40 protein-coding genes (2 of these 40 running past the window's edge) are annotated in these 57,671 nt (G+C 57.4%); 16 read left to right on the top strand and 24 right to left on the bottom strand.

The features are described 5' to 3' along the window. From ACQG0S_RS10515 to ACQG0S_RS10500, 4 genes are all read right to left on the bottom strand, one after another. Window positions 1-106 carry the 5' portion of a type I secretion system permease/ATPase gene (locus ACQG0S_RS10515; RefSeq protein WP_022648065.1) on the bottom strand. The gene continues 2,060 nt to the left of window position 1, outside the view, so the window shows 106 of its 2,166 coding nt (coding positions 1-106); it begins with the start codon at window positions 104-106; its stop codon lies beyond the left edge, outside the window. A gap of 176 nt (window positions 107-282) precedes the next feature. Next, window positions 283-13,605, bottom strand: coding sequence for an Ig-like domain-containing protein (locus ACQG0S_RS10510; protein WP_426750802.1), 13,323 nt, complete (start codon window positions 13,603-13,605; stop codon window positions 283-285). Between the two features lie 34 nt (window positions 13,606-13,639). After that, on the bottom strand, window positions 13,640-16,465 hold the full coding sequence (locus ACQG0S_RS10505; protein WP_426750302.1) for an Ig-like domain-containing protein: 2,826 nt from the start codon (window positions 16,463-16,465) through the stop codon (window positions 13,640-13,642). 120 nt (window positions 16,466-16,585) lie between these two features. Continuing rightward, on the bottom strand, window positions 16,586-17,899 hold the full coding sequence (locus ACQG0S_RS10500) for a TolC family outer membrane protein (protein WP_223861947.1): 1,314 nt from the start codon (window positions 17,897-17,899) through the stop codon (window positions 16,586-16,588). A gap of 756 nt (window positions 17,900-18,655) precedes the next feature. Here ACQG0S_RS10500 and ACQG0S_RS10495 point away from each other — a divergent pair. Continuing rightward, window positions 18,656-19,399 carry a DeoR/GlpR family DNA-binding transcription regulator gene (locus ACQG0S_RS10495; RefSeq protein ID WP_169441087.1) on the top strand — a complete coding sequence of 248 codons (744 nt, stop codon included), beginning with the start codon at window positions 18,656-18,658 and terminating at the stop codon, window positions 19,397-19,399. Between the two features lie 13 nt (window positions 19,400-19,412). Beyond that, on the top strand, window positions 19,413-20,480 hold the full coding sequence (locus tag ACQG0S_RS10490; protein WP_063137719.1) for an oxidoreductase: 1,068 nt from the start codon (window positions 19,413-19,415) through the stop codon (window positions 20,478-20,480). 42 nt (window positions 20,481-20,522) lie between these two features. Here ACQG0S_RS10490 and cybB read toward each other — a convergent pair whose 3' ends face one another. The 3 genes from cybB to ACQG0S_RS10475 form a co-directional block, all read right to left on the bottom strand. Beyond that, on the bottom strand, window positions 20,523-21,053 hold the full coding sequence (gene cybB, locus ACQG0S_RS10485; protein ID WP_023300059.1) for a cytochrome b561: 531 nt from the start codon (window positions 21,051-21,053) through the stop codon (window positions 20,523-20,525). A gap of 508 nt (window positions 21,054-21,561) precedes the next feature. Continuing rightward, window positions 21,562-23,001, bottom strand: coding sequence for an aldehyde dehydrogenase (gene aldA, locus ACQG0S_RS10480; protein ID WP_032624297.1), 1,440 nt, complete (start codon window positions 22,999-23,001; stop codon window positions 21,562-21,564). Between the two features lie 199 nt (window positions 23,002-23,200). Further along, the gene (locus ACQG0S_RS10475; RefSeq protein ID WP_074142820.1) at window positions 23,201-23,995 is read right to left on the bottom strand and encodes a YdcF family protein; all 795 of its coding nucleotides are present in this window, start codon (window positions 23,993-23,995) and stop codon (window positions 23,201-23,203) included. Between the two features lie 391 nt (window positions 23,996-24,386). Here ACQG0S_RS10475 and ACQG0S_RS10470 point away from each other — a divergent pair, with 391 nt between their 5' ends. The 5 genes from ACQG0S_RS10470 to ACQG0S_RS10450 all read left to right on the top strand — a co-directional run bounded on the left by ACQG0S_RS10470 (window position 24,387) and on the right by ACQG0S_RS10450 (window position 30,732). Continuing rightward, the gene (locus ACQG0S_RS10470; RefSeq protein ID WP_063137718.1) at window positions 24,387-25,706 is read left to right on the top strand and encodes an MFS transporter; all 1,320 of its coding nucleotides are present in this window, start codon (window positions 24,387-24,389) and stop codon (window positions 25,704-25,706) included. 158 nt (window positions 25,707-25,864) lie between these two features. Then, the gene (locus ACQG0S_RS10465) at window positions 25,865-27,517 is read left to right on the top strand and encodes an MFS transporter (protein ID WP_022648055.1); all 1,653 of its coding nucleotides are present in this window, start codon (window positions 25,865-25,867) and stop codon (window positions 27,515-27,517) included. Between the two features lie 22 nt (window positions 27,518-27,539). After that, window positions 27,540-28,622, top strand: coding sequence for an HlyD family secretion protein (locus tag ACQG0S_RS10460; protein ID WP_022648054.1), 1,083 nt, complete (start codon window positions 27,540-27,542; stop codon window positions 28,620-28,622). Further along, window positions 28,619-29,998, top strand: a complete 1,380-nt coding sequence (locus ACQG0S_RS10455) for an efflux transporter outer membrane subunit (RefSeq protein WP_063137717.1) — start codon at window positions 28,619-28,621, stop codon at window positions 29,996-29,998. The genes ACQG0S_RS10460 and ACQG0S_RS10455 overlap by 4 nt, the downstream gene beginning before the upstream one ends. Window positions 29,999-30,072: 74 nt before the next feature. Then, a complete protein-coding gene (locus tag ACQG0S_RS10450) occupies window positions 30,073-30,732 on the top strand; it encodes an O-methyltransferase (protein ID WP_169441085.1) in 660 nt (219 codons plus the stop codon). An 83-nt stretch (window positions 30,733-30,815) separates the two neighbouring features. Here the strand turns inward: ACQG0S_RS10450 and hrpA are convergent, their stop codons facing one another. Next, window positions 30,816-34,718 carry an ATP-dependent RNA helicase HrpA gene (gene hrpA / locus ACQG0S_RS10445; protein WP_063137715.1) on the bottom strand — a complete coding sequence of 1,301 codons (3,903 nt, stop codon included), beginning with the start codon at window positions 34,716-34,718 and terminating at the stop codon, window positions 30,816-30,818. A gap of 203 nt (window positions 34,719-34,921) precedes the next feature. Here hrpA and azoR point away from each other — a divergent pair, with 203 nt between their 5' ends. Then, on the top strand, window positions 34,922-35,527 hold the full coding sequence (gene azoR / locus ACQG0S_RS10440) for an FMN-dependent NADH-azoreductase (protein WP_022648050.1): 606 nt from the start codon (window positions 34,922-34,924) through the stop codon (window positions 35,525-35,527). Between the two features lie 89 nt (window positions 35,528-35,616). Beyond that, entirely contained in the window at window positions 35,617-36,303 is a 687-nt protein-coding gene (locus ACQG0S_RS10435; protein ID WP_022648049.1) for an RluA family pseudouridine synthase, read from the top strand. 7 nt (window positions 36,304-36,310) lie between these two features. Here the strand turns inward: ACQG0S_RS10435 and ACQG0S_RS10430 are convergent, their stop codons facing one another. Further along, window positions 36,311-36,850 (bottom strand): DUF2058 domain-containing protein, encoded by a 540-nt coding sequence (locus ACQG0S_RS10430; protein ID WP_022648048.1) that lies wholly within the window; start codon window positions 36,848-36,850, stop codon window positions 36,311-36,313. A gap of 168 nt (window positions 36,851-37,018) precedes the next feature. On the opposite strand from ACQG0S_RS10430, the gene ACQG0S_RS10425 reads away from it, so the two are divergent. Both ACQG0S_RS10425 and ACQG0S_RS10420 read left to right on the top strand, forming a co-directional pair. Further along, entirely contained in the window at window positions 37,019-37,993 is a 975-nt protein-coding gene (locus ACQG0S_RS10425) for a DUF1852 domain-containing protein (RefSeq protein WP_058676701.1), read from the top strand. Window positions 37,994-38,019: 26 nt separating this feature from the next. Then, window positions 38,020-39,048: a methionine synthase gene (locus ACQG0S_RS10420; RefSeq protein ID WP_048966908.1), complete on the top strand. Its 1,029-nt coding sequence runs from the start codon at window positions 38,020-38,022 to the stop codon at window positions 39,046-39,048. Between the two features lie 3 nt (window positions 39,049-39,051). Here the strand turns inward: ACQG0S_RS10420 and ACQG0S_RS10415 are convergent, their stop codons facing one another. Then, on the bottom strand, window positions 39,052-39,984 hold the full coding sequence (locus tag ACQG0S_RS10415) for a LysR family transcriptional regulator (protein ID WP_063137714.1): 933 nt from the start codon (window positions 39,982-39,984) through the stop codon (window positions 39,052-39,054). Window positions 39,985-40,082: 98 nt separating this feature from the next. Between ACQG0S_RS10415 and ACQG0S_RS10410 the strand changes: the two genes are divergently transcribed. Next, a complete protein-coding gene (locus tag ACQG0S_RS10410) occupies window positions 40,083-40,517 on the top strand; it encodes a DMT family transporter (protein WP_003857304.1) in 435 nt (144 codons plus the stop codon). Between the two features lie 4 nt (window positions 40,518-40,521). Next, complete coding sequence (locus ACQG0S_RS10405; protein WP_022648044.1) at window positions 40,522-40,980, top strand: DMT family transporter; 459 nt, start codon at window positions 40,522-40,524, stop codon at window positions 40,978-40,980. Here the strand turns inward: ACQG0S_RS10405 and ACQG0S_RS10400 are convergent. From ACQG0S_RS10400 to ACQG0S_RS10365, 8 genes are read right to left on the bottom strand one after another with little or no spacing between them, the layout of a single operon-like run. Further along, window positions 40,977-41,510, bottom strand: coding sequence for a DUF3833 domain-containing protein (locus ACQG0S_RS10400; RefSeq protein WP_063137713.1), 534 nt, complete (start codon window positions 41,508-41,510; stop codon window positions 40,977-40,979). The genes ACQG0S_RS10405 and ACQG0S_RS10400 overlap by 4 nt on opposite strands. Then, window positions 41,507-42,031 carry a hypothetical protein gene (locus ACQG0S_RS10395; RefSeq protein WP_063137712.1) on the bottom strand — a complete coding sequence of 175 codons (525 nt, stop codon included), beginning with the start codon at window positions 42,029-42,031 and terminating at the stop codon, window positions 41,507-41,509. The genes ACQG0S_RS10400 and ACQG0S_RS10395 overlap by 4 nt, the downstream gene beginning before the upstream one ends. Continuing rightward, window positions 42,028-42,513 carry a DUF2878 domain-containing protein gene (locus tag ACQG0S_RS10390; protein WP_023300043.1) on the bottom strand — a complete coding sequence of 162 codons (486 nt, stop codon included), beginning with the start codon at window positions 42,511-42,513 and terminating at the stop codon, window positions 42,028-42,030. Before ACQG0S_RS10390 ends, ACQG0S_RS10395 begins: the two co-directional genes overlap by 4 nt. After that, the gene (locus tag ACQG0S_RS10385; protein WP_038416012.1) at window positions 42,510-43,730 is read right to left on the bottom strand and encodes an SAM-dependent methyltransferase; all 1,221 of its coding nucleotides are present in this window, start codon (window positions 43,728-43,730) and stop codon (window positions 42,510-42,512) included. The genes ACQG0S_RS10390 and ACQG0S_RS10385 overlap by 4 nt, the downstream gene beginning before the upstream one ends. After that, a complete protein-coding gene (locus ACQG0S_RS10380) occupies window positions 43,727-44,449 on the bottom strand; it encodes a DUF1365 domain-containing protein (protein WP_426750295.1) in 723 nt (240 codons plus the stop codon). Before ACQG0S_RS10380 ends, ACQG0S_RS10385 begins: the two co-directional genes overlap by 4 nt. A gap of 1 nt (window position 44,450) precedes the next feature. Further along, window positions 44,451-45,710: an NAD(P)/FAD-dependent oxidoreductase gene (locus ACQG0S_RS10375; RefSeq protein WP_063137710.1), complete on the bottom strand. Its 1,260-nt coding sequence runs from the start codon at window positions 45,708-45,710 to the stop codon at window positions 44,451-44,453. Beyond that, window positions 45,707-46,426 (bottom strand): SDR family NAD(P)-dependent oxidoreductase, encoded by a 720-nt coding sequence (locus ACQG0S_RS10370; RefSeq protein WP_063137709.1) that lies wholly within the window; start codon window positions 46,424-46,426, stop codon window positions 45,707-45,709. Before ACQG0S_RS10370 ends, ACQG0S_RS10375 begins: the two co-directional genes overlap by 4 nt. Further along, window positions 46,423-46,857: a nuclear transport factor 2 family protein gene (locus ACQG0S_RS10365; RefSeq protein WP_022648036.1), complete on the bottom strand. Its 435-nt coding sequence runs from the start codon at window positions 46,855-46,857 to the stop codon at window positions 46,423-46,425. The genes ACQG0S_RS10370 and ACQG0S_RS10365 overlap by 4 nt, the downstream gene beginning before the upstream one ends. 258 nt (window positions 46,858-47,115) lie before the next feature. Between ACQG0S_RS10365 and ACQG0S_RS10360 the strand changes: the two genes are divergently transcribed. Next, complete coding sequence (locus ACQG0S_RS10360; RefSeq protein ID WP_022648035.1) at window positions 47,116-47,313, top strand: hypothetical protein; 198 nt, start codon at window positions 47,116-47,118, stop codon at window positions 47,311-47,313. A gap of 1 nt (window position 47,314) precedes the next feature. After that, entirely contained in the window at window positions 47,315-48,067 is a 753-nt protein-coding gene (locus ACQG0S_RS10355; protein ID WP_022648034.1) for a hypothetical protein, read from the top strand. 53 nt (window positions 48,068-48,120) lie between these two features. Here ACQG0S_RS10355 and ACQG0S_RS10350 read toward each other — a convergent pair whose 3' ends face one another. Then, window positions 48,121-50,097 (bottom strand): alkyl/aryl-sulfatase, encoded by a 1,977-nt coding sequence (locus ACQG0S_RS10350; protein ID WP_022648033.1) that lies wholly within the window; start codon window positions 50,095-50,097, stop codon window positions 48,121-48,123. 203 nt (window positions 50,098-50,300) lie between these two features. Here ACQG0S_RS10350 and ACQG0S_RS10345 point away from each other — a divergent pair, with 203 nt between their 5' ends. Beyond that, on the top strand, window positions 50,301-50,936 hold the full coding sequence (locus ACQG0S_RS10345) for a helix-turn-helix domain-containing protein (RefSeq protein ID WP_022648032.1): 636 nt from the start codon (window positions 50,301-50,303) through the stop codon (window positions 50,934-50,936). A gap of 38 nt (window positions 50,937-50,974) precedes the next feature. Here the strand turns inward: ACQG0S_RS10345 and ACQG0S_RS10340 are convergent, their stop codons facing one another. The 5 genes from ACQG0S_RS10340 to pcaF all read right to left on the bottom strand — a co-directional run. After that, window positions 50,975-52,972 carry a BCCT family transporter gene (locus tag ACQG0S_RS10340; RefSeq protein ID WP_023306141.1) on the bottom strand — a complete coding sequence of 666 codons (1,998 nt, stop codon included), beginning with the start codon at window positions 52,970-52,972 and terminating at the stop codon, window positions 50,975-50,977. A gap of 179 nt (window positions 52,973-53,151) precedes the next feature. Further along, window positions 53,152-53,757: a phenylacetic acid degradation protein PaaY gene (paaY, locus tag ACQG0S_RS10335; RefSeq protein WP_023300036.1), complete on the bottom strand. Its 606-nt coding sequence runs from the start codon at window positions 53,755-53,757 to the stop codon at window positions 53,152-53,154. Between the two features lie 9 nt (window positions 53,758-53,766). After that, window positions 53,767-54,702 (bottom strand): phenylacetic acid degradation operon negative regulatory protein PaaX, encoded by a 936-nt coding sequence (gene paaX / locus ACQG0S_RS10330; protein WP_063137708.1) that lies wholly within the window; start codon window positions 54,700-54,702, stop codon window positions 53,767-53,769. A 571-nt stretch (window positions 54,703-55,273) separates the two neighbouring features. Beyond that, window positions 55,274-56,590 (bottom strand): phenylacetate--CoA ligase PaaK, encoded by a 1,317-nt coding sequence (gene paaK, locus ACQG0S_RS10325; RefSeq protein WP_048965989.1) that lies wholly within the window; start codon window positions 56,588-56,590, stop codon window positions 55,274-55,276. Window positions 56,591-56,616: 26 nt separating this feature from the next. Continuing rightward, on the bottom strand, window positions 56,617-57,671 hold the 3' portion of the coding sequence (gene pcaF, locus ACQG0S_RS10320; RefSeq protein WP_048965988.1) for a 3-oxoadipyl-CoA thiolase. 151 nt of this gene lie beyond the right edge of the window; only the last 1,055 of its 1,206 coding nucleotides appear in the window; its start codon lies off the right edge, out of view; it ends in the stop codon at window positions 56,617-56,619.

Here is a 57,671-nt window from a genome sequence, read left to right as displayed (position 1 = left end):
GGTTAATCGTGACCCGAACATGCTCCGCCGAAAAATCCAGCCGATAGTGCTTAGCGATGATGAGCATGCCCTGCAACCAGGGTTCGTACTGTGGATGTGTCTTCATAATGCTACGTCCTGTTCAGGGCGATGATTTCGCACTGAAATGATACCTTTTCGGGATGATTAGAAATCGAACGTTGCCTAAACGAGCCCGCAAAATAATCTTGTGAAATAGAGGGTTATGGCTATTAATGTAAAGAAACGCAAAAAGCCGCGAGGATCGCTCCCCGCGGCGTTGTTTTACGCAATTAACAGTTGATGATTTGCCAGCAGCGTCGCCAGATCCGTCTGCACGCCGTTCAGCGTCACCAGGGTGGTTGGCGAGAACTGGCCGCCCGTCCCGTCGAGGTCAACTTGGATCTCGGTGTTGCTGCCGTTCTGCACCACGCGGATGTAGTCAGCAATGTTGCCCGCGCTACTGTCCAGCGTCGCCACGCCGTTCACGTAGCTCGCCGAGCCGGTGCCGGTATAGCCGCTGTCGGAAAGCAGGTCGCGCAGATCGATGCGGTCCGTGTCTGCCGTCCCTTCCCAGGTACCGACGGTAAAGCCGTTCACCACATCGCTACCGTTGCCGCCCGTCGCGTCAGACGCGTTGATCAGCTTATAGAGCAGCGTGTCCTGACCGCCGCTGCCGATGTTGAAGGTGTCGTTACCGCCGCGGCCTTCAAAGAAGTTATCCGCGGTATTGCCTGTAAAGACATCGTCACCATTTCCACCAGCCAGCCCTTCAATGTTGACAAACCGTGCAGAACCAAAACCTGTATCTTGCATACCGGTCTTACTGAGATCGATATTCAGCGCTGTCGAACCAGCGAGCTTGTAATCGACAATATCCATTCCCCCTTCGGCGGTCCAGACGTTCACATCGGATACCACGCGGCTACCGCCGCCACCGTTATAAATATGCGTACCGGCCGTTGCGTATAGCGTGTCGTTGTAACCTGTTCCTACAATACCTACTGAATTGCTTCCATCCGTTGCGGCCTGGGCGCTATCAACGACTGCATCCCCATTTTCTGCGGTCAATACATAGGCATGGTTCTTCTCTACCGCTTTGAGTCCCGCCCAGGAAGCGTTGACGTTCTCGATGGTATTCGTTGTCCCGGAAGAGTCGAAACTGACGGACGAAACACCGCCAAAGTCATTAGCATTAGAAAGCAGTACAGCGCTGTAAGACTTGCTCGCATCAAGACCGTAGAAATACACCAGCCCTGTCGAATCGTTCATGTTCACGCCGCCCTGCGGGTTAATGACCTGTGAACTAACAACTTTACCGGTACTCTCGTCTACCAGCAGTACCGTATTACCATAGAAGGCGTTAATACCGTTGGCGTCAGAAATACGCAGAATGATGCTGGTTCCATCGTTGATGGTACTGGTATTTTCGATGTACTCCGTCTTGCCACCCGCCGCGCGGAACACGACTAAATCGCGATCGCCATCATAATCAAGGTCGAGCGCTAGTGCTCCCGTGGTGACGTTAGTGCTGCCCTGATTTGCGCCCGTTAACAGCGTTTGCGATGACCAGTTAACCTGCCCTGTACCGGCGTTCACACCATTGTTGAGCCAGAGCATGCCGATATTGTTGGCGTTAGTGGCAACTGTGCTGCCCGCTGCGCCCGCAATCTCGATCAGATCCATCTTGCCATCACCGTTCCAGTCCACCGCCAGCGAGGTCATGCTGTTTACGCTGTCGCCGAAGGTCTGAACATTCGACCCGGTTCCCACACCGTTAGCCGCCGCGGTTAAATTCCCGGCACCATCGTTGTAGAAAACGGCACTGGTGGCGTTACCCTGACCGGTTAGCCCTCCCACAAAGAGATCCATATAGCCATCGCCGTTAAGGTCGGCCCAGGTCATAGTGGTGTAATAATTACTCGTCGTCCCCTGATTTCCATAGAAAACCCCCGTCACAATCTGGGTATTGGTCAGCGTATAATTACCGTTTGCATCCACGCCATTGGTCGCGACCACCAGTCGGGTATTCGCACTGCTGGAGCCTCCGCCTGAGGTATAGTTGGTGCCTACCGTCCCGTGATACACAATGTCGACATAGCCATCATTGTTGAGATCCACGCCAGAGAGATCGCGGCTCATTTGCGCATTGTTATTGTTGGTCGATGCCACCCCATCCTGGGTTGTAGCGGTTTCAACATAAGCACCACTTTTGTCAAAGCCGATAATAGTGCCGTCCGTGTTCATTACGATTTGCGTATCATAGCCACCCGGTGCGTTGGAATCGTTTGGAGATCCATCGCCGTATACCATGTCGACAAATCCATCCCCATCAATATCAATGCCCATTACGCCGCCGTACCAACTCCATGTGTTGCCATTGACATCATTTGTCTGTCCCGCAACGCCATTAGAACCCACCTGGAAGGTGGTGTAGGTGCCGTCCGCATTGTATTTGAAAGACTGCTGGCCATTTGCATAACTGGTATCTGCACCGAGGATATCCATCAGGCCATCACGGTCAAAGTCGACAAATGTTGATTGCTGCTGTCTGTCCGGACCACTGATTGCGACGGAGCTGAATGAACCTAACGTCGTCGAACTGGTTGCGTTCTGGGTAAAGACCGTAGAATTGCTGAGGATCCTCCATGAGCCATCTTCAGCCAGGGTCAGTGCCGTGCCCGTATCCTGCGAAGAGGCTGCGGTCGAGGTAAAACTTATTTCCGGCGTCGGTGATACCGTCAGCTCGTTCGCGGAGCCATCCGCCGTGATCTGCGTGCCGTCAGCTTTGTAAAGTGCAGCCTTGACATCATATGTGCCTAGCGCCAGGGCGTCTGCGTCAGGGATCTGCACGTACCAGGTACTGTTCTTAGGATCAACAACGACAACGCCATTGCGAGAACTGTAAACCACATTGTTGACCGTCACTTCAACGTATTCACCATCGAGGATCTCGAAGTCAACGCGGCCGGTGATAATCGGCGTGGTATCCAGGGTATCCTGCACCTCTACATACATTTGCAAATCAACGGTGAAATCAAACACAGGTGAAGGTGTGGTTTCATTTCCAGCGGCATCGACAACGACCGCATAAAATTCCCCTTTTTCTCCATCTACCAGCGGATCCGTCAAGGCGAAGGACCAGGAAGTACCGTTTACGTCAGCCTCGCCAAGCAAGGTGCCGTCGGCGCGATACACACGCACCAGCTCGCCGGTCAAAAGCGAGGAAGACAACGTGCCGTTTAGCACAGGCAAACGATCGTCTGTTGTCGTGCCAGCACTAAACTCACCGTGTGATGAGCCTACCTCATCCGTATAGCTAATAATTGTCGCTGCGGTGTTAGACGGCGTCAGATCGACGGTAACCACCTGCTCAGCCGTTGCGCCTGTATTCCCCGCTAAATCTACAACCCGAACTTGATAGGTATGTTCCCCTTCAGGCAAATCGCGGATATCGATGAAGCTCCAGCGGTTGCCATTCATCGTGACATACTGCCAGGTCAAACCGTTATCGACGCTGATCTGCACATATTCACCGCTGGAAAGCGGCGCACCAATCGAACCATTGATAGTCAGTGACGTATCATTAGTCAGGAAGTCGCTGTCGCTATAGCCCGTATCGGTTGAAATACTGTCAATGCTGACGGTAATCGCACTATCAGGCGCCACCAGGTCCACGGTCACCTTCTGATATGCCGACCCACCAATGTTACCCGCGATGTCTATTACCCGCACATAGTAGTCATAGGTGCCGTTAATCATCGTGCGGCCGTCCACGTAGTACCAGCTGTTGCCGGTGACGATCACGTTCTGCCAGCTGACTCCGCCGTCGATGCTAATCTGTGCATATTCGCCGTCGGCCAGCGTTGCGCCGAGCGAGCCGTGCAGCGTCAGGGAGGTATCATTGGTGATAAAGTCGCTGCTGCTCAGGCCGGTATCGTCGCTGATGCTGTCGATAGCGATCGTTTTGCTGGCGTCCGGCGCGACGGTATCAATGGTCACCACCTGGCTGGTGGTGGCGCTGATATTCCCCGCGTCGTCAATCACCCGCAGCTGGTAGTTGTAATCCCCGTCGGCCAGCGTGCGCCCATCAACGTAGGTCCAGCTCAGACCGCTGACGCTCACGTTAGTCCAGGTCGCGCCACCGTCCAGGCTGATCTGCGCGTGGTCGCCGCTGCCCAGGGCCGCGCCGAGCGTCCCTTTCAGGCTAATCTGGTTGTCGCTGGTAATGAAGTCGCTGTCGGACAGGCCGGTATCCTGCGAGACGGAATCCACGGTAATGCTCGTCGCCGCAGGCTTCGTCAGATCGATTACCACGTCCTGGCTGTCCGTTGCCCCAACGTTCCCCGCATTATCAATGACGCGCACCTGGTACGGGTACGTCCCGTCCGTCAGGGTACGCCCATCGGTGTAGCGCCAGGTGGTGCCGGTCACGGTCAGGTCAATCCAGGTTGAACCACCGTCGAGGCTGATCTGCGCCTTCTCGTTATTGCCGAGCTGCGCCAATAGCGAACCGTTCACCACCACCTGCTTATCGTTGGTGATGAAGTCGCTCGCGCTCAGGCCGGTATCGTTTTGCAGGGAATCAATGCTGATCCCCATTGACGGTGCGGTGAGATCCACGGTGACGCTGTGGTTATCGCTGGCGCTGTTGCCGATGGCGTTGCTCACCTGCGCATTGATCACGTACGAACCGCCGTCCGCCAGCGCGGTCACGTCTGCGCTGCCGACCGTATAGCTCCAGGTGCCGTCATTTTGAACGGTAGCCGTGTAGGTTTTACCGTTAAGCGTAATGGTCACCGTCTGGCCCGCAGGCGCGTCGGTGGTGCCGCTGACAATTAGCGGCGTGCCGTGCTCGGCGGCGTTGACGATATCGTCCTGGGCAAAGGTGTTAATGACGATGGTCGGCACGTCGCCGTTCAGCGTCACGTCGTGTGTTGCGCTGCCCGGGTTACCCGCCTTATCGCTCACCGTAGCCGTAATGGTGTAATCCCCATCGCTCAGGCCGAGGAAGTCGCGGCCCGGCACGAAGACCGACCACGAACCGTCTGCTCCAACGGTCGCCTGATAGCTGTGCCCGTTGAAGGAGACGGTCACCGTCTGGCCCTGCTCCGCGGTGGTGGTCCCGCTAATAGTCTGCCCCGCCAGCTGCTCGGCGTTGTTGACGATATCGTCATCGGCCACGGTGCTGATGGTGACGGCTGGTGCGACGGTATCGACCGTTAAGGTATGGGTCGTCTGGCCGCTGTTACCGGCTTTATCGTTGACCACGGCGGTCACCGTCAGCGCACCCTGGCTCAGTGCGACCAGGTCTGCCGCCGGAACGTCCAGCGTCCAGGTGCCATCGCTGCCGACAAGCGCAGTGTAGGTTTTTCCGCCCAGCGTGACGGTCACCGTCTGGCCTGCTTCCGCGCTGGAAGAGCCGTGTACGGTGAGCGGCTGCTGAGCTTCCGCCGCATTCAACACGTCGTCGCCCGACAACGTGTTCACGCTAATCACCGGCGCGGTGGTGTCCACGCTGATGGTATGCGTCGCCGAGGCGCTGTTCCCGGCGCTGTCCTGCGCCGAAACAGAAACCTGGTAGCTCGCGCCGTCGGCCAGAGCGCCCACGTCGGCGGCCGGAACGGTGGTCTGCCAGGCGCCGTCGCTCTGAATGGTGGCCGTATAGCTCTTACCATTCAGGGTGATAGTGACCTGCGTACCGCTGGCGAACTGCGCACTGGAACCGTTGATAACCAGCGACGCGCCCGCTTCTGCCGCATTGATCACGTCATCACCACTGAGGGTGTTGACGGTCAGCGCGACCGATGCGGTATTTACCACCACGTCATGGGTCTGAGTGCTGCTGTTGCCTGCGCTGTCGGTGATAGTCGCGGTGAGGGTTACGGTGCCGTCGGTCAGTGCGGAAATCACGCTGGCCGGAACGCCCACGCTCCAGTAACCGCTGGCGTCAACGGTGGTGGTGTACTGATTCGAACCGATGGTGATAATCAGCTTATCGCCGACGCTGGCGCCGGTTGCGGTGCCGCTGACGATCTGCGCCTGCCCGTGCTCCACGCTGTTGATGACGTCATCGCCCGCCACAACGTTAAAGCTGACGGTCGGCGGTGTGGTATCAAGCGTAATCGCTTTACCCGCGCTGCCCGGGTTACCCGCGGCGTCACTCACGCTCACCTGCACGCTGTAGCCGTTATCCGCCAGGGCGGACAGGTCTGTGCCCGGCACGTTAACGCTCCAGACGCCGCCCTGCTGAACCTGCGCGGTGTAGCTGTTCCCGCCGAAGGTTACGGTTACCGTCTGACCGACTTCCGCCGTGGTGGTGCCGGAAATGGCCACGCCCGCAGCCGCTTCGCTGCCGTTGATCACGTTGTCGCCTGCGACCGTGTCAATCGTCACGGTTGGCGCGGTGGCATCTACACTGTATTCGCGGCCCGCCGAAGCGCTGTTGCCGTGCGCGTTGGTGATGCTCACCTGCACGCTGGCGTCGCCGTCTTTCAGACCCGCCAGATCCGAGGAAGGCACGCTCGCCGTCCAGTTGCCGTCGGCATCGACTTTGGCGGTGTAAGACTTGCCGCCAAAGGTGATGGTCACGGTCTGGTTCTCTTCCACATTGGATGTGCTGCCGGAAAGCACCAGATCCGCGCCTTTCTCCGCCGCATTAATCACGTCGTCGGTGGCGATGGCATCGATGCTGATTGCCACGGCTGCCAGATCGACGGTGACGTCGTGGCTGATGGAGACCGGATTGCCCGCCGCGCTCTGGCCCGCTACGGTGACGGTCATCGTGCCTGCGGCCAGAGCGCCCACGTCTGCCGCCGGGATCGCCGCGGTCCAGGAGCCGTCTGCCAGTACCGATACGGCATAGGTCTTGCCATTCAGTGTCACGGTGAGCGTAGTGCCCGCCGCCAGCCCATCGCTTGAGCCAGTGACGATAAGATTCTGACCATGCTCAATGCTGTTGATCACGTCATCGCCCGCCACGGTATCCACGCGCAGCCCCGGCAGGCTGGCGTCGATAGTGATATCGCGCTCGCCCGTTCCCGAATTGCCATGGTCATTAGTGACGGTCGCTGACACCGTTAAATCGCCGTTGCCCAGCGCCGTCAGAACCGACTCAGGCACGTTCACGGACCAGGTCAGATCGCTCTGCACCGTCGCGGTGTAGCTGTTGCCGCCGATGGTCACCGTCACGGTGTTGCCCGCCTCAGCGTTCGTTACCCTGCCGCTGAGGGTCTGCCCCGCAGCCACTTCCGCCGCGTTAATCACGTTGTCGCCCGCCACTGTGTTGATGGTGACGGTTGGCAGCGCGGTGTCGACAAGCAGGTTCGCGGTATTGCTCACGCTGTTGCCCACGCCGTTGGTGGCGGTCGCGCTCAGGGTGTAGTTGGCTTCGCCCAGGCTCGCCAGATCCGCCGCCGGAACGGTCAGGCTCCAGGTGCCGTCTGCCGCAGTTGTCGCCGTGTAGTTTTTACCGTTCAGAATTACGGTCACCACGGTGCCTTCCGCCAGGTTGGCGCTGGTGCCGCTGACGCTCAGGTCCTGCCCTTTTTCTACCGCGTTCAGGACGTTGTCATCGCTGATGGCGTTAAAGCTGACCGACGGCAGACCGGTATCGACGGTCACATTATGCGTGCCGCTGCCAGTGTTGCCCGCCGCGTCGGTGACAGACGCAGTGACGGTCACGGTGCCGTCGCTGAGGCCTGAAATCACATTTGCCGGAACGCCCACGCTCCAGTTACCCGCCGCGTCCAGCACGGTGGTGTAAGTCTGGCCGCCGATCGTGACGGTGACCTTATCGCCCGCCGCCGCGCCGGTGGCGGAGCCGCTGATAATCTGTGCCTGCTTGTGTTCAGCCACGTTAATCACGTCGTCGCCTGCCACGGTGTGGATGGTCACAGTCGGAACGGTGACGTCCACCGTCAGGTTGTGGTCCACCGACGCCGGGTTACCCGCCTTGTCGCTGACTGAGGCAGTTACCGTCACGCTGCCGTCGGTTAATCCTGCCAGCTCCGCCGCCGGAACGTTCAGCGTCCAGCTGCCGTTCGCGCTGACGGTTGTGGTGTAATCTTTGCCGTTCAGCGACACGGTCAGCGTCTGGCCTGCTTCGGCGGTGCTGGTGCCGGAGATTGCCAGGTCAGACTGCGCTTCTGAGGCGTTGAGGATATCATCTGTGGCAATCATGTTGATGGTCACGGACGGCGCGGTAGCATCCACGCTGTACTCGCGGCCCGCCGAGGCGCTGTTGCCGTTCACGTTGGTGACGCTTACCTGCACGCTGGCATCACCCTCTTTCAGACCGGTCAGATCCGAAGATGGCACAGTGGCGGTCCATTTACCCTCAGCGTCCACCGTGGCGGTGTAGTTCTTGCCGCCGAAGGCGATGGTGACGGTTTGATTTTCCTCCACGTTCGCAGTGGTGCCGGAGAGCACCAGATCCGCGCCCTTCTCGGCGGCGTTGATCACGTCATCGGAAGCGATGGCGTCAATGCTGATGGCGACGTTTGCCAGATCCACCGTCACATCATGGTTGATAGTCACCGGATTGCCCGCGCTGCTCTGCCCTTCAACGGTCACGGTGACCGTGCCTGCGGCAAGGGCACTCACGTCCGCAGAAGGGATCGCCGCACTCCAGGTGCCGTCTGCCAGCACGGTAGCCGCATAGGTTTTACCGTTTACGGTGACGGTCAGCGCCGTACCCGCCGTCAGGCCGTCGCTTGAACCCGTGATAATCAGATTCTGCCCGTGTTCGATGCTGTTAATCACGTCATCGCCCGCCACGGTGTCCACGCGCAGGCCCGGCAGATTCGCGTCTATCACGATTTCGCGCTCGCCCGTTCCGCTATTGCCCACGCCGTTGGTGACACTGGCTGACACGGTTAAATCGCCGTTGCCCAGTGCGGTCAGCACCGACTCCGGCACGCTCACGGACCAGGTGAGATCGCTCTGCACCGTTGCGGTGTAGCTGTTGCCGCCAATGGTCACGGTCACGGTGTTGCCTGCTTCGGCATTCACCACCTTACCGCTGATGGTCTGGCCGGTTGCCAGCTCCGCCGCGTTAATGACGTCGTCACCTGCCACGGTGTTGATAATCACGCCCGGCAGAACGGATTCCACGTTCACGGTGTGCGAGGTGCTGGTGCTGTTGCCGACGCTGTCCGTCGCGGAGGCCGACACGGTGTAAAGCGCTTCACCCAGTTGCCCCACCTCGTTCGCCGGAACGGTTGTAGTCCATTGGCCATTGGTAGCTACCGTGGCGCTGTACGCTTTGCCGTTGAGCATCACGGTCACCACCGCGCCTGTCGCCAGGCCGGAAGCCGTACCGGAGATCGTCAGATCCTGAGTTTTCTCGGTGTTGTTGATCACATCGTCACCGGACACAGTGTCAATGGTCAGCACCGGCGCGGTGAGGTTGACTTCAACCTCGTGCGTTGTGCTGTTGCTGTTTCCGGCTTTATCGGTCAGCGCCGCGGTGATGGTGTGATCCCCTGCGGTCAGAGCACTCACGTCCGCCGCAGGCACGCCCACGTTCCACTTGCCGGAAGCGTCCAGGGTCGCCGTGTAATCTTTGTTATTGATGGTGACGGTCACCACGTCACCCGCCGCCGCACCGGTCACGGAACCGGTGATAATCAGCGCCTGCGCATGCTCGGCGCTGTTGATCACGTCGTCGTCGGAAACGGTGTTAATGGTCAGCTGTGGCACCGTGGTATCCACCAGCACATCGCGATCCGCCGAGGCCGGGTTACCCGCTTTATCCAGGACGGCTGCCGTGATGGTGTAATCGCCGTCGGAAATCGCGCCGACATCCGCAGACGGTACGGTGACGCTCCAGCTGCCATTCGCCTGCACGGTGGTGGTGTAATTCTCGCCGTTCAGGGTCACGGTCACGGTCTGGCCCGCTTCCGCATCAGAGACGCCGTTGATGACCAGATCCTGCTGCGCTTCGGCAGCATTGATGATGTTGTTGTCGCTGACGATTTCAATCGACACCGTCGGCGCGGTGGCATCCACGCTGTACTCGCGGCCCGCAGAGGCGCTGTTGCCGTTTACGTTGGTGACGCTGACCTGCACGCTGGTGTCGCCGTCTTTCAGTCCGCCCAAATCGGCAGACGGTACGGTCGCCGTCCAGTTGCCGCTGGCATCCACCGTCGCGGTGTACAACTTGCCGCCGAAGGTGATGGTAACGGTCTGGTTTTCTTCCACGTTGGTGGTCGAGCCAGACAGCACCAGGTCCGCGCCTTTCTCAGCCGCGTTGATTACGTCGTCCGAGGCTATCGGGTTAATGCTGATGGCGACTGCCGCCAGATCCACTTTCACATCGTGGCTGATGGAAACCGGGTTACCCGCCGCGCTCTGGCCGTCAACGGTCACGGTGATCGTGCCTGCGCTCAGCGCGCCGACGTCAGCCGCCGGAATAGCCGCCGTCCAGGTGCCGTCCGCCAGCACGGTTGCCGCGTAGGTTTTGCCGTTGACGGTGACCGTCAGCGCCGATCCGCTCGCCAGCCCGTCGCTGGAGCCGGTGATAATCAGGTTTTGAGTATGCTCGATGCTGTTGATCACATCGTCGCCTGCCACGGTATCCACGCGCAGGCCCGGCAGGCTGGCATCAATCGTAATGTCGCGCTCGCCGGTGCCGGTGTTGCCGTGGCCGTTGGTCACGCTCGCTGTTACGTTGAGATCGCCGTTACCGATAGCGGTTAAGACGTCAGATGCCACGTTAACCGACCAGCTCAGATCGTCCTGAACCGTCGCGGTATAGGTGTTGCCCCCGATACCGATCGTGACAGTGTCACCGCTCGCCGCGCCGCTCACTTTCCCGCTCAGGGTTTGTCCGGAAGCCACTTCCGCTGCGTTAATCACGTCGTCGGTGGCAACTGCATTAATGGTGACCTGCGGCAGCGCGCTGTCGACCAGCACGCTATAGCTGGTGTTCGCGCTATTACCCGCGGTATCGGTCACGCTGGCCGTCACGCTGTAGCTCGCTTCGCCCAGTGCCGAGACGTTTGCCGCCGGAACGGTGACGCTCCAGTTACCGCTGGCATCGGTGGTGGCGGCGTAACTGATACCGTTCAGGGTTACGGTGATGCGGGTCCCGTCCGGCTGGTTGCTGGTGCCGGAGACCAGCAGATCCTGACCTTTCTCGGTCGCGTTGATCACGTCGTCAACCGCCAGGGTAGTGATGGCAATCACCGGCGCGGTCAGGGAGACGTCAAACGCGTGCGTCGCGCTGGTGCTGTTGCCCGCTTTATCGGTGAGCGTGGCGGAGATCGTTTGATCGCCGTTAGCCAGCGCGCCCACGTCCGCCGCCGGAACGCCCACGCTCCAGTTACCGGCACCGTCCAGCATGGCGGTGTAGTCTTTGCCGTTCAGGGTCAGGGTAATCACATCGCCCGCCTGCGCGCCCGTCACCTTGCCGGTGACAATCAGCGCCTGGCCGTGCTCGGCAATATTAACAATGTCGTCGCCCGCCACAATGTTGAAGGTAATCTGCGGCACGGTAGTGTCGACCAGCACGGACGCCCCCGCGCTGGCCGGGTTGCCCGCTTTATCGGACACGGTCGCCGTGACCGCCGCGCTACCGTCTGCGATCCCCGCCAGATCCGCCGCCGGTACATCCAGCGTCCAGCTGCCGTTTGCCTGCACCTGGGCGGTGTACTGATTGCCGTTGAAGGTCACGGTGACCGTCTGGCCTGCTTCGGCAGTAGACGTCCCGCTCAGGGTCAGGTCCTGCGCCGCCTCTGCCGCATTTAGCATGTTGTCGCCGCTGATGGTGTTGATGGTGACCGCTGGCGCGGCGGTATCGACGCTGAATGCCTGCGAGGAAGAGGCCGCGTTGCCGTTCATGTTGGTTACGCTAACCTGTACGCTGGCGTCGCCATCCTTCAGGCCGCTCAGATCGGCAGCCGGTACGGTGCAGGTCCAGTCGCCGTTGGCATCGACCATCGTGGTCCAGGTTTTACCCGCAAAGATAATGGTAACGGTCTGGCCCGCTTCAACGTTCGAGGAGGAGCCGGACAGCACCAGATCCTGGCCTTTTTCTGCCGCGTTCAGCACGTTGTCGTCCGTCACGCTGTTGATGCTTATCGCCACCGGGGCGAGATCGACATCCACCACGGTACCGATGTTCACCGGGTTGCCGGAGGTATCCTGCGCGCTGGCGCTGATGGTGAGCGACCCGTCCTCCCACCGGGAGACGTCCGCGGCCGGAACCGCAGCCTGCCAGGTGCCGTCCGCCAGTACCGAGGCGGAATAACTCTTGCCGTTGATGCTCACGGTGACGGTGCTACCCGCCGCCAGGTCGGTGCTGGTGCCGGAGATAACCAGGTTCTGCGCGTGTTCAATAACGTTAATGACGTCGTCACCGGCGACGGTATCAATGCGCAGGCCGGGCAACTGGGCGTCAATGGTGACATCCAGGGAAGACGATCCGGTATTACCGTGCGCGTTCGTCACGCTGGCCGATACGGTCAGGTCGCCGTTGCCGAGCGCGGTTAACTGACTCTGGGTTAACGGCAGGCTCCAGGTGAGATCGTCCTGTACGGTAGCCGTGTATGTCTGCCCGCCGATGATAATGGTGACGGTATCGCCCGATGCCGCGTTCGATACTTTCCCGGTCAGGGTTTGCCCTGCGGCCACTTCCGCCGCGTTAACGATATTGTCGCCCGCGACGTTGTTGAGGGTAACAACCGGCAGCGAGCTGTCCACCAGCACATCGTGCGTGGCAGAGGCGCTGTTGCCCACATTATCGGTGACGCTCGCCGTCACGGTGTAATTGGCTTCACCCAGCGCGCTCACCGCAGAGGCGGGTACGGTAACGCTCCAGTTGCCACTGGCGTCGGTGGTGGCTGCATAGTTGATACCGTTCAGATTAACGGTGATGGTGGTTCCTTCCGGCTGGTTGCTGGTACCGGAAAGCAGCAGATCTTCGCCCTTCTCTGCCGCATTGATCACGTCATCCGCTGCCAGCGTACTAATACCGATTACAGGCGTGACTGTATTGACCACCACATCCACAGAACTGCTGCCGGTGTTGCCGGACCGATCGGTCACGGAGACGTTAATGGTCCAGGTGCCGTCCGTCAGCCCCTGAACGACGGACGCAGGCAGGCCGAGGCTCCAGTTGCCCGCCGCATCCACCACGGTGGTGTAGTCCACGTTATTGATGGTGATGATGACCAAATCACCCGCCGCCGCGCCGGTGACGGAGCCGCTCAGGATCTGCGCCTGTGAATGGGCCAGCTGGTTAACGGTGTTGGTGTCGGTGACGAAATCGTTGATGGTCACCTGCGGCACGGTGGCATCCACCAGCCCAACGCGGTCCGCGCTGCTGCTGTTGCCCGCCACGTCACTGACGGTGGCCGTGACGGTGACATTGCCATCGGTCAGCGCGCCAACGTCGGCGGCAGGCACGTTCAACTGCCAGCGACCGTCCGCCTGGACCGTGGTCTGGTAAGATTTACCGTTCAGCGTCACGGTGACCGTCTGGCCCGCTTCAGCGGTTGTGCTGCCGCTGAGCACCAGATCCTGCTGCGCTTCTGCCGCATTAATGATGTTGTCGTCGGTCAGGTTATCAAGCGTAATGGCTGGCGGCTGTGTATCGACGGTCACCACGCGTGAGGCGTCCGCGCTGTTGCCGTTGACGTTAGTCACGCTGACGCTCACCTGCGCTCGCCGGAACGGTCAGGCGCCAGGAGCCGTCCTGCTGCACCTGTGCGGTAAAGGTTTGATCCGCGAATTTCACCACCACGGTCTGCCCGGCCTCTACGCCCTGCGTCTGACCGGAAAGCGTGACATCCGCGCCTTTTTCCGCCGCGTTGAGCATATCGTCAGTGGTTACGGTATCGATGGTGACGGCCACCGCGTTCAGGTCAAGCTCGATCGGGTGTTCAGCCGCCACGGTGTTGCCCCAGGCATCTTCCGCACTGACGCTGACGGTCATGCCTCCCGCCGTCCATGCCTGCAGGTCCGCTGACGGCACGCCAATCTGCCAGCTGCCGCTGGCGTTAACCGTGGTGACGTATTCAACATTATTGATGGTGACGGTGATCTGTGTGCCTTCGGCCAGATGAGTGCTGGAGCCGGTCACGGCCAGATCCTGCTGCTGTTCAATGGCGTTAATCACGTCATCGCCAGAGATCGTGTTCACGCGCAGGCCCGGCAGTTCGGCGTTGATGTTGATATCACGTTCGCCGGTGCCGGTGTTGCCGTGCGCATTGGTGACAGAGGCGCTGAAGGTTAAATCGCCGTCGCCAAACGCCTGAAGGTCGGCCGATGGGATGGTCACGCTCCATTTCAGGTCGCTGCCAACCGTCGCGGTGTAGCTCTTGCCGCCCACGGTGACAGAGACGGTATCGCCCGCCGCCGCGCCGGTGACGCGTCCGCTGAGGGTTTGGTCAACCGCCGCTTCGGCGTTATTGACCAGGTTATCCCCGGCAAAGGTGTTGAGGATCACCTGCGGCAGCGCGGTATCGACCAGCAGATTCGCCTCGGCGGAGCCGCTGTTACCCACGCTGTCGGTGCCGCTGACGCTCACGGTGTAAAGGGTATTCGCCAGATCCAGCACGTCGGAAACCGGCACCAGAACGGACCAGCTACCGTTCTCAACGGTGGCCTGATAGTTAACGTTGTTCAGCGTCACGGTGACAGCGCTGCCGTTCGGCAGATTACTGGTCCCGCTCAGGCTCAGGGGCTGCATGGCCTCCTGCGCATTCAGGACGTTATCCTGGCTGATGGGGTCAAGGGTAAATTCCGGCGGGTTGCCGCTGAGCGTAATGCCGTGCGTCGCGCTGCTGGTGTTGCCCGCCGCATCGGTCACGGAGACCGAAATGCTGTGGCTACCTTCACCCAGCGCGCCAATGACAGAGGCTGGCACGCCGACGCTCCAGCTGCCGTCCGCCTGGACGACACCGGTAAAGGTCTTGCCGCCAACGGTCACGGTGACAACGTCGCCCGCCGCCGCGCCGTTCGCCTGGCCGGAAATAATCTGAGCCTGCCCCTGCTCGCTGGTGTTCAGAATGTCGTCGCCCGCGACAGTGTTGATAGTGACCACTGGCGCTGCGGTATCGACCGTGAAATCGGCGGTGGTGGAGGCCCCGTTACCCGCTTTGTCGCTGACGTTTGCCGTCAGGGTGTGCTCGCCGTTAGCCATCGCCTGTACTTCACTGGCCGAAAGCGTAACGGACCAGGTGCCGTCGCTGCCCACGGTCGCCGTGTGATTTTTGCCGTTCAGCGTGACCGTCACAATCTGGCCCGCTTCCGCATCGGTTTTTCCGGTCAGCGTCAGCGGCTGATTATGTTCAGCCGCGTTGATGATGTTGTCCTGGGCGATCGTGTCGACAGAAATCGCTGGCGCAGCGGTATCGACGCCAATCGTCTGGCTGCCGGTCACGGTGTTGCCCGCCGCGTCTTTGCCGCTGACGTTGACCGTCCAGGTACCATCGCCCAGCGCCTGCGCGTCAGCAGCAGGCACCTTCACGCTCCATGCGCCGTTTGCCCCCACTTCTGCGGAATAGGTTTTACCGTTCAGCGTGACGGTAAGCGCCGCGCCCTGCGCCAGGTTTTTGCTGGTGCCGGACAGCGTAAAGCCAGCGGCCTGCTCGCTGGCGTTGATCACGTTATCGCCCGCCGTGGTGGCGAGCGTCACGCTGGTATCCGCTGTAGAAACGGTTACGGTAATACTGCCCGCAGAGGTCGTTTTACTGCCGTCGATCTGGACGACGGACCAGGTATGTTCCCCGTCCGCCTGGGTCGGAAGTGTTACCGTCCAGGTGCCGTCCTTTGCGACCATGGTGCTGGCGATTGTGCTGCCGCTGCTGTCTTTAACCTGAATGGTCGCGCCCGGCTGCCCGGTACCGCTGAAGGTTGGGGTGTTATCATCCGTGACCTCTTTTGCACTCAGCACCCCCTGCTTGTCACCCGCGTTATCCGTCAGCAAAAATGTTGGCGTGGCGCTTTCGACTTCTTTCGTATTATCAATAACTTTTGTTTTGGTCTCGCCGTCACCGCCGTGAGCCAGCAGTGCGCCAATCGCACCGCCTCCCAACGCCGCTCCGGCAATCCAGCCCCACGGCGCATCGCTTAAGACGCTTCCCTGCTCCAGAAAAGGTTCAATGCTGCTAATGGGTGCAGCCTGGGCGGTTAATTCGGTGGCGGCAACGCCTGATGCTTCCCCGGCATCGGCAAATGAAATATGCGTCAACTCCTGGTTATCGTTAAATACCAGTTCGGAATGATTATGGGTTTCCGTGTCTTCGACAAAATAATTATTGCAGCGGATCACGCTGCCATCTTTCATATAAATGAGGAGGTCATTCCCCTGGCGGACATAACGCACCACGTCCTGAGCAGAACCCTGAATTTCAATCACGCTCGGCGATGAAATAGAGACCGAGAGATTCCCTTCACCGGTTAATTTCGTTTTTTCTGCCGTTTTTCGAATGATAACATCAACAACTTTTGCGTTACTCATATTCTTCTCCTTGCAGGTGCGCGTATTCCTGTGGTTATGTCCACCAGAGGGATGTAACTATCCCTGGGAAAAACCACCCATTATTGTCTGACTTATTTCGCGCAGAAAGGCGCGCCTTTTTTAACTCAAATCAGGTAATTTCGCGGCAGCGTTTTTCTCTATTCCGATAAGCGGCATGAGATTATCCACCGCGGAGGCGTAATTAATCGCCGCGCTCCAGCCATCGTATTCAGCCATTATTTTCGCTGAGGTGGCAGACCAGACATCCTGCTCCACGCTGAGCAGATCGTTAATGCTGCGCTTGCTCAGGGTATATTCATTTTTGTAGACGTCGCGGGCGCGCAACGCATTTTCCAGCTGACGTTTTCCGGCCTCCATACGTCCTTGCGCCCCGGTCCAGTCGGCCTGTGCGACGGAGGCTTTTTGCAGGACATCAAAACGGGCCTGATCGACCTGAGACGATGCCATTGCCCTTGCGCCCTCGGCCTGACGGACGCGCGCCGAGACCGCGCCGCCCTGATAAAGCGGTGCATCAATATTGAGCTGGATCTGATCATCCCAGTACGCGCGATTATCAGACTCGTACCGGGTGCGGCCCCCTTTCAGGCTTAAGGTTGGCCAGTGCTGAGACTTCGCGGTTTCTACGCCGTACTGGGCTGAACGCTCCATGTTCTGCGCGGCCATCACCGTTGGGATCAGTGAATAATCAATTCGATTGAGAGAATCCGACTCCACGGCCAGACCTCCCGGAACCGGTGAATAGCGTTCAGCCTGTATGCCAGTTAATACCGCCAGCCGCGCGCGGGCGCTGTTCAGTGACGCATTGTACTGCTCTACCGTCGCCTGCATTCCGGCAATACGAGTGCGGGTCTGAAGCTCATCAGAGGTGGAGCTTACGCCTGCATCGGCGCGGAGTTTTGCCAGCTGCTCAACGTTTTTAAGCGCCTGCACGTTCTCTGTTGCCGCCTGTAGCAGATCGCTGTAGCGTTTCACTTCCACATAGCTGAGGGCCGTTTTTTCCGCGACGGCAGACATCGTGCTCATCAGCTGGTAGCGATAGCTGTCACGCTGAGCTGAAGACTGGCTGATGCTGTTATTGGTCTTGCCAAAATCGTACACAAGCTGCGTCAGGCTCAGCCCCCAGGCTGCGGAATTTCGCAACGAGCCGCTCGAATCGGTGGTCTGGCTGTGACCCGTACTCCCGTTCAAGGCTATTTGTGGCATCCAGCCACTACGCGCTTCGTCTATTTGTGCCTGGCCAATCCCCAGCTGTGCAGCCTGCTGACTCACCGACGGGTCGCGGTCAAGAGCGAAAAGAATACTTTCTTTCATCGTCATTGCCGCAACGGGAGATATCCCTACCAGACCGTTAGTTGCATGAGCCGCAGTCACCACCAGTGAAATTAAGGTCAGGGAAGCAGATAATCTGAGCATCCTGTTATTGCATTTCATCTTTATAATACCCCCGGACTTCAGGTGATGGCTAAATAATTACCAGGAAGAGGTACAAATAATTCACCCTATTTGCCCCACTCCTGTTTGATAAATTCCGCCAATAGTCGACCACACCCATTTCAATTGAGATGAGAGCCGTTCAATCTCTTTTTTTCTTTTAAGAATTTACTTAAATATTTATTGATTCGCAGCATAACAAAATGTGATATGAGCGACCACATCTGTAATGTTAATGCGGTGTTACAAATAAGAAAAAAGATGGGGTTTCTGGACAAATGGCTATTAGATGCGTTTACGCTGAAACATATAAACCCTCTGTAATTTAAGGAAAATTCTGAAACACCTTGATGTACATTTTTGCGTTTATTTCATCTCGAATCAGACACAAAGATTTTCAAAGAACTGTCAATTTAAGTCATTCGCTGATTAATATTAAATTATTTTACTTTAAAAAGAATATCTAATAGATATAAGCACCAATTTATATTTATAATCTGGTTTTATATTCTTATTCGAACTCCTTATTCGGTAGCTTTAACCAAATTTCTATGTAAAACATAGCGTTAACATCAGGTCTAAACGATACATACATGTTTTTGATGACTGATTAATGCTAATTCAATATTCACCTTATCAAACTGTTTTTGGACAACATCCCCCTCCTGTTACGATTCCCTTTCCTGTAAAATGCTGTAGACTGCATAGTATTGCGACATTTTGCAGGATACTGCACCCATGCATAAAACCGCCAGACAGAAATATGTACTTGAAATTATTACTGAACAAGGCCAGGCCAGCATCACTGAGCTGGCAGAAAAGTTGCAGGTTTCGGCGGATACCATCCGTCGCGATCTGACCGATCTGGAAAAACAGGGACTGGCGCAAAAAAACCATGGCGGCGCCATCGCGCTGAATCTCTCGACGATGAACCGAGTTAGCAGGAATACCTTACTGCCTGAAATCAAGCAGCGGCTGGGTAAACAGGTTGCGCAGTGCGTACCTGCGGGCTCGACGCTTTTTCTGGACGCCGGAAGCACACTTCTGGCCGTTGCCTCTTTCCTGCAGGGACCGCTCACCATAATCACCCCTTCTCTTGATATCGCCCAGCAGGTTAGCGATCGGGAAGATATCGATCTGATCCTGCTTGGTGGAAAGTGGGATCAGAAACAGCGCCTGTTTGCCGGAAGCGCCACCCTTTCGCTGCTCTCTCGCTACCGGGCGGATATCGCCATCCTTGGCGCATGCGCCATTCATGCCGAGCTCGGATTGAGCGCCAGTCAGGAGGCGGATGCCGAGGTGAAGCGTGCCATGCTGGCCGCAAGCCAGGCGCACTGGGTAGTCGCCGACCATCTTAAACTCAACCATTGCGAACCTTATCTGGTTTCAGGGTTATCCCAGATTCATCAACTGTTTTTAGATCGTCCCTGGGCAGAGCTCGGGGACCATAGCGCCGTGCAGGTTACCGTTTGCGCGCATTAACGTGGAGAAGGTCATGAATAAAGTGAAGACAATGAATATTGCGCTGATCGGGTATGGTTTTGTGGGTAAGACGTTTCATGCCCCGCTGATCCAGTCCGTCGACGGCCTGAAGCTGGCGGTGGTCTCATCCCGGGATGAAGAAAAGGTCAAACGCGATCTGCCGAATGTCCTCGTTGTTGCCACCCCTGAAGAGGCTATTCAGCACCCGGATATCGACCTGGTGGTTATCGCCTCCCCTAACGCGACCCATGCGCCGCTGGCCACCCTGGCGCTCAACGCCGGCAAGCACGTAGTGGTGGATAAGCCATTTACGCTGGATATGCAGGAAGCGCGAGATCTGATTGCGCTTGCGCAAGAAAAACAGCGCCTGCTCTCTGTCTTCCATAACCGCCGCTGGGACAGCGATTTTCTCGGCATTAAGCAGGTGATTGAGCAAGGCAGTATCGGCAAGGTAAAACACTTTGAATCGCATATCGATCGTTTCCGCCCGGAGGTTCGCGTGCGCTGGAGAGAGCAAAATGTTCCCGGCAGTGGCCTGTGGTTCGACTTAGGCCCGCACATGATTGACCAGACGCTACAGCTTTTTGGTCTGCCGCTGTCGGTACAGGGCAACATCGCCACCCTGCGTGACGGTGCGGAAATTAACGACTGGGCGCACGTGGTGCTGAACTATCCTGAACACAAAGTGGTCCTCCATTGCAGCATGCTGGTGGCAGGCGGCGTTGCCCGCTTTACCGTCCACGGCGATAAGGCCAGCGTGGTGAAAGCGCGCATCGATCAGCAGGAAGCCCAGCTTCTGGCAGGCGTCATTCCGGGTAGCGAAAGCTGGGGTGAGGACAGCGACGCTATGGTGCTGTTTAATGCCCAGGGTGAAGCCAGCGCTATCCCTGCGCCAAAAGGCGACCAGCGGCAGTACTATATAAACGTGCGCGATGCCCTGAACGGCAAGATTGACAATCCGGTCCATCCGGTGGAAGCCCTGGCGGTGATGGCGGTGCTGGAAGCGGCGGTAAAATCTTCAGAAACGGGTACAACTCAGGAACTGGACTTAACGGCGCAGGAGCGCGCGCAACTGCAATAAGCCGCAAAAAAAATGCCCTGCGGGTTGGCAGGGCATTATCGGTCACTGACGCTTTTTCGGCATCATGCGCAGCAGCGTATTGTCTTTCCAGAAATAGTGATGCATCAGCGCGGCAAAGGCGTGCAAACCAATCACAAAATACCCCAGATTCGCCAGCGTTACGTGCCACGCTTTTAGCGTATCCACCAGGTCAAAATTCCCCTCCGCCGCATGCGGCATCGTCAGGCCAAACGCAAACCAGTCATTTCCCCGGTTATACATCATCACCATGCCGATCAGCGGCAGCGCAATAAACAGCAGGTAGATAACCAGATGCCCCAGATGGGACAGCCCGGTGATCATCGCTTTTGGTTTCGGTTGAATGGGCGGAGCCGGGAATTTCAGGCGGATAAGCAGGCGCGCCACCATCAGCACCAGGATGCTGATCCCGCAGGAAACGTGGATCATATTAATAAGCGGACGATCGGTTCGCGGGAACCAACCTCTGAATTCCATGGCGCAATAGGCCATAATAACTAACAGAAAAACCAGCCAGTGAATGCTGATTTGCAGACCCGTATATTTTGTGCGCATGTTGTTTCCCGATAAATAACAGTTATCGCGCCAACATAACCACCTTTCCTGAAAATGTGAACCCCCTTTTACGGAGGGCCGAGTATTCCCAGTTATTTGAAATCAGAAGCATTAACGTGCCTTCAGAATAACGGAGGGATTACAGCGATGCCCAGGTCCGGCTGTAAATCGCTGAGGCGTTTGCCTTCCGGCCGGGGCGAGGCGCAGGGATGCGCCGAGAGGGCGGGCTTTACAGGGATGTTACCTCCGCCCGACCCCGATAAGCCGGAAGGAATAAGCCGAAGGGACCGCGAAGCGGCGATTTACCGCCGGGAGCCCGGGTCGCCAGGGTGGTGGCGACTGAGCCACCCTGGCACGTTCACCGGTCATTTTGTTACAGAGTAGCAAGGAACCTAAAGTGAACGGAATGACCACCAGAGCCGTATGTTCCCCTCACCCTAACCCTCTCCCCAAAGGGGCGAGGGAACTGCTCCGTGCACACATTATCTCGCATGGAGGGGGCTCCTGATTACGACTGCAAATAGACTACCTGCGTCTGCAAATACTCATTCAGCCCGTGTTTGCCATCCGCCCCGCCGATCCCGGATTTCCGCCAGCCCGCATGGAAGCCCTGCATCGCTTCAAAGTTTTCACGGTTAATGTAGGTCTCGCCGAACTTAAGCCCTTTAATGGCTTTCATGGCGACATTCAGATCCTGCGTATATACAGACGAGGTTAAACCGTAGTCGCTGTCGTTGGCCATTTTCAGGGCCTCTTCCAGGGTGTCGAAAGCCACCACCGGCAACACCGGGCCAAAGGTCTCTTCGTGCATGATGGCCATGTCCTGATGTACGTCCAGCAGCAGCGTTGGGGGATAAAAATACCCTTTGCCCTCTGCCGCTTTACCGCCAAGGACCACTTTAGCCCCTTCCTGCACCGCGCGCGCCACCTTCTGCTCCACACGCTCCAGCGCGGCGGCGTTGATCAGCGGCCCCATGGCAATATCCGTTCGCTCAGCCGGATTGCCAAACTGGACGGCTTTCATTGCCTCACCCAGACGATTCACAAAGCGGTCGTAGATCCCCTTCTGAACATAGACACGTTCCGCGCAGTTACACACCTGTCCGGTATTGATGACGCGTGAATCCACAATGGCCTTCACGGCCAGCTCGAGGTCGGCATCGTCCATCACGATGGCCGGGGCTTTACCACCCAGCTCCAGCCCCACTTTGGTGATGTTTTTCGCAGCCGCAGCCATGATCTTTTCACCCGCCCCGACACTGCCGGTCATGCTGACCATCGCCACTTTCGGGTTCCCGGCCAGCTCCTGTCCGACGGTTTCACCGCGGCCCAGCACCAGGTTGAAGACGCCTTTCGGCAGGCCAATCTCGTCGACGATTTTGGCAAACGCAATGGCGTTGTTTGGGGTAAATTCGCTCGGTTTGATAACGATGGTGTTGCCGGTGATTAGCGCAGGAGCGAGCTTACGGGCAATCAGGAAGAAGGGAAAGTTCCACGGCAGAATGCCGGTGGTGACGCCAAGGGCGCGCTTAAACACCAGAATATTCTCGCCCGGACGGTCGCTCTGAATGATTTCCCCTTCATAACGGCGCGCCCACTCGGCCATATAGTCGATATAGTCAGCTGTAAAGTTAACTTCCACTTCCGCCAGCTGCTGGATCTTGCCCCCTTCGGCCACAATCAGCGCGCTGATTTCGCTGACGCGCTCGCGGATCCCGGCGGAAATTTTGCGTAGCCAGCTGGCGCGTTCAATGGCAGGCAGCGCCTCCCAGCCAGCCTGCGCGCGCTCTGCCGCGTCAATGGCCTTGCGGGCGTCCTCGGCGGTGCCGTCGGGAATACGGGAAATGACCTCTTCCGTGGCCGGATTGATCACGTCAATCCAGGCATCACCCTGCCAGGCAACAAACTGTCCATCAATATACATAGGATGTTGTACGGGTACTGTCATAACCTGCTCCTGTAATCACACTGTTTTTAACAAGTAAACTTAATGTTAAAAACTATAATTACCGGGGCAATTGCCTACTCTATGAGTCTGTTTTTGTGAGATATCTCATAAAAGAAACGGGTCAGCCCGTTTCAAAAATCACAAATCGGCAACAAAGGCTGCCCGTTTGCGTAAAAGATGGCGCAAACGGGCAAGAGCATTACAGCAGAGAACGGCTCACCAGCGCGTCGGTGAGAATGACGTCGTTTCGCAGGATCCGCCACGCGGCGTCCACGTCGGCAGGGATATCGACATGGGCAATGAAATCACGTCCCGCCGGACCGTAGCCGTTGATGTCGTCCCTGAGTCGCGGAAATTCACCCAGCACCAGCGACAGGTAACGTTCTACCGGCCATAACCCCTCGACCGGGCCGCTGAACGCCAGACCGTCGTCACTGTTTTGCAGCACGGGCGTCAGGCCGGGATGACTCATCCATGCGGGCGATGCAGCCTCGTCGCGGCAAACGCGGGCAAACGTAGCCATTGTGCGACGCTGCATCGTCGGGTCCTGCACTACCAGCACCCGGGCGGCGTTCAGTCCGGACTGTTTCATCAACGCCCGGCTGAAGCGGGCGTTTTCGCCACAGTTGGTCGACTGATCCTCAACGTGAAGATGCTCAGCCGGAATGTTCCAGAATTCACGGGCGATGTCGGCCAGAATAGCCGCCTCAGCCCGCCCGGTGGTGGGTATCCTGTTATAGCGGGGGTGCTTAGCAATCGCGGCGTAGAGGAAGGTCGTCGAGTGACCGATCCCGCCGCTGATGATCAGAGGAACCCCCTGTTCAGCCGCGATTTTACAGGCAGCATCAATCGCTGGGATCACCGCGTTACCCGCCAGAATCACCAGATCAACGGGCTGGTTGTCCTGATAGTCGTCCTGAGCAAGCCACGCCCCAACGGTATTCACGGCGTCGAGTGTTGTGCCAGGCAGACAGGGGAAAAGTGCCATTGTCATCGTTACCTCCTTACAGCATTAATCTTTAGAGTACTTCACACAACGGGGGTGAAAAGGAGATCACTCTGAAAGCCGAGGTGCTCATTACGCTGCATATTTGTCATTTTGATGAAATAACCAGAAACATCCAAAAACAATTGGGTTGCACCCTGAGTTTGTGCTTTTGATTATCTGCCCTTCAACACATCCTGCCACAACAGCGTGCTGAAAAAGCACCAGTTGCTGCTTAATCCATCGTGATCTGACCCGTTTTAGTTCTGGCTGACTTGCCAAACGTAACATCCAACCCTAAGTTGCTTAACAATTTCACAACCATTACACACCGACAGGTTGCACCTGAAGCGCGCCAGGTAACACCTCTATTATCATCCACGTGGCGGAGTTTTGAGTCATGACACAACATGAGAGCACGACAACGGTATTGCGGAAAAACAAAAAGGTATTAATTGCCAGTCTTACGGGAAGTTCTATTGAATGGTTTGATTATTTTCTCTATGGCACCGCTGCCGCGCTGGTGTTTAACAAGATTTTCTTTCCGATGGTCGACCCGGTAATCGGGCTGATCCTCTCCTATCTCTCCTTCTCGTTGACCTTTTTTATTCGCCCCATTGGCGGCGTTCTCTTTGCACATATCGGGGATCGTATCGGTCGCAAAAAAACGCTTGTCCTCACCCTTTCATTGATGGGAGGTGCAACCGTGATGATTGGCCTGCTGCCCACCTACGACATGATCGGGATGTGGGCGCCCGCGTTGCTGATCCTGATGCGTATTATTCAGGGGATGGGTATCGGCGGTGAATGGGGTGGCGCGCTGCTGCTGGCTTATGAGTATGCGCCAGAAAAACGCAAAGGCTTCTTCGGCAGTATTCCGCAGGCGGGCGTTACCATCGGCATGTTGATGGCGACATTTATCGTCTCGCTAATGACGCTGTTCAGCGAAGAGGATTTTCTCTCCTGGGGCTGGCGCATTCCGTTCCTGCTCAGTTCCGTGCTGGTAATATTGGGGCTTTGGATTCGGAAAGATATTGACGAAACGCCTGATTTCCAGAAAGTGAAAAAATCCGGCCAGGTTGCGAAAGCTCCGCTGCGCGACACCATAAAACACCACTGGCGTGAAGTGCTAATTGCCGCCGGGCTTAAGGTTGTGGAGACAGCACCGTTCTATATTTTCTCCACGTTTGTGGTGAGCTACGCCACTACCACCCTGACCTATCAGAAATCCCAGGCGCTGGAGGCAGTAACTCTTGGCGCACTGGTCGCCACTATCATGATCCCGCTGATGGGGCTGCTCTCCGACAGGGTTGGCCGCCAGCGTATGTACGCCGTCAGTGTCTTCGTGCTCGGCCTGTTTATCGTGCCCTGGTTTATGCTGCTGAATACCGGTACCACCTGGGGAATTGTGCTCGCGACCGTTATCGCTTTTGGCGTACTGTGGGCACCGGTGACGGCAGTTCTCGGCACGCTCTGCTCTGAAATTTTCAGTGCCAACGTTCGCTACACCGGTATCACGCTGGGTTATCAACTTGGGGCCGCGCTGGCGGGCGGAACGGCACCGCTAATCGCTACCGGACTGCTGGCGAAATACGACGGCGACTGGGTACCCGTGGCCTGGTATCTGGGCGTGACGGTCTCTATCTCCCTCATTGCAATTTTTTGTGCCAGCCGCATCAACCGTGAACGCCACCTTCAGGCGCAGCCGGAACAGCGATAATATTATTGCGGCTCCGTTCGCGAGCCGCACTTTTTCTTCATCATTCCCTCTACATTTGATTAACATACAATATTCGTATTCACTTGAATTATGATTTGCGTCAGCCGTAGAATCATTAGCCCGCTCACAATTCAACATTTTGAAAGGTAAACCCCGTTATGCGCCTGCCCCAACGCGATCCTTATGCTCCTCGCGAGTGGCAGCCACACGAGAAACCCGCTCTGCTGGGTTCCCCTTCCACCCCGGAACATCCAACGTCGAAACGGATCGCCTATGGCGTGGTCGGCCTGCTGGTGTGTCTGACCGGGGCGCTGGGTAACGCGGTCGTCACCGCCAATCTGCAAAATCTGCAAGGCACCTTCGGCGCCTGGTCGACTGAAATCGCCTGGCTGCCTGCCGTCTATGTCATGACCAACGTCTCCATCAACCTGCTGCTGGTAAAGTTTCGCCAGCAGTACGGTTTGCGCGCGTTTACGGAAGGCTTCCTGGTGCTGTATGTGCTGGTCACCTTTTTCCACCTGTTTGTGAACGATCTCAGCTCGGCGCTGATGGTACGGGCGGCACACGGGATGGTCGCCGCCGCGCTCAGCTCGCTCGGCATTTATTACCAGATACAGGCCTGGCCCGCGAAGCACCGACTCAAGGCGCTGACCATCGGCATTACCGGTTCGTCGCTGGCGATACCGCTGGCGCGGCTGTTCTCCACCGAGCTGTTGCAGCTTGATGAGTGGCGTGGGCTGTACTTCTTCGAGCTGGGTTTGGCCCTGATCTCACTGGCCTGCGTGATGGTGCTGAAACTGCCCCCGGGCGATCGACGCAAAGTTTTCGAGAAGAAAGATTTCATCACCTTCTTTTTGCTTGCGCCCGGTATGGCGCTGTTGTGCGCGGTTCTGTCGCTAGGGCGTCTGGAATGGTGGTTTGAAACACCGTGGATCGGCTGGGCGTTGGCTCTCTCGCTGGTGCTAATTGTCTGTGCAATCGTTTTTGAACATAACCGCAGCAACCCGCTGCTCAATACCCGCTGGCTGTCCAGCGGCAGCATCGTACGCCTGGGTTTGATTATGCTGCTGATCCGCATCGTACTGGCGGAACAGAACACCGGCGTCATCGGCTGGCTGCAATATGCGGGCCTACAGAATGAACAGATGACCCATCTGGCGTGGTCTATTTTCGCCGGAATCGTCTGCGGTATCGTCACCAGCTGTCTGACGATCAAACCCACTAAGCTGGCCTGGCCGATTATCACCTCGCTGGCGCTGATGATTGTTGCTTCGCTGCTGGACAGCCAGTCCAACAACCTGACCCGGCCGGATCAGCTGATGTTCAGCCAGTTCCTGCTTGGTTTCGGCAGCGCTTTCTTCCTCGCCCCTGCGATGCTGGCCGCCATTGGCGGGGTGATCGCCGATCCACGCAATCTGGTCAGCTTTTCCGTGATGTTTGGCATGAGTCAGAACCTTGGTGGCCTGCTGGGTTCTGCAATCCTTGGTACCTTCCAGACCTGGCGCGAGAAGTACCATTCCAGCCTGCTGGCTGACCAGCTCACCACCCTCAACCCGCTGGTGAACGAACGCATTCAGCTTTACACCCAGATGTATAAAAGCCTGGTTGGCGACAGTTCCCTGTTGGGAACCCAGGCCATTATTCAGCTTCAGACGGTGACGACGCTTGAGGCAAACATTCTGGCTTACAACGATACTTATCTCCTGACGGCGAGCATTGCCACAGCCACGCTGGTCTGGATTTTATGGCGCTTGCTGCGCCTGCGCATCACCGCCCGTATGGCCCTTAAGAACGCCACTGGCAATAAGTAATGACTATTTTTCAGGAGAAGTTATGAGTCAGCAGGATGCCGCCAAAGAGCAGGCCAACACCCGCAAAAATGTACGCGTCGTTTCCATTTTCACCGCCGCGGCTATCGGCATTGTCGGGGTGCTGGTGATCCTTTATGCCTGGCAGTTGCCCCCGTTCACGCGTCATACCCAGTTTACTGATAACGCCTACGTGCGCGGCCAGACCACGTTCATCAGTCCGCAAGTCAACGGCTACATTACTGAGGTCCATGTTCAGGATTTTGTGCAGGTTAAAAAAGGCGACCTGCTGTTGCAGATTGATGACCGGATCTATCGCCAGCGCGTCCATCAGGCCGAGGCGCAGCTGGCAATGAAAATTGCTGCGCTGAACAACAACCTGCAACAGCGTAAAAGCGCGGAAGCGGTGATTGCCAAAAACGAAGCGGCACTGAAAAACGCCCGTGCCCAAAGTCTGAAAACCCAGGCGGATCTGAAACGCGTGAAGGATCTGACCGCAGACGGCTCCCTGTCCATTCGCGAGCGCGATGCGGCGCTGGCCAGTGCCGCCCAGGGGAGCGCCGATATCGACCAGGCGAAAGCAACGCTTGAGATGTCGCGCCAGGATCTACAAACGGTTATCGTCAATCGCGCTTCGCTGGAAGCGGACGTTCAAAATGCGAAAGCCGCGCTGGAGCTTGCGCAGATCGATCTGCAAAACACCCGCATTGTCGCGCCGCGTGACGGTCAGCTCGGGCAAATTGCGGTGCGTCTTGGAGCGTACGTCACCGCCGGGACGCACCTTACCACGCTGGTCCCGCCGCAGCACTGGGTGATCGCCAATATCAAAGAGACGCAGCTGGCGAATTTACGCGTCGGACAGCCAGTGAAATTCACCGTCGATGCCTTAAACGATAAAGCCTATCAGGGCCGCGTGGAGAGCATATCCCCGGCCACAGGCGTCGAGTTCAGCGCTATCACCCCGGATAACGCCACGGGCAACTTTGTTAAAATCGCCCAGCGCATCCCGGTACGCATTGAGGTACTCGGTGAGCCGGAGGCGTACCGGCTGCTGCGCCCTGGCATGTCGGTGCAGGTCACCATCGACACGCGGGAGGCGAAACAATGACGCTTCGCCCGATAGCCGGCCTGCTGATGATGGCTATCCTTGCGGGTTGCCAGTCGGTTGACGTTGAGCCCGCCAAATCGTCCCTGCACATCCCGGCCCAGTGGCGCGCGACGTCGGGGCCAACCAGCCCGACAGAGCAGCTCTGGTGGCGTAATTTCCACGACAGCAATCTGAATCACTATGTGGATCAGGCGCTGAAGAACAACAGCGACGTGCTGATTGCCCGCGAGCGGATTAACGAGTATCAGGCCCGGGTATACGCCGCCGACGGCAGCCTGTTCCCGTCGCTTGACGCGGGCGTGACCGGGACGCGCGCGCGCTCGCAGTCCGCCGCCACAGGCCTTCCGGTATACGGTACGTTGTACAAAGGCAGCCTGACCGCCAGCTACGACGTGGATATCTGGGGGGTAAACCGCAGCACCTCCCGTGCCGCCGAAGCGTCGCTGGAGGCACAAAAGGCGGCGGCCGCGGCGGCAGATCTCACGGTCGCATCGTCGGTGGCCTCCGGGTACGTCACCCTGCTGTCGCTGGATGAACAGCTTCGCGTTACCCAGTCCACGCTGAAATCGCGTGAAGAGGCGTTCAACCTTGCTAAACGACAGTTTGAGACCGGATACAGCTCTCGCCTTGAGCTGATGCAATCGGATTCTGAGCTGCGCGCCACCCGCGCTCAGGTTCCACTGCTTCAGCACCAGATTGCGCAGCAGGAGAATGCGCTTAGCCTGCTGCTGGGCAGCAACCCGGGTAACGTTGCGCGCGGTGAAAGCTTTGATGCCCTGACGCCGCTGAAACTGCCCTCCCAGCTGCCGTCGACGTTACTGAACCGGCGTCCGGATATCGTCCAGGCTGAACGTCAGCTGATTGCGGCGGACGCGACGCTGGCGGCATCGCGCGCCAGCCTGCTGCCGTCGATCAACCTCACGGCCACAGGATCGGTGCAGGATCGCACGCTGTCGGGATTGCTGGATAACCCCCTCCAGCTCTGGAGCGTGGGCGGCAGTATTCTTGCGCCGCTGCTGAACCGACAGGCGCTGAATGCACAGGTGGATATCTCTCAGTCTCAGCGTAATCAGGCGTTGTACAGCTACGAAAAAACCGTACGTAATGCGTTTGCCGAGGTGAATGACAGCCTTGACGCCATCACCCGTTATCAGGAACAGCTTAACGAGCTGCTGGCTCAGCAGGCGGTCGCGCAGGAGACGCTGCGGATAGCGCAAAACCGCTACCGCAACGGGTACTCTTCTTATCTGGATGTGCTCGATGCACAGCGCACGCTGTTCTCGGTGCAGACCAGCGTGGTACAGGTGAAAAACAACCTGCTGCTGGCGCAAATTGATTTGTATAAAGCGCTGGGCGGCGGTTGGGTCAGTGCGTGAAAACATGCCGGGTGGTGGCTACGCCTTACCCGGCCTACATTTCGCCTCCGACGATACCCCCAAGGAGTCAATCTATGCAACAGCAGTGGTGTTCAGTAGATAATTACATGATTTCGTCGCTTATTCCTGAAGATGAAGTTCTCCAGAACGTTCTTGAAAACAACAAACGCGCCGGTTTACCCGAGCACGACGTTGCCGCAAATCAGGGGCAACTGCTGGCGCTGTTTGTCCGCATGACGCAGGCCCGCCGCATTCTGGAGATCGGTACGCTTGGTGCATATAGCTCAATCTGGATGGCGCGCGCCCTACCGCCGGACGGAAAGTTGATTACGCTAGAAGCGGACCCGACACATGCCGCAGTTGCACGCCAGAACATTCACCTTGCGGGACTCAGCGATCGTATCGAACTGATTACAGGCCCGGCGCTAAAGTCGCTCGAGAATTTCGGTGACGTCCCGCCCTTTGACCTGATCTTTATTGATGCCGATAAGCCAAACAATCCCGGCTACCTTGAGTGGGCGCTGCACTTCTCTCGTCCCGGCACGGTAATAATCGGCGATAACGTGGTGCGCGACGGCGAGGTGGTTAACGGGCAAAGCGACGATGCACGCGTGCATGGGGTACGGAAGTTTATCGAGATGACTGGAGATAACCCACGCTTAACCGCCACCGCGCTGCAAACGGTGGGCGTTAAGGGGTGGGATGGGTTTACGCTAACGATGGTGGAACGATAAAAAAGCCGGGTGGCGGCTACGCCTTACCCGGCCTGCATGTTCTCCCGTAGGCCCGGTAAGCGCAGCGCCACCGGGCAATGGTTTTAGCCGGAGATCTGCTCCATCGCCTGCAAGATACGCTTATCCGAAATGGGATACGGCGTACCGAGCTGCTGGGCGAAGAAGCTGACGCGCAACTCCTCGATCATCCAGCGGATCTCCCGCACGTCGTCGTCATCGCGACGCGCTGGCGGCAGTTTGTTGAGCCACTGCTGCCACGCCTGCTGCACGTTTTCGACTTTCAGCATCTGCGCTCGATCGCGATGCGGATCGACCGCCATTTTCTCCAGACGCTTCTCAATCGCCTGCAAATAACGCAGCGTATCACCCAGACGCTTAAAGCCGTTGCCGGTGACAAAGCCGCGATACACCAGCCCCGCCATCTGCGCCTTCACGTCCGACAGACCCAGGGCCATGGTCATATCCACCCGCCCCTTCAGGCGCTTGTTGATATTGAACACGGCGGTGAGGATCTGCTCGACCTGTTTGGCAATCTCCACCACGGTGTCGTTCAGCTCCGCGCGCACCTTTTCATGAAGCTGAGCAAAGCCCTCTTCCGTCCAGACCGGACCGCCCGCCTCGTGGATCAGTTTGTCCACACCGCAGGAGATGCAGTCGTCGATCAGATCCAGCACCTTACCGTACGGGTTAAAGTAGAGCCCCAGCTTGGCTTTGTTCGGCAGCTTCTCGTGCAGATACTTAATCGGCGACGGGATGTTAAGCAGCAGCAGGCGACGCAGCCCGCGCCACATCATCTGCTGTTGCTCCTGCGGATTGTCAAAGAGCTTAATCGCCACACTGTCGCGCTCATCCACCAGCGCGGGCCAGGCTTTCACCTTGTAGTTCCCGCGCTTCTGCTCATAGCTTTCCGGAAGCTGACCAAAGCTCCAGATGTGCAGCCCGCTCTGCTCAATACCGTCATCGGCCACCGCAGAGAGCGTCTCCTGGACTTTACCTTTCAGCGCTTCTTTCAGCTCCGTCAGAGAACGGCCTTCGAGCAGCTTTTTGTTTTTATCGTCCACTACGCGGAATGTGATTTTCAGGTGATCGGGCACCTGATCCCAGTTCCAGTCGTCGCGGTCAATGGTGGTCCCGGTCATGCGTCGGAACTCACGCTCCAGTGCGTCCAGCAGCGGCAGTTCCAGCGGCGTGACGCGGCCTAAAAACGCTTCGGCGTAGTTCGGCGCCGGTACAAAGTTACGCCGCACTGGTTTAGGCAGGGATTTGATTAATGCAATGACCAGTTCGCGGCGCAGGCCGGGAATTTGCCACTCAAACCCGCTCTCATCCACCTGGTTTAACAGCGGCAGCGGAATGTGCACCGTCACGCCATCGGCATCCGCGCCCGGCTCAAACTGATAGGTCAGACGCAGCTTGAGGTTGCCCTGATGCCAGAAGTTCGGGTAGTCGAGCTTGCTGACCGACTCCGCGCCCTCTTTGATCAGCATGCTCTTTTCAAAGTTGAGCAGGTCCGGGGTCTCTTTGCTGGCTTTCTTCCACCAGCTGTCGAAATGGCGCGCCGAGATCACATCGTGGCTGATGCGCTGGTCGTAAAACTCAAACAGCGTCTCGTCGTCCACCAGAATGTCGCGGCGGCGGGACTTGTGCTCAAGCTCTTCCACCTCGGCGCGCAGCTTGAGGTTTTCGCGGAAGAACGCATGGCGCGTCTGCCAGTCGCCTTCCACCAGCGCATGGCGGATAAACAGCTCGCGACTCAGCGCCGGGTCAATCTGGCTGTAATTAACCTTACGCGCTGCAACCACCGGCAGGCCGTAAACGGTGACTTTTTCCGTCGCCATCACCGCGCCCTGCCCGCGCTCCCAGTGCGGCTCGCTGTATGAGCGTTTCAGCAGGTGCTGCGCCACCGGCTCAACCCACTCTGGATCGATACGCGCGGCGATACGCCCCCACAGACGGCTGGTTTCCACCAGCTCGGCGACCATGGTCCACTTCGGCGGCTTCTTGAACAAACCGGAGCCCGGGAAGATGGAGAAACGCGCGTTGCGTGCGCCGGTAAATTCCTGTTTATCCGCATCCTTCATCCCGATATGAGACAGCAGGCCGGTCAGCAGGGCGATATGAATTTCGCGGTACTCTGCCGGTTCACTGTTCACCGGGATGCCCAGCTCTTTCACCACCTGGCGCAGTTGGGTGTAGATATCCTGCCACTCGCGTACGCGCAGGTAGTTGAGGAAATCCACCCGGCACTGACGGCGGAACTGATTCGAAGAGAGCGCTTTTTGCTGCTCGCCGAGGTAGTTCCACAGGTTGACGAATGCGAGGAAATCGGACTCTTTATCGTGGAAGCGACGGTGTTTTTCATCCGACGCCTGCTGTTTGTCCATCGGACGCTCGCGCGGATCCTGAATGGAGAGCGCCGAGGTGATGATCATCGCCTCGCGCACGCAGCCGTGTTTTTGCGCCTCCAGCACCATGCGCGCCAGCCGCGGGTCGACCGGCAGCTGGCTAAGCTGGCGGCCCAACGGCGTTAGCTTGTAGGCCGTCGCCTGCTCGTCGGTAGTAATGGCCCCCAGCTCTTCCAGCAGCCGCACCCCATCCTGAATATTGCGCTTATCCGGCGCTTCCACAAACGGGAAGGCGGCGATATCGCCCAGCCCCAGCGCGGTCATTTGCAGGATAACGGATGCCAGGTTGGTTCGCAGGATCTCCGGATCGGTAAACTCCGGGCGCGACAGGAAATCGTCTTCCGAATAGAGACGAATACAGATCCCTTCCGACACGCGGCCGCAACGGCCCTTACGCTGATTAGCTGACGCCTGCGAAACCGGCTCGATCGGCAGACGCTGAACTTTGGTTCTGTAGCTGTAGCGGCTGATGCGCGCCGTACCCGGGTCGATCACGTATTTAATGCCCGGTACGGTCAGCGAGGTTTCGGCCACGTTGGTCGCCAGCACGATGCGGCGCCCGCTGTGCGGCTGGAACACGCGGTTCTGCTCGCTGTTGGACAGGCGCGCGTACAGCGGCAGGATCTCGGTATGGCGCAGATCGCGCTTGCTGAGCGCATCGGCGGTATCGCGGATCTCACGCTCGCCGCTCATGAAGATCAGAATGTCGCCAGAACTCTCGTTGCCCAGCTCGTCGACGGCATCGAAGATGGCCTGAAGCTGGTCGCGCTCGGTATCGTCCGCCTCTTCAACAATCGGGCGATAGCGCACTTCAACCGGGTAGGTTCGGCCTGAGACTTCAATGATCGGCGCATTATTGAAATGTTTTGAGAAGCGCTCCGGGTCGATGGTCGCGGAGGTGATGATGATTTTCAGATCCGGACGCCGGGGCAGCAGCTCTTTCAGGTAGCCGAGCAGGAAGTCGATGTTCAGGCTGCGCTCGTGCGCTTCATCGATGATGATGGTGTCGTACTGCATCAGCAGACGATCCTGCTGGATTTCCGCCAGCAGGATACCGTCGGTCATCAGCTTAACCATGGTGTTATCGCTGACGTGGTCGCTGAATCGCACCTTGTAGCCGATGCAGCCGCCCGGCTCCGTTTGCAGCTCGTCGGCAATACGGTTCGCCACGGTGCGCGCCGCCAGACGACGCGGCTGGGTGTGACCGATCAACCCTTTCACCCCGCGGCCTAATTCCATGCAGATCTTCGGCAGCTGAGTGGTTTTACCTGAACCGGTTTCCCCCGCGACGATCACCACCTGGTGGTCGCGCACGGCCTCAAGAATGTCCTGTTTTTTCTGGCTGACGGGCAGGTTTTCCGGATAGGTAATCTCCGGGCGTGCGGCTTCACGCAGCACAACTTTCCCTGCCGCCTGTTCAATCTCTTTGGCCATCTCCTGGTAGATGGCCTGTTGTGCATCAGGATTTTTAACCTTCTTAACGCCGTGCAGACGGCGCGCAAACCGCTGTTTATCGCGCAGCATCAGCGAATCAAGCTGTTGCATCAGCATCGGGAAGGATAATTTCTGTTGTTCTGTCATAGCGTTAACGGGCAGTGCACTGCCGGATAAAATCTCTTTTTAATGATTGCTATAGAGTACCACATCAGCGCTTTTCGCGCCTTATTCAAAAAATTCGAACATAGGCTTCGATATATTGCGCTATCCCTGTGGCAGGATTGTGAATAAAGTGTCAACAAGCAACGGGGCACCCCCCTCAATCAAATACAAAACAGGAAATTCCCATGAGCAAAGTATTAGTGTTGAAATCCAGTATTCTGGCAGGGTATTCACAGTCTGGTCAGCTGGCTGACTATTTCGTTGAACAGTGGCGTGAACAGCACAGCGCGGATGAAATCACCGTGCGTGACCTGGCGGCAAACCCGATTCCTGTGCTGGACGGCGAGCTGGTTGGCGCGCTGCGTCCGAGCGATGCGCCTCTCACCCCACGTCAGCAGGAAGCCCTGGCGCTCTCCGACGAGCTGATTGCTGAGTTGCAGGCCCACGACGTTATCGTGATCAACGCCCCAATGTATAACTTCAACATTCCTACGCAGCTGAAGAACTACTTCGACCTGGTGGCGCGCGCTGGCGTAACCTTCCGTTACACCGAGAACGGCCCGGAAGGTCTGGTGAAAGGTAAACGCGCTATCGTCCTGACCAGCCGCGGCGGTATTCACAAAGATACCCCTACCGATCTGGTCGCACCGTACATGACGTTGTTCCTGGGCTTCATCGGCATTACCGACGTGAACTTCGTGTTCGCTGAAGGTATCGCTTACGGCCCGGAAGTGGCCACCAAAGCGCAGACCGACGCGAAAGCCGCTATCGACAGCCTGGTCGCAGCCTAAATTTTCCCCCTCTCACCGCCCGGTGGGAGGGTTTTTCTTTCCCCCGTATTTCGTTATCATCCGCACCCACTCTCCAGCCCGGCGGCCTGATGTCTGTCATAATCGATACGTTTATTGCACCCCCCTGTCACGACGACATTGAGATCCTCTGGCAGGACGAGCATCTGCTGCTGATCAACAAACCCTCTGGTCTGCTCAGCCTGTCCGGGAAAAATCCGCAAAACCGCGATTCCGTCCACCACCGTCTGGTGCAAACCTTTCCCGGCTGCACGCTGGTGCATCGTCTTGATTTTGGCACTTCGGGCCTGATGGTGATTGCACGTAACAAAGCGATTAACGCCGCGCTTTGCCACCAGTTCAGCCAGCGCGCCGTGACCAAGGTTTACACCGCCCTGTTGTGCGGACATGTGGAACAGGACGAAGGGACCGTGGATGCCCCGATTGCCAAAGATCCGGCGCTGTTTCCGCTGATGACGATCTGTGCGCGCACTGGTAAGCCCGCTCGCTCGCGCTATCGGGTGGTGGAACGTATTTACCAGGATACGATAATGCCGTTGACGCGGGTTGAGCTTACCCCGGAGACCGGGCGCACCCACCAGCTGCGCATTCACTGCCAGCAGTTAGGCCACCCTATTTTGGGGTGCGATCTGTATGGGGGTCTGGAATGGCCGGGGGCGGAAGAAACGCCCCGGCTGATGCTGCATGCAAGCGTTCTGAGTTTTATTCATCCGCTGAGCGGCGAGACCATGAATGCCCGTCACGCCGCGCCATTCTGAACGAGGTTTACCACATTAAATCGTCAGGGATTTTGAAGTCTGCGTACGGATCGTCTTCGTCCTGCTCTTCCTGACTCAGCGCGCTGTTTAGCACAATGCTGTCCGCATCGCGCTGGGCAATTTTATCCGCCACCACCGCCGGGATAATCGCGTAATCACAGTCGCCATTCGCGTTAATCACCAGTCGGGCAATCGCCAGACGACCGTTGATCAGCTGGGTTTGCGTCTGCTTATCGACGTCGATTTTTTTGATCAGGCTGCCATCGGTAAAGTTAAAGGTAATGTTGCCCTTCGCCACGGTGATGCGGTTCATCTCAATCAGCTGCTTCACCTGCGCCCTGAACTCTTTTGCCAGCACCGCCTGTTTTTGCTGTTCGCTCAGCTGCTTATCACGCTCCAGCTGGGCTTTCTTGTTCTCTTCAACAGCCTCTCTCGCCTCGCGAGCCTGGACGCGGGATTTTTTCGCCGTGCGCTGAACCTTCGCCATCTTTTTACTGCTGACTAAGCCCGCTTTCAGCATCTGCTCTTGTAGGGTGAGTTTTGTCATGATCGTTTAAACCGGTTGGAAATGTCGGGGGATTATACCTGAATCGCGCAGTTCATGAAGAACCCTCATGACGCAGTGAAATTAAGTCACTTCCCCTGCGCCAGTGGCTCAGGCATAAATTATGCATTGATAACGTTTAGGCAACATGAACTTAGGATGCATAACCAAATGAGTCAGGCTTTCACATTTACCCTTAAGCGCAGTTGCTTTGATGAAAATTATAACCCGTCAGAAAACACGCGCACCACCACCAACTTCGCCAACCTGGCGCGTGGCGAGAAGCGTCAGGAGAACCTGCGCAATACGCTGGTGATGATCAACAACCGCTTTAACGCGCTGGCGAGCTGGGATAACCCGAAAGCCGACCGCTATGCCGTCGAGCTGGAAATTATTTCAGTCGATATGAATATCGGCGGCGATTTTACTTTCCCGGCCATCGAAATTCTGCAAACGACGATCGTGGATAAAAAGACCCACGAGCGCATCGAAGGCATCGTCGGGAATAACTTCTCATCCTATGTTCGTGACTATGATTTCAGCGTCCTGCTGCTGGAGCATAATAAAGATCAGCCCCGTTTTACCCTCCCCGAGAATTTTGGCGAGCTGCACGGCAATATCTTTAAAAGCTTCATGCATTCTGCGGAATATCAGGCGAACTTTAAAAAAGCGCCGGTGATCTGCCTGAGCGTCTCCAGCAAAGACACCTATCGTCGTACCGGTAACCACCACCCGGTGCTGGGGTATGAGTACCAGCCGGACGGCGAGTCGCTAACGGAACAGTACTTCGCGAAGATGGGCCTCAAGGTTCGCTATTTCATGCCGGAAAACAGCGTCGCGCCATTTGCCTTCTTCTTCACCGGCGATTTACTGCGTGATTACACCAATCTGGAACTGATCGGCACCATCAGCACCATGGAGACGTTCCAGAAGATCTATCGACCAGAAATTTACAATGCCAATTCCGCTGCGGGACAGTGCTATCAGCCCGACCTGAATCAGCAGGATCACTCATTAACAAAAATCGTCTATGACCGTGAAGAGCGCAGCCGGCTGGCCATTGAACAGGGTAAATATACCGAAGAGCGGTTCATCAAACCCTATAAAACCCTTCTTGAGCAGTGGTCTCATCACTTCACGCTTTAATTTAATACGAATAAAAGGTTCTTCTTATGAAAACATTGCTCCCGACATCGACGGCTGGCAGCCTGCCGAAACCCACCTGGCTTGCGCAGCCGGAAACGCTCTGGTCGCCGTGGAAACTCCAGGACGAGGAATTACTGGCAGGGAAACAGGATGCGCTTCGTTTGTCTCTGGATGAACAGATTCGCGCCGGGATTGATATCGTCAGCGACGGGGAACAAACCCGCCAGCATTTCGTCACCACCTTTATTGAACATCTCAGCGGCGTGGATTTTGAAAATCGTCAGACGGTGCGGATCCGTAACCGTTACGATGCCAGCGTGCCGACCGTGGTAGACGCGGTGGCGCGCCAGAAACCGGTGTTTGTAGACGACGCGAAATACCTGCGCCAGCTGACGGACAAGCCGATCAAGTGGGCGCTGCCCGGCCCGATGACCATGATCGACACGCTATACGATGCTCACTATAAAAGCCGCGAAAAGCTGGCCTGGGAGTTCGCTAAAATTCTCAATCAGGAAGCCCGCGAGCTGGAAGCGGCCGGCGTTGACATTATTCAGTTCGACGAACCTGCTTTTAACGTCTTTTTCGACGAAGTGAATGACTGGGGCATCGCCGCGCTGGAGCGCGCCATTGAAGGGCTGAAATGCGAAACCGCAGTACATATCTGCTACGGGTACGGCATCAAAGCCAATACTGACTGGAAAAAAACGCTCGGCTCCGAGTGGCGCCAGTATGAAGAGGCGTTTCCAAAGTTGCAGACCTCAAAGATCGATATCATCTCGCTGGAGTGCCACAACTCGCGCGTGCCGATGGATCTACTGGAGCTGATCCGCGGTAAAAAAGTGATGGTCGGGGCAATTGATGTTGCCACCCAGACCATCGAAACGCCGGAAGAGGTTGCCGATACGCTACGCAAGGCGTTGCAGTTTGTTGATGAAGACAAGCTCTATCCGTCCACCAACTGCGGCATGGCTCCCCTTTCCCGCCAGGTCGCCAACGGTAAGCTGAAGGCATTAAGCGCCGGGACTGACATTATCCGTCGCGAGCTTGCCCGCTAACCTTCAGGTTTGCCAGTACAGCGGCGTACCGAACCGCTCAATATAGTAGTCAATCACCGCCCTGACGTTCAGGGGCGGATGACGCGCGTTCGGGTAAATCGCCGCAATCGTCAGTGGCTCCGTATTAATAGAACACTCCATTTCCGGCAGCAGTGCCACCAGCTCACCGCTTTTGAGCCGTTCGCTCACCATCCAGTCCGGGAATAGCACAACGCCCATGCCGCCCAGCGCCGCAATCAGGAGCGTTTCCGCGTTATTGGAAGTCATCAGCGGTACGATGGGATAGTGAACCCACGCCTCGCCCGGCTGCCGGATCAGCCAGCGGTTAGGCCCGGACGAACCGCGGTAAACCAGACAGTGGTGACGACTGAGATCGTCCGGCCCCTCGGGTGCGCCATGTTTTTGCAGATAGTCCGGCGAGGCCGCCAGATGGTAGAACTGCTGACCGAACACCCGGGCGTGAAACGAGGAGTCCGTCAGCGCGCCGATGCGGAAGATAACGTCCGCGGCGTCGCGGTGCGGATCGATAAAATCGTCGGTGAGGGTCAGTTCAATGGAGAGACGAGGATAACGCGCCAGAAGCCCCGGCAGGCCCGGCGCGATGTGCCGTAGTCCGAAAAAGACCGGGCCATTGATACGCAGCGTGCCCGACGGCTCGCGGGCGCGTTCATCCAGCTCGCGTCGCGCATCCTCCAGATTTCCGGCCATCGCCCGGGCATAGCGCACAAAAAGATGCCCGCTCTCTGTGGGCATAATCGCCCGCGTGTTGCGGTAGAAAAGCTGTTGCCCGAGGGCGTCCTCAAGCTGGTGGATCACGCGGGAAACCTGCGACGCAGAAATCCCTTCCCGCCTCGCCACCACGGAAAAATTCTGCGTTTCATAAACGTCGATGAAGATCAGCAGCGCGCGAATGCTGATATGTCCGGCATCCATCATTAATGCATTTCCTGCACAGGTGTTTCCTGCATTATGGCATTTTTCTCAATGATGTTCAGACGTAATCTTCTCCGCCTGGAAAAAGGAGAAAAAGCGTTATGCACATTATTTTAATTTTACTGGTGATTGCCGGCGGCATGGGGCTGTCCGTGGAAGCCGGGCTGCTGGGGCCGCTGGGCGCGGAGGTGGGCGACCTGTGGGCGGCGTTCAGCATATTTAGCGTGGGAACCGGGCTGACGTTTCTGCTGATGCTGTTTTTCAGCCCCCGCAACAGTCCCTCATTTTTTGCGCAGCCGTCATGGCACCTGCTGGGCGGCGTGCTCGGCCCGGTCTACGTCATCATTCTCACCATTGCCACGCCAGCGATCGGTATTGCTATGACGATGATCGGCATTCTGGCAGGCCAGGTCTTTAAAAGCCTGATTATTGACCACTATGGCCTGCTGGGTACGCCGCACCGCAGGATCGATACAAAACGCATTATTGCGCTGGGATTTATCATCGCCGCGCTCATTCTCGTGGCGCAGGGGTAACGTTATGACAGTGATTATGATTATTCTGGCGGTGATTGGCGGCGCGACGCTGAGCATTCAGGCTGCCATTAACGGGCAATTAGGCAGCAGCGTGGGGGTATTCAAAAGCGCGTTTCTGACCTTTTCCGTCGGCGCGCTGGTAACCGCCCTGCTCATTTTCTTTTTTGAGCCGAAACAGGCGGTCAGCCTGATGGATGTGCCCAAGTGGCAGCTTCTGGGCGCCCTGTGCGGCGTGCCCTATATAGTGATTATGGTGCTCGCGGTGCAGCGTATCGGCACCGCCGTTGCCACGGTAGCGGTGATCCTGGGTCAGCTGGCCATGAGCATGCTGATTGATAACTTTGGCTGGCTGAACAATGAAGCCATTCCGTTTTCAGCGAGCCGTTTCGGGGCCGTCGTCTGCCTGAGTATCGCGCTCTTCTTCATCTACTCAAGCAGTAAACCTCAGCCCGAAGAGGATTAACCGCCCTCTTTGCGGGTAAAGAACAGCGTCACCGTGGCGACGGTGACGCCAAATTTCTTCATCTCGGTTTTATTGAACAGACGGGTGCTGTCCTGCAAATACATCCAGTCATCAAAGTGCAGCAGCCAGGTTTTGCCGTCCGCCTTCACGTTCATGCTGTAGCGCCAGTTAAGGGCGTTGCCCGAAACCTGACCTGTCGCGACACCTTCTATGTCACCCGCCGTGCCTTCGTAACGATCGTGGCCAATGCGGCGGATATGCCAGACGCGCTTTTGCTTCTCGCCGTCGTCATAGACAAAATGCTCGTTCAGCGTCAGCGTATCGCCGATGACATCTCCGGCGATCTCGACGCGAAAACGGCGGATCTGCTTACCGCTGCGGTCCTGCACCATCCCCCACGCCTCGGTTTTGCCCTGGAAGTAGTGGAAAATATCAAGCCTTGGCTGCTGCTGACGATACTCGGTCACTTCTGTGCTGCACCCGGCCACCAGCATTGTCAGTGTAAGCGCCATTAACAGGAATCGTTTCATTGTGGTCCTCCGATTAACTGCTGACGCAGTTCAGGATACTCGGTGCGGGGATCGAGCCAGATCGCCAGAAAGCGCGAGCTAAACGCTGCCGACTGGCGCGGCCCGAGGGGCGTAAATTTTTTCTGCGACGCCGTGGGGCGATACCAGAATTGCCCCTGACCGTTATTAACCACAAACGCGAGCTGCGTGCCGGGCGTGACGTCGGGCCAGAGCGCTTTTAGCATCCGCAGCCAGGCTTCACTCTGCGGCTCCTGCTGCAAAATGCCCTGCGCCTGCCACTGGTCGCGGGTCGCCTCGACCAGGTCGTCGCCATCGATATCCCGGGCATAGGTGATAATCAGCGCGTTATCGCTGTTTGTTCCTGTATATCTGCCGTCGGGCGTCAGCAGCTGAGAGGTATAAACGGTAAACAGCCCCCAGGTGAGGGTGGCATCGCCTACCTTGCGCCAGCTCAGCCAGTCAGTCGCCTGCACGTTACAGGCCATAACGGTTAGCGCGAGCGCGAGTAACAGATGTCTCATTGTTGTCTCCCCATCAGCAGGTGGAAAAACAGCATCAGCACCAGCCAGCCCGGGATCATCCAGCTGACGACGATAAAAGTCGGCTCCAGGAACGTGATGGCCCCCAAACGCTCGCCAAACAGGTAGGCCAGCGGCCCGCCCAGGGTCGCCAGCGCCGTCAGCAGCCAGCCCGGCAAGGTGGTCGTGCGGGTCAGTTGCGTCCAGACGGTGGCAAACATCAGCCACAGCGCCACCATCCATAGCGGCATCAGAGACGTGCCAGTGAATGAAATCAACCCCGTCAGCGCCCAGAGGGCGTCCAGCATCGCGCCCGACGCCGCCAGCACAAGGGCGTATACCCGGTGTGATGGCGGTAACAACAGCCAGGCAATCAGCGCCAGCGCGATCCAGATGACCAGCCCCTGCTCGCGAAACAGCACCACCAGCGTCCAGTAGAGATCAAACCCGATGGCCAGCAGAAAGACCTGCCCGTAGCGCTTCATACGCGTTCCGCAGTCAGTTGCACCACGCTGATGGTGCGGGCGTTAAACCCGGCTTCACAGTAGCCGAGGTAGTACAGCCACATCCTACGGAAACGGTCATCAAATCCGAGCTTTTCAATCTCCTGCCAGGCGTGAACGAAGCGCTGACGCCAGTGCGCCAGCGTGCGGGCGTAGTCCGGCCCCATATCGAAGAGGTTACGCACGACAAAATCGGTATGGCGGGTCATCAGTTCATTCATGGCGGTGATGCTGGGCAAAAAGCCGCCGGGGAAGATGTAGCGCTGAATAAAATCGACGCTTTTGCTGTAGTCGCGATAGCGCTGATCCTGAATGGTGATGGCCTGAATCGCCATCCGCCCGCCCGGACGCAGACGCGCCTGGCAGGTGCGGAAAAACGTTGGCAGGTAGCGTTGGCCGACGGCTTCAATCATCTCAACCGACACCAGCTTATCGTACACTCCGGTCAGATCGCGGTAGTCACAGAGCAGCACCTCAACGCGATCCTGTAAACCTGCCCGCGCGATCCGCGCGGTGGCCCAGTGGTACTGCTCCTGCGATAGCGTGGTAGTTGTTACCCGGCAGCCATAATGACGGGCGGCATATTCCGCCATCGCCCCCCAGCCGGTACCAATCTCCAGCAGATGATCGTTTGCGGTGAGCGCCAGTTGGTCGCACAGCCTGGCCATTTTTGCCTGCTGAGCCGCTGCCAGATCCTGCTCTTCCCCGGTAAACAGCGCGCTGGAGTAAAGGAGTTGTTCATCAAGGAAATGGGCGTAAAAGGCGTTGCCCAAATCGTAATGGGCGGCAATATTTTCCCGTGCCTGCGCGCGGGAGTTGCGCCGCATCCAGTGCCGTAGCCGCTCTACCGGTTTCCCGAGCAGGCGAAACCCTTTTTCCAGTTGCCCGAGGATCTGGCTATTGCGCGCTATCAGCTCCAGCAGCGGCGTCAGGTGGGCCGTCTCCCAGTCGCCATCTATCCACGCTTGTGCCGCGGCGAGGCTGCCCCCGGTTAGAATGCGCCAGTAGACGCCCGGAGCGAGTACCTGCACCTCAGCGTGAAGCGCGGCGGAGGCGTCGCCGAACTGGAACGTCTGGGCGCCTTCACGCAGCGTCAGCGAGCCGCCGCGCAGCCCGTTCAGCAGGCGAAAAAGCAGCCATCGCGCGACGCGGACGTTGCGCGGGAAATCGGGTTCAAGCGCAAAGACGGGATCGGTCATGAGCGTTCACTCCTGCTTAGGGGATGGTTATGCAGCGGCACGCGCTTCAGCCACAGCCTGAGCGCCTGCCAGTAAATGGCGAAAACGGCTTTGAGGGTCATCAACGGGATCCGCGCCAGCAGCGACCGCAACGCTGCGCGCGTCAGCGGCTCCCGGCGCAGCGTCAGAGTGGCATCAAACACCTTCGTCTCCTGATGGTTTTCGATATGCATGCGCAGCGTGCTGGACGGACTGTTGAAGCGCCAGTGGTAGACCATGTCCATCGGATTAAAGGGCGAGACGTGAAACGCTTTTTCCGTCGGCGGGGCGTCCCGCCCCGCTACCGCGTAGTAGTGTCGTTCATTCCACGGCGTGTTGCGGACTTCGGCGAGAACCCAGCGCAGGGTGTCTTCCCCGTCATAGCAGTAGTAAAAATTGACTGGGTTAAAATGAAAGCCGAAATAACGCAGTTGGGTTAGAAGCATGACCCGCCCCGCCGGGCGTTCGCCGGTCAGATTTTCCAGACGCTCAAGGACGCGCTCTTTGAGCGGCGTGCCCAGCGGGTAGTCCGCATCATAAAATGCCGCGGGCGCAACGCGGTTACGGCGCACGCCGACGGAGGGCAGCGCGTCCAGCTCATCGAGATCGAGCCAGGCCATAAAGACGCTGTAGGTAAAGTGGTGCGCTTTTGGCGAAAGACGGCGATGGCGCAATGTGCCGTGGTAAAGGCAGCTGTTCATCTCAGTTGCCCTCCCCGGCCGCGATAGCGTTTACCACATCCAGCGCACTGCGTACCCCATCTTCGTGGAAGCCGTTGTACCAGTACGCGCCGCAGAACCAGCTCCGCTGGCGACCGTTTATTTCTCCGCGTCGGGCCTGGGCTTGCCAGCTTTGCGGGTTAAAAAGCGGATGCTCATAGACAAAGCGGCGCAGCACATAGCGTTCTTCCACCGGCGTTTCCGGGTTGAGGGTGACGCAAAACAGCGGGCTACCCGGCGGCAGTCCCTGCAAGATATTCATGTTGTAGGTGACGCAGGCGCTGGCCCGATCCTGCTCGCTGAGGCGGTAGTTCCAGCTCGCCCACGCGCGCTTGCACACCGGCAGCCAGCGCGGATCGCTGTGAAGCACCACCTCGTTACGCTGCCAGCCGATATCACCCAGCACCTCACGTTCAGCCTGCGTTGGGCTGGCGAGCATCGTCAGCGCCTGAGCGGAGTGGCAGGCGAAGATCACCTGATCAAAGTTGTCTGTTACGCCCTCACGCGTTATATCAACTCCGCGATCGTGGCGAATAACCTGCTGCACCGGCGCATTGAGGTGCAGCGTCAGGCGATTGCCAAGCTTGTCCAGCATCGCGCGAATGTACTCCCGGGAGCCACCCGGCACCACGTACCACTGCGGACGATGGGTAATGTCCAGCAGACCGTGGTTTTCAAAAAAGCGTAAAAAGAGCGGCAGCGGGAAGCGTTTCATCTCCTGTAGCGAGGATGACCAGATAGCCGCCCCCATTGGCAGAATGTAGTGACGGGCAAAAAAAGGCGTGAAGCGGTGCTGGTGCAGGAACGTCTCCAGCGTGGCGGACTCGCTGACGTCACCCCGGAGCGTCTGTCTCGCCAGCCGATTAAAGCGCACGATCTCCTTCAGCAGCGTCCAGAAGGCAGGATTTAACAGATTACGACGCTGGGCGAACAGCGACGTCAGCGTGTGGCCGTTGTACTCCAGCCCGCTCTGCGGGTTATGCACCGAAAAACTCATCTGCGTTTTTTGCCCGCTGATGCCCAGTTCGCTCAGCAGCCCCATGAAGCGCGGATAGGTGCGGTCGTTGTAGACAATAAATCCGGTGTCGATGGCAAAGTTGCCCTGCGGCGTGTCGACATCCACCGTTGCGGTATGACCGCCCGGCGTGGCCTGCGCTTCAAACAGCGTGACCTGATGATGTCCGGCGAGCCGCCAGGCACAGGTTAACCCGGCGATACCGCTGCCGATAATCGCGATCTTCATGGTCGCACCATCCTGCGCAGCAGTGCGCGCTGAAGTATATCGGGCAGACCGGAGAGCAGGCGCAGCGCCAGGCTAAACCCGGCGGGAAACGCGATATGATCCTTCCCTTTTGCCAGACCGCGACGAATGGCATGGACGGCGTCCTCCACGCTGACCCGGCCCGGCATCGGGAAATCATTTTTTCGGGTCAGCGGCGTGTCGACAAAACCAGGTGAAACGACCGTGACGGCGATCCCTTTCGGCTCCCAGTCGAGGCGCAGCGTGTCGGCAAACCAGGTTAACGCCGCTTTAGAGGCGCCATAGGCTTCTGCTCGCGGGAAGTGAAGCCAGTGCGCCATCGAACTGATCAGCACCACGCGGTTGCCGGATATCAGCTGCGGCTGCAACGCCGCAAGGCAGTTTACCGGCCCCATGAAATTGGTGGTCATGACCCGCGCCACCAACGCGGCATCCACCTCGCCGCGATCGAGATACTCGCAGGTTCCGGCGCAAAGAATCACCGTGTCGGCAGCACAGTCCGCCAGCGCCTGGCGACAGGCGTCCCTGTCTGTCATATCGAACAGGCGCACCGTAATGTTGGGGCTGTGCTGATGCACAGCTGCCAGACGTTTCGCATCGCGCCCGCAGGCAATCACCCGGTAACCATCGTCGGCAAAAGATTTCGCCAGCCCGGCCCCTATGCCCGAGCTTGCGCCGGTGATCAGAACCGTTTTCATGATTTCACTCTCCGCTTCACGCCGCGTACGGCCCAGCCGAGCACCGGAAGATGTTCGTAAATCATCTCTCCGGCATCGTAGTAATCCCGCTGGCGAACTATGCGATCGTCGCGCATGTCTACCACAGAGCAGCCCGGCAGCTGGCGCATTGCCCCCCGGGCAATACGCGGGTGCGACCAGTGCATCATCCAGGTAACAACAAAGCGATCGCCCTGCTGCAACGGTGCATCGACGGTAAAGCGGCACCGCTGGACGTTAGCCAGCAGGTGAGTGAAATAGCGCTGAATCGCGAACAACCCGCTGTGTTCGCCAAAGGGATCGATAAGCGTGGCATCGGCGCGATAAATCTTTGCCAGCGCCGAAGGTGGCTGGGTATCCAGCGTGGCGTAGTAATCAACGAATCGACTGATGACGGACGGCAACGTGCTCATGGGTCACATCCTGGCTGTAAACAACGTAGCGAAATCGCATAATTAAAACTTACACAATTAGCGTTATTTGTCCAAGTTTGTGCAGATATATTTTTTATACCTCTTTTAATTCAGTATTTTAAAAACTTTCCCTGAGGTGCCAATTTGAGTCAAAAGCAGATTCTCACCGCCGTGCCGTTATTTTTTAGGGATAACCTTAAGGCAAAGGTGCCATTTATCTTCCAGACTTATCCTTTTAATTCATAAGGATGTCACGCGATGAAAAATTTACTGATGGCGCTCTTTTCCAGCCCGGAATCCTTGTTGCAGGTTATGAGTCACCAGGAAATTATCGAAGCCGTAGAGGATGGCGACCGCATCATCATCGATCAGGATGGAAACGCCTCGGTTAACTACAAAAGTAACGAGGTTCGGCAGGACTTTCTGCGCCATGTCAACGCGCTGAAGAGGGCCTGAAATGGGAACGGCAATATTCATGGTATTGATGGTATGCGGCTACTGGTACACCAGCCGCGATCTCTCAACCCGGTTCAAAATTAAGCGTTCATTCGGCTGGGATGTCTATTTCCTTGTGGCGCTGTATGGCTGCATTTTCGTTTTACAGGGCGTGATCGCCACCGGCTTGCTCTGGCTGCTGTTGTTCGCCCTCTCGGCCGCCGACAACACATTCCATTTCACGTCCGCAAAATACGCCGACTGGCAAATTGATTTTATGAACTGGAGCTTTTTAGGGATTCAGGCTCCGGTCGTGGTGATGCTGGCCTTTGCGATCCTGTTTTGTCTCTATCGTTCTAACTGGGCCGGCAGCGCGCGGCTGGACGGCGAAGGCCGGAAAAAGCTCTACAAGCGGCTGGCGCAATCGAGCGGGATTGAACAACTGCTCTATCAGTGCATGGAGGAAGGTGAACTTGCGCACGTCACGCTGAAGTCGCGGCGGATTTATATTGGCATGATCCATACCGCCACGCTGGAGTATGAAAAAACCGCCAATATCGTGCTTATCCCGATGCTGAGCGGCTACCGCGACGGGGAGAACATGCAGCTGTGTATTGAGCACAACTACAGCAAATGGTACGCCGAGCATGAGGTTACGCTCGACTCAGAGCCAAAAAGCGCTATGGATTTCCGTAAGGTGATCATGCTTGATCAGATCGAGAGTATTTCACTGTTCGATCCGGCAAGTGCCAGCGCGCTGGCGATGCGTGAATAAAAAAATGGCGCCTTATTTCTAAGGCGCCAGGATTATGTGGATGAAACCTGAACTTATGGCGTTACGATATTGAACCAGAAGTCAAATTTGTCCATGTAGCTCAGCATCTCTTCCAGCTTCGCCCCGTTTCCACTCACCTTCACGTCACCTTTATCCATCGCCTGCTTCAGCGTCTCTTTCTTAAGGATGATGTTGTTCAGCGTGGTGCGATCAAGCGCGATAGTTGCGTCGGCATCCTTCGCCTGCGCGTTGGCGGTATGGTTCAGCACGCCGTTTTCCAGCTCCAGCTTGTATTTTCCGCCATCCTTACCGAGATCGACATTGAAGACCGCCTTCGCGTTACCGGCCCGCACCCCGTTGATGTGCACACCCAGGTAGTCGAAGAACATTTCCGGGGTCATCGCTCGCACGGTATCCGGGCTGGCGGTGTTCGGCGTCGGCAGCTTCTTCACGCCATTACGCAGTTCTTGCGCGCCGGTCAGGTAGAAGTTACGCCAGGTGCCCGCTTCCGCCTGGTAACCTAACTGCTCAAGCGCGTCGGCTTCCAGATTACGGGCAGCCTGGTTGTTAGGATCGGCAAAGACCACTTTGCTGACCACCTGAGCAACCCAACGGTAATTACCCTGCTGATAATCCGCTTTGGCTTTCTGCATGATGGCATCAGCGCCGCCCATGTACTGCACGAACTTCTTCGCAGCCTGTTCAGGCGGCAGCTCGTCGAGGGTTGCCGGGTTGCCGTCGAACCAGCCGAGATAAAACACGTAAGTGGCTTTGACGTCGTGGCTAACGGAGCCGTAGTAACCGCGGCTTGCCCACTGTTTCTCGAGCGATTCCGGCAGCTTAAATTCTGCGGCGATCTCATCGCGAGTCAGGCCTTTGTTGGCCATACGCAGGGTCTGGTCGTTGATGTAGCGGTACATATCGCGCTGGCCTTTCATCAGCTTGACGATATTCTCGTTACCCCAGGTCGGCCAGTGGTGCTGCGCAATAATCACTTCCGCGTCCGCGCCCCAGCGCTCAATGGCGGCGTTAATGTACTTAGACCAGGCCAGCGGGTCGCGGATTTTCGCGCCGCGCAGGGAGTAGGTGTTGTGCAGAGTATGGGTCACGTCCTCTGCGGCCTCGATCATTTTCTTCTCTTTGACGTACCACAGCATCTCCGACGGAGCTTCTGAACCCGGCGCCATCATAAAGTCGTAGGTCAAGCCGTCGATCACTTCTTCCTGACCGGTATGGGTAATGTAGTCGGTCGGCGGGATGAGGGTGACAGTACCCGCAGAGGTGGTGGTGCCAAGGCCTGCACCCACCTGGCCTTTTGCATCCGGCTTCAGCAGGTTGCCGTACATATAGCTCGCACGGCGGCTCATCGCGTTTCCGGCCATAATGTTTTCGGAAACCGCCTCTTTCATAAAGCCATCCGGCGCGTAGATTTTCACTTTGCCAGACTTGACGTCAGCTTCGTCAACCACGCCGCGCAGACCGCCATAGTGGTCAACGTGGCTGTGGGTGATCACCACAGCCACGACCGGTTTCTTGCCGCGGTTTGCATAGTAGAGATCCAGCGCTTCTTTCGCCGGTTCAGCGCTTAACAGCGGGTCGATAACGGTAATGCCCTTCTCGCCCTCAATGATGGTCATGTTGGAGAGATCGAGATTACGGATCTGATACACGCCGTCGGTGACCTTAAACAGCCCGCCAATGTTGATCAGCTGTGACTGACGCCACAGGCTCGGGTTTACCGTATCCGGGGCTTTTTCACCCTCTTTGACGAAATCATATTTCGCCGGGTTCCAGATAACGTTCCCCTGCTCGCCTTTGATCATGTTTTGCGGCAGCGGGGCGATAAAGCCTTTATGGGCATTTTCAAAGTCGGTTTTATCGGCAAACGGTAATTTGTTATACAGGGCGTTATTAGCCTGCTGGGTTGTAGGAGTGGCATCCTGCGGCTGTACTTCCGCAAACGCGGAAAGCGACAGCGACGTCAACACACCGGCCAGCGCCAGATGTTTAGCGATTATCGTTAATTTCATTAAATGGCCTCATAGATTAATTGCGCCGCCAGCGATATTTAATTGTGGCGGATAATTTTAATGCGAACTCATTGAGGACCATTCTAACCAGAATACCTTCCCTTCATAGTCCCATATGGGACTGGTTATTTATCGATTCGTAATCCGTGGGCTATTGCTGCTATACTCGCTACCATAGCAGACGTTGCGGGGAGAGGCTTAGCGTGAATTTTCAGGATATCCATACCTATTATCAGCAACTCAATATTGGGCAATTTTTTCCGCAAATGCTTTGTGAAGGCGAGGTCTTAACCGTTGCCGCAAATAAAAAACTCACCGTTGAACCTGGCTATATTTATTTCTGTACTGAAGGGTCGCTGACGATATTAATGCCTGATGATGGGCTGAATATTGGCAATACTATTGAGTATATGCCGATCGGTTTAATGGAAAGGTATTGTCCACTGGCGAAGTATGAATATCGCAGCAGTGCCAGGGTGAAACTGGTGAGAATATCCTGGGCCGACTTCGACCAGTTTTTTTTCCAGGGAGGGCCTGAGCGCATGCAGGCGCTGGCCACCATACTGACCTACATGTCGATATTCACCATCGACCTGCATAACGAACGCAGGCAGGTCACCAGCTACCAGACCATTAAACCCATGCTCTATCGCTATCTTTATCGGCAGGAAACCCACACGGGAGAGAATGAGGGTCTGGCGCTGTTTATCATCAAGCGCACTAACCTGTCGCGAACGCATGTCTTTCGCGTGCTGGCGGATCTTAAAGCCGGGGGCTATATCACCATGAAGCGCGGAAAGCTGGTGTCGATAGACCGTCCGCTGCCAGAGGCGTATTAAATTACGCCCCTGAAGCGAATGCTTCAGGGGCTGGCTGATTAACGCACCAGGTGCAGGAAGTGCAGATGTTTTTCATACTGGTCCAGAATATCGTTAATTAACTGCTCCTGGTTCCAGCCCATCACATCGTAATTTTGCCCACCTTCCTTGAGGTAGATTTCTGCCCGATAGTACCGGTGCTGTTCTGCCTGATTCTCATCATTCTCCATGGCCGCTAGCGCGAAGGTCGGCGAGTTATAGCCACGCAGCCTGACTTCATAAATGAAATTCAGCTCATTGCCTAAATCCACCTCAAGGCGAATACGATCGTCCGACGCGTCGCTGATATGGCTCTGCGTTCCCTGCTTATTCAGTTCATCCTGCACCAGCACCATGGCCGGTTTGATCACCTCTTCCATAAAGCGTTTCACCAGGGAGCGTTTAGGTAAGTAGGCGATGTTACGCAGTCTGCGCTGCCACGGAATGGGGTTACGGGCCGCTGTCGGCGCGATCGTGGCCATACTCAGGCTCTCGCGTTTGGTCAAATCGCGTCGGAGCGCCTTCAGCAACCCATAGATTGAGACCAGCAGGATCATCGAGAACGGTAGCGCGCTGGCGATAGTCACGGTTTGCAGCGCACTCAGTCCGCCCGCGAGCAGCAGCGCGATAGCGACTACGCCCATCAGCGCGGCCCAGAAGATGCGCTGCCAGACGGGTGTATTGGCCTCGCCGCCGGACGCGAGGGTATCCACCACCATCGCCCCGGAGTCAGCGGAGGTTACAAAGAAGACAATAACCATCGCCATGGCGATAAATGACAGCACGGAAGAGAACGGGAAATGCTCAAGGAAATTAAACAGCGCCAGCGCCACGTCCTGCTGGACGGTATTCGCCAGATCGGACGCTCCCTTGTTCATGATGAGGTAAATGGCGCTATTGCCGAACACCGTCATCCACATCAGGGTAAAGCCCGCCGGGACAAACAGCACGCCGGTCACGAACTCGCGGATGGTTCTGCCGCGGGACACACGGGCAATGAACATCCCGACAAACGGCGACCAGGACAGCCACCAGCCCCAGTACAGCAGCGTCCAGCCTCCCAGCCAGTTGCTGGATTTCGGTTCATAAGCGTAAAGGTTAAACGTCTTGCTCACCAGCTCGGACAGGTATCCGCCGGTATTTTCCACAAAGGATTTCAGCAGGAGTACGGTTGGCCCCAGGCACAACACCAGCACCAGCAGCAGTACCGCCAGCCCCAGATTGAGCTCTGATAAAATGCGAATGCCTTTGTCCAGACCGGACACCACGGAAATGGTCGCCAGCCCGGTAATCAGGACGATAAGGATCACCTGCACGGTATCGTTGATGGGTACGCCAAAAAGGTGGTTCAGCCCGGCATTGACCTGTAAAACGCCGTAGCCTAACGAGGTCGCCACGCCAAATACGGTGCCGATTACCGCGAAGATATCCACCGCATGACCTATCGGGCCGTAAATACGGTCGCCGATAATCGGATAAAGCGCCGAACGAAGCGTCAAAGGCAGGCCGTGGCGGTAGCTGAAGAACGCCAGAATCAACGCAACGATGGCGTAGATAGCCCAGGCGTGCAGCCCCCAGTGGAAGAATGTCAGCCGCATGGCCTCTTTGGCCGCAGCGACCGTTTCAGGTGTCCCCACCGGCGGGGAAAGGTAGTGCATGACCGGCTCCGCCACGCCGAAGAACATCAGGCCGATCCCCATCCCCGCCGAGAACAGCATCGCGAACCACGAGTGATAGCTGAAGTCAGGCTGGGAGTGGTCGGGCCCGAGTTTAATATCGCCGTAGCGGGACAAGCCGAGGAACGTCACACTCATTAAAATCAGCGCGACGGCAAGAATGTAAAACCAGCTGGCGTTGGTGAATATTTGCTGTTGCAGTAGCTTAAAGTTTTTATCGGCAACGTCAGGGAAAATCGCGGCAAAGGCGACAAGAAGGAAAATTAACAAAGCAGATGTGTAAAATACCGCTTTGTTAATCTGGCTTTTGGACTGCTTTGGGATAGTGTCGTTTTCACTCATATAGTGTCTTCCATAAACGCATTGACCGCTCTGAATGAGAGGCGTGATCTGCGTCAGGGTAACAAAATCCCTTTATGAATGCAGGTCTGAAACGTTCAATTATACACTATCCCCAAAGGGTATTTGTTGCGCGTTAACGCATCCTCATGCCATTGCATTATTTCGCAGGCAAGAAATGGTTAATTATCCCGGCCAGCCGACTTGGGCCGTAAGTTCTCATCGAATACCAGCCGTTTGCGTCCGGGCTCTTCTTCCCGCAGCGGCTCTACCTGATGCAGCGTCTGCTTACAGCGATCCACCAGCACCTGATACTCCCGCGTGCCCTGCTTTTTCCACTCTATTTCCTGCGCGCTTAGCTCACGAATCGCTTTCGCCGGACTGCCAAGAATTAAGTGATTCGCAGGCATTTCCGCTTTGGCCTTCACAAACGCCGCCGCCCCGACGATGCTGTTTTCGCCGATCGTCGCCCCGTCCATCACCACCGCATTCATCCCCACCAGCGCATTACGGCGGATAATGCAGCCGTGCAGGATCGCACTGTGGCCGATATGCCCGTCCTCTTCCACCACCGTGTCCTGCTCCGGAAAACCGTGCATCACGCAGTTATCCTGAATGTTCGCGCCGTCTTTCACCACGATCCGGCCAAAATCACCGCGCAGGCTGGCGTTGGGGCCTACGTAAACACCTTTGCCGAGGATCACGTCGCCAATCAGCACCGCGGTCGGGTGAACATAGCTCTCTTCAGGCACGACCGGCGTCAGACCATCAATTTGATAAACAGGCATACCCTCTCCTTATGTGATATTCAGACCACCAAAACGCTGGTGATAAAGCGTGCCGGGCGCGGACAGCTCGCCGACGGAGGTTTCCCCCTTCTCACTGACAAACGCCAGGGCTCCCGCTGCCACGCGCTGGTAGATGTTAATGCACAGCTGTCGCGCGCTCTGTCCCGCCCAGTGCGCCGGGAGTAACTCCTCCGGCAACAGCGGATCTTTCAGCACCACGCGACGATAAAAATGAATGAGTAACAGCTGGATCTGAAAGCAGCGTTCCGGGGTTAAATCCTCGGGCGACGCCTCTTTCAGCAGCGGCAGCAGCGGACGGAACGAGTTGATAAACGTTTCGTACATCGCGTTTTGTTCGGTCAGCTGCCAGCACTCTTCCACGCGGGATCGTAACGCCGCGCGTGACAAAGCCAGCGGCGAATGAGCTTCAAAGAAAATGACGTTTTCCGCCACGCCCGCGTCATGCAACAGCGACTGCACGTCCGCGAGGTTCTGCGACGGCGAGGCCATCAGGCTCGGCGCCAGCGTGCCGAACCCTTGCCAGATGAGCTGTTTTTTCACGTCCGCGAGCGTGGTTTTATCCAGCCCCTCGGAAAGCAGCAGCAGCCATTTACCATCCCACGCCGGCAGTTCTGCACGGTAGATTTTATTTTCCGCGCGTCGGGTCAAACGCAGCCCCTTGTCGCTGAGACGGTAAAAGCTGCGGCGGCCAATGCGGGACACGTCCAGCCAGCCCTCTTTGTTGAGGCGAAACAGCGCGGTGCGCACAAAGCGCTCCCCGAATCCCATTCCTTCCAGCAGGGCCGCCAGACTGCCGAGCCAGATCTCTCCGCCGCGATGGGAAAGCGCGTCGCCATACAGCGAAGAGATAAGCGACGTTCCGCTGACGGGAACAGAGCTGACTGCGTGCTGGATAAAGGCATCAAGTTTATTCATTTGATTCATTATGTTGTTATTTTTTTCCTGAATGAATCATAGCATAGGAATTTGGGGTTTCCCCCTCACCCTAACCCTCTCCCAAAGGGAGAGGGAACTTAATACTCCCTCTCCCTTTGGGAGAGGGATCCCCAGTAATTTTTTTATGCAGAAGCAATAAAGTTGCTTTCTAAATGACTGAGGGCTGTCAGCGATGCCCTGGTCCGGCTGTAAATCGCTGAGGCGTTTGCCTTCCGGCCGGGGCGAGGCGCAGGGATGCGCCGAGAGGGCGGCTTTACAGGGACGTTGCCTCCGCCCGTACCCGATAAGCCGGAAGGAATAAGCCGAGGGCACCGCGAAGCGGCGATTTACCGCCGGGAGCCCGGGTCGCCAGGGTGGTGGCGACTGAGCCACCCTGGCACGTTCACCGGTCATGTCGTTACAGAGTAGCAAGGAACATAAAGTGAACGGAATGACCACCACAGCCGTATGTTCCCCTCACCCTAACCCTCTCCCCGGAGGGGCGAGGGGATTGCTCAGTGCTCGCATTAATTTGTGGGGAACCCTCAGCCCTTTGGGAGAGGGCTGGAGTAAGGGAAATTCAACCGTTGGCTGCTACTTTACGCAAATCAAACACCCGGCAGGCTTTACCCTCGGATCGCGGTATGCTGCCGCAGTTAACGATCATCACATCGGTTGAAATCCCCACCATCGATTTAATCCGATGACGCAGCTGATGGCAGACCTGACAACGCTGTTCATGCGTCAGCGTTAAGCTACTCTGTTTCAGCTCGACCTTCACCGAAAGTGAATCAAGATGCCCGCGGCGGTTCACCTCCAGCTGATAGTGCGGCGAAAGATGTTCGAACTTGACGATCTCCTCTTCCAGCTGTGACGGGAAGACGTTAACGCCGCGAATGATGAGCATGTCGTCGCTGCGCCCGCTGATGCGATCCATCCGGCGCATGGTGCGTGCGGTACCCGGCAGCAGGCGCGTCAGGTCGCGGGTGCGGTAGCGGATCACCGGCAGCGCCTCTTTGGTCAGCGTGGTGAACAGCAGTTCGCCCTGCTCGCCGTCGGCCAGCGGCGAGCCGTCATTCGGGTTGACGATCTCCGGGTAGAAGTGATCTTCCCAGATGGTCGGGCCGTCAGCGGTTTCAAGACACTCCATCGCCACGCCCGGCCCCATCACCTCGGAGAGACCATAGATATCCAGCGCGGTAATGCCCAGCCGTTTCTCGATTTCGCGGCGCATGGCCTGCGTCCACGGCTCGGCGCCAAACACGCCGACGCGCAGGGAACAGGCGCTGGCATCACCGCCCATCTGACGCTCCAGCTCTTCGATCAGGTTCAGGCAGTAAGAGGGCGTCACCATGATCATATCCGGCTGGAAATCGCGGATCAGCTGCGCCTGCTTTTCCGTCTGGCCGCCGGACATCGGGATCACCGTCGCCCCCAGACGCTCTGCACCGTAGTGCGCCCCCAGCCCGCCGGTGAAGAGCCCGTAACCGTAGGCGACGTGAATTTTATCCTTCGCGCTGCCCCCGGCGGCGCGCAGGGAACGGGCGACGATATTGGCCCAGTTGTCGATATCATTCTGGGTATACCCCACCACGGTCGGCTTTCCGGTGGTGCCCGACGAGGCGTGAATACGCACCACCTGCTCCATCGGCACCGCAAAGGTATCGAACGGGTAATTGTCGCGCAGATCCTGCTTGGTGGTGCACGGGAATTTTTGCAGGTCCGCCAGCTCGTTAAAATCGTCAGGGTGAACGCCCGCGGCGTCAAACTTGCGTTTGTACATCGGAACGTTGTTGTAGGCGTGGTTCAGCGTCCACTTCAGGCGCACGGTCTGCAACGCCTGCAATTCATCAATGGACGCGGTTTCGATCGGATCAAGCTTTGTTGTATTTATCATCGCAGGGTACTCACATTATTGTTCGCTCAAACACGCTCAAGGATCATGGCAATGCCCTGACCCACACCGATGCACATCGTACACAGCGCGTAGCGCCCGCCGCGTCGGTGCAATTCATTGCTCGCGGCCAGCGCCAGTCTGGCACCGCTCATTCCCAGCGGATGACCTAGCGCGATCGCTCCGCCGTTCGGGTTGACATGCTCCGCGTCATCCGGCAAGCCCAGCTGACGCAGCACCCCCAGCGCCTGTGCGGCGAAGGCTTCGTTAAGCTCAATGACGTCCATATCGGTGATACTGAGTCCGGCACGTTCCAGCACCTTACGGGTGGCGGGAACCGGGCCTAATCCCATCAGACGCGGCTCGACGCCCGCGGTCGACATGGCCACAATGCGGGTGCGCGGGGTTAACCCCTGGGCAAGCGCCATCGGCTCGCTGGCGATAATCAGCGCCGCCGCCCCGTCGTTGACGCCAGAGGCGTTCCCCGCCGTCACCACACCGTTCTTGCGAAACGGGGCTTTCAGCGCGGCAAGCTGTTCAAGGGTGGTTTCGGCGCGCGGATGCTCGTCTACGCTCACTTCCGTTACCGCGCCTTTTTTCCCCGTTACCTGTACCGGGATTATCTCCTGCGCCAGAACGCCATTCTGCTGCGCCAGCGCGGTGCGCTGCTGGCTGCGCAGGGCAAATGCGTCCTGATCGGCACGGCTTATATTTAACAATTCCGCTACATTCTCTGCCGTTTCCGGCATGCTGTCAGTTCCGTATTGCTGATGCATGAGCGGATTCACAAATCGCCAGCCGATGGTGGTATCGAAGATCTCCGCCTGACGCTGAAACGCCGCGGTGGCTTTACCCATCACGAACGGCGCACGGGACATGGATTCGACGCCACCGGCGATCAGCAGATCGCCATCCCCGGCCTTAATGGCGCGCGCCGCAAAGCCAAGGGCATCCAGACCGGAGCCGCACAGGCGGTTAATGGTGGTACCGGAAAGGGTCTGCGGCAGCCCGGCCAGCAGCGACGACATGCGCGCCACGTTGCGGTTATCCTCTCCGGCCTGATTTGCGCAGCCGAAGATCACGT

Origin of the sequence: Enterobacter cloacae complex sp. 418I7, from assembly GCF_050030705.1 — a bacterium.
Classification (GTDB): Bacteria; Pseudomonadota; Gammaproteobacteria; order Enterobacterales; family Enterobacteriaceae; genus Enterobacter; species Enterobacter intestinihominis.
The sequence above is the reverse complement of the archived record's forward strand: the minus strand, read 5'-3'. Positions and strand labels throughout refer to the sequence as shown.

Bases quoted from the DNA above. Each gene is read 5' to 3' on its own strand.
- ACQG0S_RS10505 (WP_426750302.1), bottom strand. From the start codon at position 16,465: ATGAGTAACGCAAAAGTTGTTGATGTTATCATTCGAAAAACGGCAGAA.
- ACQG0S_RS10500 (WP_223861947.1), bottom strand. From the start codon at position 17,899: ATGCTCAGATTATCTGCTTCCCTGACCTTAATTTCACTGGTGGTGACT.
- ACQG0S_RS10495 (WP_169441087.1), top strand. From the start codon at position 18,656: ATGCATAAAACCGCCAGACAGAAATATGTACTTGAAATTATTACTGAA.
- ACQG0S_RS10490 (WP_063137719.1), top strand. From the start codon at position 19,413: ATGAATAAAGTGAAGACAATGAATATTGCGCTGATCGGGTATGGTTTT.
- cybB (WP_023300059.1), bottom strand. From the start codon at position 21,053: ATGCGCACAAAATATACGGGTCTGCAAATCAGCATTCACTGGCTGGTT.
- aldA (WP_032624297.1), bottom strand. From the start codon at position 23,001: ATGACAGTACCCGTACAACATCCTATGTATATTGATGGACAGTTTGTT.
- ACQG0S_RS10475 (WP_074142820.1), bottom strand. From the start codon at position 23,995: ATGACAATGGCACTTTTCCCCTGTCTGCCTGGCACAACACTCGACGCC.
- ACQG0S_RS10470 (WP_063137718.1), top strand. From the start codon at position 24,387: ATGACACAACATGAGAGCACGACAACGGTATTGCGGAAAAACAAAAAG.
- ACQG0S_RS10465 (WP_022648055.1), top strand. From the start codon at position 25,865: ATGCGCCTGCCCCAACGCGATCCTTATGCTCCTCGCGAGTGGCAGCCA.
- ACQG0S_RS10460 (WP_022648054.1), top strand. From the start codon at position 27,540: ATGAGTCAGCAGGATGCCGCCAAAGAGCAGGCCAACACCCGCAAAAAT.
- ACQG0S_RS10455 (WP_063137717.1), top strand. From the start codon at position 28,619: ATGACGCTTCGCCCGATAGCCGGCCTGCTGATGATGGCTATCCTTGCG.
- ACQG0S_RS10450 (WP_169441085.1), top strand. From the start codon at position 30,073: ATGCAACAGCAGTGGTGTTCAGTAGATAATTACATGATTTCGTCGCTT.
- hrpA (WP_063137715.1), bottom strand. From the start codon at position 34,718: ATGACAGAACAACAGAAATTATCCTTCCCGATGCTGATGCAACAGCTT.
- azoR (WP_022648050.1), top strand. From the start codon at position 34,922: ATGAGCAAAGTATTAGTGTTGAAATCCAGTATTCTGGCAGGGTATTCA.
- ACQG0S_RS10435 (WP_022648049.1), top strand. From the start codon at position 35,617: ATGTCTGTCATAATCGATACGTTTATTGCACCCCCCTGTCACGACGAC.
- ACQG0S_RS10430 (WP_022648048.1), bottom strand. From the start codon at position 36,850: ATGACAAAACTCACCCTACAAGAGCAGATGCTGAAAGCGGGCTTAGTC.
- ACQG0S_RS10425 (WP_058676701.1), top strand. From the start codon at position 37,019: ATGAGTCAGGCTTTCACATTTACCCTTAAGCGCAGTTGCTTTGATGAA.
- ACQG0S_RS10420 (WP_048966908.1), top strand. From the start codon at position 38,020: ATGAAAACATTGCTCCCGACATCGACGGCTGGCAGCCTGCCGAAACCC.
- ACQG0S_RS10415 (WP_063137714.1), bottom strand. From the start codon at position 39,984: ATGATGGATGCCGGACATATCAGCATTCGCGCGCTGCTGATCTTCATC.
- ACQG0S_RS10410 (WP_003857304.1), top strand. From the start codon at position 40,083: ATGCACATTATTTTAATTTTACTGGTGATTGCCGGCGGCATGGGGCTG.
- ACQG0S_RS10405 (WP_022648044.1), top strand. From the start codon at position 40,522: ATGACAGTGATTATGATTATTCTGGCGGTGATTGGCGGCGCGACGCTG.
- ACQG0S_RS10400 (WP_063137713.1), bottom strand. From the start codon at position 41,510: ATGAAACGATTCCTGTTAATGGCGCTTACACTGACAATGCTGGTGGCC.
- ACQG0S_RS10395 (WP_063137712.1), bottom strand. From the start codon at position 42,031: ATGAGACATCTGTTACTCGCGCTCGCGCTAACCGTTATGGCCTGTAAC.
- ACQG0S_RS10390 (WP_023300043.1), bottom strand. From the start codon at position 42,513: ATGAAGCGCTACGGGCAGGTCTTTCTGCTGGCCATCGGGTTTGATCTC.
- ACQG0S_RS10385 (WP_038416012.1), bottom strand. From the start codon at position 43,730: ATGACCGATCCCGTCTTTGCGCTTGAACCCGATTTCCCGCGCAACGTC.
- ACQG0S_RS10380 (WP_426750295.1), bottom strand. From the start codon at position 44,449: ATGAACAGCTGCCTTTACCACGGCACATTGCGCCATCGCCGTCTTTCG.
- ACQG0S_RS10375 (WP_063137710.1), bottom strand. From the start codon at position 45,710: ATGAAGATCGCGATTATCGGCAGCGGTATCGCCGGGTTAACCTGTGCC.
- ACQG0S_RS10370 (WP_063137709.1), bottom strand. From the start codon at position 46,426: ATGAAAACGGTTCTGATCACCGGCGCAAGCTCGGGCATAGGGGCCGGG.
- ACQG0S_RS10365 (WP_022648036.1), bottom strand. From the start codon at position 46,857: ATGAGCACGTTGCCGTCCGTCATCAGTCGATTCGTTGATTACTACGCC.
- ACQG0S_RS10360 (WP_022648035.1), top strand. From the start codon at position 47,116: ATGAAAAATTTACTGATGGCGCTCTTTTCCAGCCCGGAATCCTTGTTG.
- ACQG0S_RS10355 (WP_022648034.1), top strand. From the start codon at position 47,315: ATGGGAACGGCAATATTCATGGTATTGATGGTATGCGGCTACTGGTAC.
- ACQG0S_RS10350 (WP_022648033.1), bottom strand. From the start codon at position 50,097: ATGAAATTAACGATAATCGCTAAACATCTGGCGCTGGCCGGTGTGTTG.
- ACQG0S_RS10340 (WP_023306141.1), bottom strand. From the start codon at position 52,972: ATGAGTGAAAACGACACTATCCCAAAGCAGTCCAAAAGCCAGATTAAC.
- paaY (WP_023300036.1), bottom strand. From the start codon at position 53,757: ATGCCTGTTTATCAAATTGATGGTCTGACGCCGGTCGTGCCTGAAGAG.
- paaX (WP_063137708.1), bottom strand. From the start codon at position 54,702: ATGAATCAAATGAATAAACTTGATGCCTTTATCCAGCACGCAGTCAGC.
- paaK (WP_048965989.1), bottom strand. From the start codon at position 56,590: ATGATAAATACAACAAAGCTTGATCCGATCGAAACCGCGTCCATTGAT.